At 68.1% G+C, this 57,671-nt stretch carries 47 protein-coding genes; 24 read left to right on the top strand and 23 right to left on the bottom strand.

All coding sequences use genetic code 11. From position 1 onward, the window contains the following. Positions 1–174 precede the first annotated feature (174 nt). A complete protein-coding gene (locus ACIA12_RS38230; protein ID WP_396372352.1) occupies positions 175–1,092 on the top strand; it encodes a GTP-binding protein LepA in 918 nt (305 codons plus the stop codon). 187 nt (positions 1,093–1,279) lie between these two features. Here ACIA12_RS38230 and ACIA12_RS38225 read toward each other — a convergent pair whose 3' ends face one another. The 5 genes from ACIA12_RS38225 to mce form a co-directional block, all read right to left on the bottom strand. After that, positions 1,280–2,656, bottom strand: a complete 1,377-nt coding sequence (locus ACIA12_RS38225; protein WP_396372351.1) for an AI-2E family transporter — start codon at positions 2,654–2,656, stop codon at positions 1,280–1,282. Then, positions 2,653–4,314, bottom strand: a complete 1,662-nt coding sequence (locus ACIA12_RS38220) for a transposase (protein ID WP_396372350.1) — start codon at positions 4,312–4,314, stop codon at positions 2,653–2,655. The genes ACIA12_RS38225 and ACIA12_RS38220 overlap by 4 nt, the downstream gene beginning before the upstream one ends. 109 nt (positions 4,315–4,423) lie before the next feature. Beyond that, positions 4,424–5,761: a crotonyl-CoA carboxylase/reductase gene (ccrA, locus tag ACIA12_RS38215; RefSeq protein WP_396372349.1), complete on the bottom strand. Its 1,338-nt coding sequence runs from the start codon at positions 5,759–5,761 to the stop codon at positions 4,424–4,426. Between the two features lie 158 nt (positions 5,762–5,919). Further along, positions 5,920–6,852, bottom strand: coding sequence for an anti-sigma factor RsbA family regulatory protein (locus tag ACIA12_RS38210; protein WP_396372348.1), 933 nt, complete (start codon positions 6,850–6,852; stop codon positions 5,920–5,922). Positions 6,853–6,937: 85 nt separating this feature from the next. Beyond that, the gene (gene mce / locus ACIA12_RS38205) at positions 6,938–7,372 is read right to left on the bottom strand and encodes a methylmalonyl-CoA epimerase (protein ID WP_396372347.1); all 435 of its coding nucleotides are present in this window, start codon (positions 7,370–7,372) and stop codon (positions 6,938–6,940) included. A 93-nt stretch (positions 7,373–7,465) separates the two neighbouring features. Between mce and ACIA12_RS38200 the strand changes: the two genes are divergently transcribed. From ACIA12_RS38200 to ACIA12_RS38175, 6 genes are all read left to right on the top strand, one after another. Next, positions 7,466–8,683, top strand: coding sequence for an acetyl-CoA C-acetyltransferase (locus tag ACIA12_RS38200; protein WP_396372346.1), 1,218 nt, complete (start codon positions 7,466–7,468; stop codon positions 8,681–8,683). 258 nt (positions 8,684–8,941) lie between these two features. Then, the gene (gene meaB / locus ACIA12_RS38195) at positions 8,942–9,898 is read left to right on the top strand and encodes a methylmalonyl Co-A mutase-associated GTPase MeaB (protein ID WP_396372345.1); all 957 of its coding nucleotides are present in this window, start codon (positions 8,942–8,944) and stop codon (positions 9,896–9,898) included. 527 nt (positions 9,899–10,425) lie between these two features. Then, complete coding sequence (locus tag ACIA12_RS38190; protein ID WP_343963871.1) at positions 10,426–10,584, top strand: hypothetical protein; 159 nt, start codon at positions 10,426–10,428, stop codon at positions 10,582–10,584. Positions 10,585–10,713: 129 nt separating this feature from the next. Beyond that, complete coding sequence (locus ACIA12_RS38185) at positions 10,714–11,397, top strand: PH domain-containing protein (RefSeq protein WP_396372344.1); 684 nt, start codon at positions 10,714–10,716, stop codon at positions 11,395–11,397. A gap of 86 nt (positions 11,398–11,483) precedes the next feature. Continuing rightward, positions 11,484–11,831: a VOC family protein gene (locus ACIA12_RS38180; protein WP_396372343.1), complete on the top strand. Its 348-nt coding sequence runs from the start codon at positions 11,484–11,486 to the stop codon at positions 11,829–11,831. 18 nt (positions 11,832–11,849) lie between these two features. Continuing rightward, positions 11,850–12,644 (top strand): class I SAM-dependent methyltransferase, encoded by a 795-nt coding sequence (locus tag ACIA12_RS38175; protein WP_396372342.1) that lies wholly within the window; start codon positions 11,850–11,852, stop codon positions 12,642–12,644. On the opposite strand, the gene ACIA12_RS38170 is transcribed toward ACIA12_RS38175, so the two are convergent. Next, the gene (locus ACIA12_RS38170; RefSeq protein WP_396372341.1) at positions 12,638–13,387 is read right to left on the bottom strand and encodes a maleylpyruvate isomerase family mycothiol-dependent enzyme; all 750 of its coding nucleotides are present in this window, start codon (positions 13,385–13,387) and stop codon (positions 12,638–12,640) included. The genes ACIA12_RS38175 and ACIA12_RS38170 overlap by 7 nt on opposite strands. 70 nt (positions 13,388–13,457) lie before the next feature. On the opposite strand from ACIA12_RS38170, the gene ACIA12_RS38165 reads away from it, so the two are divergent. The 4 genes from ACIA12_RS38165 (at position 13,458) to ACIA12_RS38150 (ending at position 18,528) form a co-directional block, all read left to right on the top strand. After that, positions 13,458–13,964: a MarR family winged helix-turn-helix transcriptional regulator gene (locus ACIA12_RS38165; protein ID WP_396372340.1), complete on the top strand. Its 507-nt coding sequence runs from the start codon at positions 13,458–13,460 to the stop codon at positions 13,962–13,964. 92 nt (positions 13,965–14,056) lie between these two features. Next, positions 14,057–15,730, top strand: coding sequence for a methylmalonyl-CoA mutase (locus ACIA12_RS38160; RefSeq protein ID WP_396372339.1), 1,674 nt, complete (start codon positions 14,057–14,059; stop codon positions 15,728–15,730). A 112-nt stretch (positions 15,731–15,842) separates the two neighbouring features. Continuing rightward, on the top strand, positions 15,843–17,525 hold the full coding sequence (locus ACIA12_RS38155; protein ID WP_396372338.1) for an NAD-binding protein: 1,683 nt from the start codon (positions 15,843–15,845) through the stop codon (positions 17,523–17,525). Between the two features lie 34 nt (positions 17,526–17,559). Further along, the gene (locus ACIA12_RS38150; protein WP_396372337.1) at positions 17,560–18,528 is read left to right on the top strand and encodes a co-chaperone YbbN; all 969 of its coding nucleotides are present in this window, start codon (positions 17,560–17,562) and stop codon (positions 18,526–18,528) included. A 59-nt stretch (positions 18,529–18,587) separates the two neighbouring features. Here ACIA12_RS38150 and ACIA12_RS38145 read toward each other — a convergent pair whose 3' ends face one another. Further along, on the bottom strand, positions 18,588–19,034 hold the full coding sequence (locus tag ACIA12_RS38145; RefSeq protein WP_396372336.1) for a MarR family winged helix-turn-helix transcriptional regulator: 447 nt from the start codon (positions 19,032–19,034) through the stop codon (positions 18,588–18,590). A 103-nt stretch (positions 19,035–19,137) separates the two neighbouring features. Between ACIA12_RS38145 and ACIA12_RS38140 the strand changes: the two genes are divergently transcribed. After that, positions 19,138–20,136 (top strand): SMP-30/gluconolactonase/LRE family protein, encoded by a 999-nt coding sequence (locus tag ACIA12_RS38140; protein ID WP_396372335.1) that lies wholly within the window; start codon positions 19,138–19,140, stop codon positions 20,134–20,136. 51 nt (positions 20,137–20,187) lie between these two features. Here the strand turns inward: ACIA12_RS38140 and ACIA12_RS38135 are convergent, their stop codons facing one another. Further along, a complete protein-coding gene (locus ACIA12_RS38135; RefSeq protein WP_396372334.1) occupies positions 20,188–21,345 on the bottom strand; it encodes a citrate/2-methylcitrate synthase in 1,158 nt (385 codons plus the stop codon). A gap of 74 nt (positions 21,346–21,419) precedes the next feature. Between ACIA12_RS38135 and ACIA12_RS38130 the strand changes: the two genes are divergently transcribed. Further along, the gene (locus ACIA12_RS38130; protein WP_396372333.1) at positions 21,420–22,571 is read left to right on the top strand and encodes a citrate/2-methylcitrate synthase; all 1,152 of its coding nucleotides are present in this window, start codon (positions 21,420–21,422) and stop codon (positions 22,569–22,571) included. Here ACIA12_RS38130 and ACIA12_RS38125 read toward each other — a convergent pair. Then, on the bottom strand, positions 22,535–24,049 hold the full coding sequence (locus ACIA12_RS38125) for a flavin-containing monooxygenase (protein ID WP_396372332.1): 1,515 nt from the start codon (positions 24,047–24,049) through the stop codon (positions 22,535–22,537). The two genes, ACIA12_RS38130 and ACIA12_RS38125, sit on opposite strands and share 37 nt — an antisense overlap. Before the next feature lie 102 nt (positions 24,050–24,151). Here ACIA12_RS38125 and ACIA12_RS38120 point away from each other — a divergent pair, with 102 nt between their 5' ends. Next, entirely contained in the window at positions 24,152–24,529 is a 378-nt protein-coding gene (locus ACIA12_RS38120) for a YciI family protein (protein ID WP_396372331.1), read from the top strand. A 97-nt stretch (positions 24,530–24,626) separates the two neighbouring features. Here the strand turns inward: ACIA12_RS38120 and ACIA12_RS38115 are convergent, their stop codons facing one another. Continuing rightward, positions 24,627–25,481, bottom strand: a complete 855-nt coding sequence (locus ACIA12_RS38115) for a helix-turn-helix transcriptional regulator (protein WP_396372330.1) — start codon at positions 25,479–25,481, stop codon at positions 24,627–24,629. Between the two features lie 151 nt (positions 25,482–25,632). Here ACIA12_RS38115 and ACIA12_RS38110 point away from each other — a divergent pair, with 151 nt between their 5' ends. Further along, positions 25,633–26,328: a type 1 glutamine amidotransferase domain-containing protein gene (locus tag ACIA12_RS38110; protein ID WP_396372329.1), complete on the top strand. Its 696-nt coding sequence runs from the start codon at positions 25,633–25,635 to the stop codon at positions 26,326–26,328. Positions 26,329–26,621: 293 nt separating this feature from the next. Beyond that, positions 26,622–28,259 carry a sigma-70 family RNA polymerase sigma factor gene (locus tag ACIA12_RS38105; RefSeq protein WP_396372328.1) on the top strand — a complete coding sequence of 546 codons (1,638 nt, stop codon included), beginning with the start codon at positions 26,622–26,624 and terminating at the stop codon, positions 28,257–28,259. Positions 28,260–28,443: 184 nt separating this feature from the next. Here ACIA12_RS38105 and ACIA12_RS38100 read toward each other — a convergent pair whose 3' ends face one another. The 7 genes from ACIA12_RS38100 to ACIA12_RS38070 all read right to left on the bottom strand — a co-directional run bounded on the left by ACIA12_RS38100 (position 28,444) and on the right by ACIA12_RS38070 (position 40,325). Then, positions 28,444–29,499 carry an NUDIX hydrolase gene (locus tag ACIA12_RS38100; RefSeq protein ID WP_396372327.1) on the bottom strand — a complete coding sequence of 352 codons (1,056 nt, stop codon included), beginning with the start codon at positions 29,497–29,499 and terminating at the stop codon, positions 28,444–28,446. A 286-nt stretch (positions 29,500–29,785) separates the two neighbouring features. Further along, a complete protein-coding gene (gene glgB, locus ACIA12_RS38095) occupies positions 29,786–32,140 on the bottom strand; it encodes a 1,4-alpha-glucan branching protein GlgB (protein ID WP_396372326.1) in 2,355 nt (784 codons plus the stop codon). Between the two features lie 72 nt (positions 32,141–32,212). Further along, positions 32,213–35,062: a BTAD domain-containing putative transcriptional regulator gene (locus ACIA12_RS38090; protein WP_396372325.1), complete on the bottom strand. Its 2,850-nt coding sequence runs from the start codon at positions 35,060–35,062 to the stop codon at positions 32,213–32,215. Positions 35,063–35,204: 142 nt separating this feature from the next. After that, the gene (locus ACIA12_RS38085; RefSeq protein WP_396372324.1) at positions 35,205–36,617 is read right to left on the bottom strand and encodes an aminoglycoside phosphotransferase; all 1,413 of its coding nucleotides are present in this window, start codon (positions 36,615–36,617) and stop codon (positions 35,205–35,207) included. Beyond that, a complete protein-coding gene (treS, locus tag ACIA12_RS38080; protein WP_396372323.1) occupies positions 36,614–38,338 on the bottom strand; it encodes a maltose alpha-D-glucosyltransferase in 1,725 nt (574 codons plus the stop codon). Before treS ends, ACIA12_RS38085 begins: the two co-directional genes overlap by 4 nt. 339 nt (positions 38,339–38,677) lie before the next feature. Further along, positions 38,678–39,232: a hypothetical protein gene (locus tag ACIA12_RS38075; protein ID WP_396372322.1), complete on the bottom strand. Its 555-nt coding sequence runs from the start codon at positions 39,230–39,232 to the stop codon at positions 38,678–38,680. Positions 39,233–39,365: 133 nt separating this feature from the next. After that, on the bottom strand, positions 39,366–40,325 hold the full coding sequence (locus tag ACIA12_RS38070) for an OmpA family protein (protein ID WP_396372321.1): 960 nt from the start codon (positions 40,323–40,325) through the stop codon (positions 39,366–39,368). A 193-nt stretch (positions 40,326–40,518) separates the two neighbouring features. Here ACIA12_RS38070 and ACIA12_RS38065 point away from each other — a divergent pair, with 193 nt between their 5' ends. Together ACIA12_RS38065 and ACIA12_RS38060 are read left to right on the top strand one after the other, a co-directional pair. Next, on the top strand, positions 40,519–41,748 hold the full coding sequence (locus tag ACIA12_RS38065; RefSeq protein ID WP_396372320.1) for a glycoside hydrolase family 18 protein: 1,230 nt from the start codon (positions 40,519–40,521) through the stop codon (positions 41,746–41,748). A gap of 291 nt (positions 41,749–42,039) precedes the next feature. After that, positions 42,040–42,624, top strand: coding sequence for a winged helix-turn-helix domain-containing protein (locus ACIA12_RS38060; protein ID WP_396372319.1), 585 nt, complete (start codon positions 42,040–42,042; stop codon positions 42,622–42,624). Between the two features lie 241 nt (positions 42,625–42,865). Here ACIA12_RS38060 and ACIA12_RS38055 read toward each other — a convergent pair whose 3' ends face one another. Then, positions 42,866–47,281 (bottom strand): S8 family serine peptidase, encoded by a 4,416-nt coding sequence (locus tag ACIA12_RS38055; RefSeq protein ID WP_396372318.1) that lies wholly within the window; start codon positions 47,279–47,281, stop codon positions 42,866–42,868. Positions 47,282–47,573: 292 nt separating this feature from the next. Here ACIA12_RS38055 and ACIA12_RS38050 point away from each other — a divergent pair, with 292 nt between their 5' ends. Together ACIA12_RS38050 and ACIA12_RS38045 are read left to right on the top strand one after the other, a co-directional pair. Next, a complete protein-coding gene (locus ACIA12_RS38050) occupies positions 47,574–48,206 on the top strand; it encodes a winged helix-turn-helix domain-containing protein (RefSeq protein WP_396372317.1) in 633 nt (210 codons plus the stop codon). An 11-nt stretch (positions 48,207–48,217) separates the two neighbouring features. Beyond that, positions 48,218–49,393, top strand: coding sequence for a threonine synthase (locus ACIA12_RS38045; protein ID WP_396372316.1), 1,176 nt, complete (start codon positions 48,218–48,220; stop codon positions 49,391–49,393). On the opposite strand, the gene ACIA12_RS38040 is transcribed toward ACIA12_RS38045, so the two are convergent. Together ACIA12_RS38040 and ACIA12_RS38035 are read right to left on the bottom strand one after the other, a co-directional pair. Further along, positions 49,390–49,770 carry a hypothetical protein gene (locus ACIA12_RS38040; protein ID WP_396372315.1) on the bottom strand — a complete coding sequence of 127 codons (381 nt, stop codon included), beginning with the start codon at positions 49,768–49,770 and terminating at the stop codon, positions 49,390–49,392. The genes ACIA12_RS38045 and ACIA12_RS38040 overlap by 4 nt on opposite strands. A 41-nt stretch (positions 49,771–49,811) precedes the next feature. Continuing rightward, positions 49,812–51,800: an alpha-1,4-glucan--maltose-1-phosphate maltosyltransferase gene (locus ACIA12_RS38035; RefSeq protein WP_396372314.1), complete on the bottom strand. Its 1,989-nt coding sequence runs from the start codon at positions 51,798–51,800 to the stop codon at positions 49,812–49,814. A 249-nt stretch (positions 51,801–52,049) separates the two neighbouring features. Between ACIA12_RS38035 and glgP the strand changes: the two genes are divergently transcribed. After that, a complete protein-coding gene (gene glgP / locus ACIA12_RS38030) occupies positions 52,050–54,653 on the top strand; it encodes an alpha-glucan family phosphorylase (protein ID WP_396372313.1) in 2,604 nt (867 codons plus the stop codon). Between the two features lie 56 nt (positions 54,654–54,709). Here the strand turns inward: glgP and ACIA12_RS38025 are convergent, their stop codons facing one another. Further along, a complete protein-coding gene (locus tag ACIA12_RS38025; protein ID WP_396372312.1) occupies positions 54,710–55,405 on the bottom strand; it encodes an SDR family NAD(P)-dependent oxidoreductase in 696 nt (231 codons plus the stop codon). 12 nt (positions 55,406–55,417) lie between these two features. Beyond that, the gene (locus ACIA12_RS38020) at positions 55,418–55,927 is read right to left on the bottom strand and encodes a hypothetical protein (RefSeq protein WP_396372311.1); all 510 of its coding nucleotides are present in this window, start codon (positions 55,925–55,927) and stop codon (positions 55,418–55,420) included. 132 nt (positions 55,928–56,059) lie between these two features. Here ACIA12_RS38020 and ACIA12_RS38015 point away from each other — a divergent pair, with 132 nt between their 5' ends. Next, positions 56,060–56,527, top strand: a complete 468-nt coding sequence (locus tag ACIA12_RS38015) for an SRPBCC family protein (RefSeq protein ID WP_396372310.1) — start codon at positions 56,060–56,062, stop codon at positions 56,525–56,527. Next, positions 56,524–56,877, top strand: a complete 354-nt coding sequence (locus ACIA12_RS38010) for an ArsR/SmtB family transcription factor (protein WP_396372309.1) — start codon at positions 56,524–56,526, stop codon at positions 56,875–56,877. The genes ACIA12_RS38015 and ACIA12_RS38010 overlap by 4 nt, the downstream gene beginning before the upstream one ends. 53 nt (positions 56,878–56,930) lie before the next feature. Here the strand turns inward: ACIA12_RS38010 and ACIA12_RS38005 are convergent, their stop codons facing one another. Then, positions 56,931–57,161, bottom strand: a complete 231-nt coding sequence (locus tag ACIA12_RS38005; RefSeq protein ID WP_396372308.1) for a hypothetical protein — start codon at positions 57,159–57,161, stop codon at positions 56,931–56,933. A gap of 144 nt (positions 57,162–57,305) precedes the next feature. Here ACIA12_RS38005 and ACIA12_RS38000 point away from each other — a divergent pair, with 144 nt between their 5' ends. Next, a complete protein-coding gene (locus tag ACIA12_RS38000) occupies positions 57,306–57,596 on the top strand; it encodes a dihydrofolate reductase family protein (RefSeq protein WP_396372307.1) in 291 nt (96 codons plus the stop codon). Positions 57,597–57,671: the final 75 nt, after the last annotated feature.

Genomic DNA, 57,671 nt, shown 5'->3' with positions numbered 1-57,671 from the left:
CGTAGTACAGGGTGAAAGGCAGTGGGTGATGTTACCCCGTGGAAAGTAAGGTGCTACTTACCAGAGGTCAGACCGGCTGAAGGTGATCTGAGGCCTGGGGGTGGGTGAGATCGTCATGAGGGGTTGCGAAAACAGCAAGACGCGGCAGGTGCGGACGAGCAAGGTGGCCCGGCCATGAGTGCCGCGAGTACACCGCCGTGGCGCAGGCGCCCGCGGAAGCCGTTCTCCGTGGAGGCGCGGCTGGCCGAGCACGTCGACCGGCTGGCCGAGGAGCACCCGCCGATCCCGGTGGACAGCGCCGACTACACGATGGGCCGGCCGGAGTTGCTGGCCGAGCGATTCGGTCCCGTGCTCACGTACATGTCGAGAGTGGAGCTGGAGGTCGAGCGGAACGTGCTCGAGCTCAACCTGCTGCTGCCCGACCCGCCACCGGTGGACAAGCACTTCTACGCCGACGTGTGGCTGCCGCAGGAGACCCACCACGGCTACCTGCTGGACCGATTGCAGCAGTTGGCCGGTCTGCCGCAATCCGAGCCCGACCTCACCTCGCTGGCCTTCAGCTACAAGGTTCTCGGCGCGCTCGGCCGCTGGAGCGCCGTCCAGGACGTGAGCCGGATGCTGTACTACCTGACCGGCGTCGCGACCGAACAGTCGGCCATCCTCGCGTACAACAAGCTCTACCAAGGCCTGCTGGACCTCGGCGAGAAGGCCGTCGCGATGACGGTCGTCGCCCCGATCCGCCGCCAGGAGCCCGGCCACTTCGCCTACTACAAGATCGCCGCCCAGGGCCTGTGGTCCGAGATGGCCGAGTGGCAGAAGTGGATCGTCCGCACACTGCGCCGCTACACCTTCGAACCGGTCGGCGCCTACACCAAGAAGCAGTGGGCCCAGTTCGGCGACGTCATGCACCACCTGGGCATCACCGTCTCCGCCACCGACGACGAACTGACCCGCTACGCCCAGCAGATAGGCCGCTTCGAACTGGAAATGCTCTGGGCCCACCGCAACGGCCTCAAGGTCCCCACCTACGTCCTCGACTCCCTCCACAGAGCCGCCCACCTAGCCACCAAACACCGCCCCGCCGCCGCCTGACCCAGGTCTTTCCCCACGCGCCCCGCTGCAGTTCGTTGCATCCGGCAACCAGTCTGCTGTCGAGCTAGCGGGCGACGTAGGAGCCCGCGTTTGGGGTGGGTGGGAGCTCAGCGCCGTGTGAGCGACGGAGGAGCGAGCGTGGCGCCGGCGTGGGGGAGTACCCGACGCCGGCGCGCGTGTGCTCGGGTTAGGACTCGTCGGCTTTGCGGACCCAGACTTCCCGGACTATGAGGAGGATGGCGGCTGCGGTGGGGATTGCCATCAGGGCGCCGACGACGCCCAGGAGCGCGCCGCCGAAGAGGGCTGCGATGACGGTGACGGCGCCGGGGATGTTGACTGCTCGGCGCATGATGCGGGGTGCGATGAAGTAGTTCTCGATCTGCTGGTAGATGATGCCGTACCCGAGGCAGGCGATGCCGACGAAGAGGCTGTCGGTGAAGCCGATCAGGGCTACCAGGACGACGCCAATCAGGCCGCCGACCATCGGGATGAACGCCGTGAACATCACGCAGATCGCCAGCGCCACGGCGTACTGACCGAGGCCGACGATCTCCAGGAAGATGAACATGAAGCAGCCGGCGCAGAGCGCGACCAGGAACTGGCCGCTGACGTAGCCGCCGACCCGGCCGAGCACCTCGTCGCCCAGGATCGAGAACCGGCTCCGGCGGCTGGCCGGGACGAGGCTGTACGCCGCGCGCTTCACGGTCGGCAGCGACGCGAGGAAGTACAAGGTCAGGATCAGGATCGTGAACGCGGAGAACAACGCGTTCGCGACCACCTTGCCGACGCCCAGCACGCCGCCGAACGCCTTCTGCGCCAGCGCCGGGTCCTGGATGTAGTCGGTGGCCTTCTGGATGAAGTGGTACTTGTCGTTGAGACTGTTCAGCGTCTTGGACTTGGTCAGCAGGTCGAGCCAGCTGGGCGCGTTCTTGATCAGCCCGTCGATCTGGTCGGTCACCACCGGAACGATCGCGAAGCCGACACCGGTGACCGCGAGGATCATCAGCAAGAAGACGACGCCGACGGCGAGACCGCGCTTGAGTCCGCGGCGCATGAACCACTCGACCAGCGGGTTCAGGCCGACCGCGATGAACATCGAGACGACGAGCAGGATCAGCACCGACTTGGCCTGGCCGAGCGCATGCCACAGCCCGTACGCGACCAGACCGCCGAGGACCGCGAAGAAGCCGAACACGAACGGGTTCGACCGGCGCAGCGGCGGGCCGGGCCTGCCCATGCCCTCGGACGGGTGCCGCTCGTCGATCAGCAGTTCACCCACCAGGCTCTGCTCGTCCTCACTGGCCGCCTTCGCCTCGGCGGCTGCCAGTTCGGAATGCGTGGCGGCGACCACTGACTCTTTGGCAGCGGCCTCGGAGTGCTCAGCGGCATCCTCCGAGTGCTCCGCGGCCGTCTCCGAGTGCTCCGCCGACTGTTCCGCGTCGTCAGCCGCCGCTTCGGCCTCGGCCGCGGCGGCCTTCGCCTCGCGAGTGGCCTGCTCGATCTCCGTTACCCGGGTCTGATTCTCCGTGTTGCCGTCGGCATCCTGGTTGCCGGCAGGCGTCACTTCTCATCCTTCGTGGCTTTGCCGTCCCCGGTCGCCTTCGCCTCGTCGAGGTCCGCGCCGGCGTCGTCCGAGTCGGAGCCGGCGTCCTTGGCATCACCCTTGGCGTCGCCCTTGGAATCGGCCTTTGCGTCGGCCTTGGCATCGGATGTCAGATCGGACAGCCGGAACTCGTCGATCCGGGTCTCGTCGCGCGGCGGCTTCTCGCTGGACCGGAGCTCGTCGATGCTGCTCGCGTCCACCCGCAGGGTGGTGTCGATCCGCGTCTCGTCGACGCGCGCTCCACCGGCGTCGGACCCAACGAACGGGCTGCCACCCGCGAACGGGTTCCCGCCACGCCCGAGCTCAGCCTCTTCGGGCTCGACCGCGGCAGGTGAGGAGTAGGTGGCCGTCGGCTCTTCGGGACCGCCGACGTACGTCGCGGGCGTCTCGTCGTACGCAGGCGTGCCGAAGGGACTGCCACTCGCAGTACCGGCGGCCGGCGCGGCGAACGAGCTCGACGAACTGCTGGGCGCCGAGAACGGGCTCTCGGCGGGCACAGGCGGTGCGGGCGCAGGCGGTGCAGGGGAGGCGGGCGGAGCCGCGAACGGGTTGCTGTACGGCGTCGCCGTCTCCGAGTCCAACTCCGCTGCCTGCCGCGCGATGTTGCTGGCGATGTCGTTCAGCCCGGCGATCTGAGCCAGGATCCCGTCCCGCCGCTTGGCGAGCCGCTCGGTCTCGCGGGCGATGATCGTGCGCGACCGCTCAGCCTCGTCCGCGGCGCTGGCCAGCTCGGCCTCGGACCGGGTGCGGGCCGTGGTGAGCAGTTGCTCGGCCTCGCGACGGGCGCGGGACAGCGTGCGCTCGGCGGACTCCTCCGCCTCCGCGCGGATCTTGCGGGCCTGCTCGGTCGCCTCGGCGACCCGGCGCTCGGACGCCTCGGCGGCCTCGCGCATCTGGGTGGTCAGGTTCTCGGTGTCGGCGGCGATCTTGGAGTGCTTGTCGGCGAGCTCCTTGGCCTGCTGCTCGCGCTCGTCGGCGAGCCGCGCGCGCAGGGCGGCCGACTCGCGCTGGATCGCGGTGCGGATCTTCTCCGCCTCGTGCAGCGCGCCGTTCTTCATCGTGCTCGACTCGGACTCGGCGGTCAGTTGCAGCGTCTCCGCCTTGCGCCGGGCAGCCGCGAGCACCTCCGCGGCCTCGGTCTCGGCGGTCCGGCGGATCTCGGCGGCGTCGCCTTCGGCCGTCCGGCGCATGCTGTCGGACTCGTTCAGCGCGACCGTGCGGATGTCCTGGGCCTCGCGCTCACCGGTGGCCCGGGTCGCGGCTGCCTCCTTGGCGGCGGTGGCGCGCAGCTCATCGGCCTCGCGCCGGGCCTCTTCGAGCGCCTCGGACGCCTGGTCCTGGGCGAGCCGCAGGATCTGCGCGGCCCGGTCACCGAGTCCGGCGTACGACGGGTTGGCGCTGGCCTCGAGTTGCCGCTTGGCCTCGTCGAGCTGGCGCTGCAGGGGAGCGGAGTTCGCCTGCGACTCCTCCAGCCGGGAGCGGGCGTCGGCGAGCTGCATCTCCAGCGCGCGGACATAGTCGTCCACCGCCTGTTTGTCGTAGCCGCGCCGCCCCACGGGGAAGCCACCCGCGGCAGTCGCAGTACGATCGAAAAACGGCAGGCTCGACTCGTCAGCCATCCCAAAGAGTCCCTTCTGGCGGCTCGGATGATTCCCCTGTCAGCAGAGCCTGTCAGAACGTTGCCCCCCAGCGCCAACCGGGTGGACTGGCGCTGTGGACAACCGTCGGTCAGCGGTTGCGGAAGCGGTTGATGCTGGCGAGGTGTTGTTCGCGGAGTTCGGGGTTTTTGACGCCGAGGCCTTCGGACGGGGCGAGGGTGAGGACGCCGACTTTGCCCTGGTGGAGGTTCTGGTGGACGTCGTACGCCGCCTGGCCGGTCTCCTCGAGTGAGTAGGCGCGACTCAGGGTCGGGTGGATCATCCCCTTGGCGATCAGCCGGTTCGCCTCCCAGGCCTCGCGGTAGTTGGCGAAGTGGGAGCCGATGATGCTCTTCAGGTTCATCCACAGGTACCGGTTGTCGTACTCGTGCATGAAACCCGACGTCGAGGCGCAGGTGACGATCTTGCCGCCCTTGCGCGCGACGAAGACCGACGCGCCGAAGGTCTCCCGCCCCGGATGCTCGAAGACGATGTCCGGATCGTCCCCACCGGTCAGCTCGCGAATCCGCGCACCCAGCCGCTTCCATTCCTTCTGGTCCTGGGTGTGCTCGTCGGCCCAGAACCTGTACCCCTCGGCCGACCGGTCGATGATCAGCTCCGCGCCCATCGCCCGGCAGATCTCCGCTTTCTCCGGCGAGGACACGACACAGACCGGGATCGCCCCGCCGTTCAGCGCGAACTGCGTCGCATACGACCCCAGCCCGCCGGACGCGCCCCAGACCAGGACGACATCGCCCTGCTTCATGTTCGCGCCGTTCGACGACACCAGCTGCCGGTACGCCGTACTGTTCACCAGCCCCGGCGACGCGGCCTCTTCCCAGGTCAGGTGAGCAGCCTTCGGCATCAACTGGTTCGACTTCACCAGCGCCAGCTCCGCCAGTCCGCCGAAGTTGGTCTCGAACCCCCAGATCCGCTGCTCCGAGTCGAGCATCGTGTCGTTGTGCCCGTCCGGCGACTCCAGCTCGACCGACAGGCAGTGCGCGACGACCTCGTCGCCCGGCTTCCACGCGTTCACGCCCGGCCCGGTCCGCAGTACGACGCCGGCCAGGTCCGAGCCGACCACGTGGTACGGCAGATCGTGCCGCGCGGTCAGCGGCGACAGCTTCCCGTACCGCTTGAGGAAGCTGAAGGTGGAGACCGGCTCGAAGATCGACGTCCAGACCGTGTTGTAGTTGATCGCGCTCGCCATCACCGCGATCAGCGCCTCGCCCGGCCCGAGCTCCGGCGTCGGCACGTCGTCCAGGTGCAGGCTCTTGCGCGGATCCTTCTCCTTGGCCGGCAGTCCCTCGAACATCCCGGCCTCGTCGGCGTGCACGGTGATGCCGCGATAGTGCTCCGGTACTTCGAGCCGCCCGAACTCCTCCGCCGGGGTGTCGCCGGCCAGGATGGCGTCGAGGATGTCCTTCACGTCGTACCTCCATGTCGGTGGAGCCGTGAGAGCGGAATCTACCGACGAGTATGCCCCGGTTAGAAGGGTTCTGTGAGGCATCTCGCAGTCGTTGAGACGACCGTCACTTTTCCAGTCCACTGCGTTTGGTGGTCTTACGACGGTGAGTGCTTTCGATGTCAACCGAGACGGCTGTGCAGGCGGACCTGCGTGCCCGCCGCGCCGGACCTGATCTGGACCAGGTCACAGAGCTGATTGGCCAGCCAGACGCCACGTCCGCCGCGGCCGTCGTTTCGGGGCAGGACCCGCCCGACCAGCAGGTCGTCGATCCGCCCGCCGTCGGCGATGTCGAGCACCAGCGAGCCGTCCTGCGTCCACAGCGACAGCGTCCCGCGGCCGCCCCCGAATCGCACGCTGTTCGTGCAGATCTCGTGCGACGCGAGCGCCAGGTCGTCCACCTGATCCGCCTGCAGCCCGTACGAACGGGCCCGGTCGGCCACCCATCGCCGTACGCCGGTGAGCTCGGCCAGCCCGAATTCCCGCCGCTCGGCCGTCTCCGGTACTCCGGCCAGCGGCGCCCCGAAGAGCCTGAGCGCGACGTCGTCCCAGTCCCGAGCGGGCTCGCAGGCAGGTGCCGGGTGGTTCCCAGCCGGATCGAGCCCCAGCGTCACGGAGTACGGGCAGCGCAGCCGGAACGGACCGGAGTACTGGAAGGCCACGTTGAGCAAGGCCTCGTGGAGCTTGGCCTCCGCGTACTCCGCCGCGCTCCGCCCCGGGTACGCCGGTTCGCCGAGCGCGCGGATCGGGCGGCCGTCATGCTCGCGCAGGATGTCGGCCCAGAGCGGGATGATCCGTGCCGGGTTGCGGCCGGCGACGGTGATGTCGATGAAGGTGACCTCGTCGGCGAGGTCGCCGAGTTCCTTGCGCAGCAAGGCGATTCGCGCCTCGGGGAGCGCGGCGAGCACCGCGTCGCCCGCGATCAGGCCGTCGCGGAGGAACGGAGCTGCGCGGCGCACGAACTCGTCGTCGTCGGCGTAGACGAAGGCATCATGCTGGAACCCGGCTGGACTGCCGCTTGGTGCGTCAGGGTCTGAGGCGCTGTCGATCAGCACACCAACAGACTAGTACCGAAACGCTCGTCCGGCCGGGTGAGGAGTCCTTCGTCACCCGCAGGTCGCCGGGCGTCACTGGTGGCGGTCAGGAGGCCGGCTCGACCAGCTCGATCAGTACTCCGCCGGTGGAGCGCGGGTGCAGGAAGTTGACCCGCGATCCCGCAGTACCGCGGCGCGCTTCGTCGTACAGGAGGGTGGCGCCGCGTTCGCGCAGGGTGGCCGAGACGGCGTCGATGTCGCGGACCCGGTAGGCGAGCTGCTGGATGCCGGGGCCGCGCTGGGATAGGAAGCGGGCGATCGGGGAGTCCGGCGAGATCGGCGCGAGCAACTGGATCGAGGAGCCGCTGTCCCCGACCGAGAGCATCGCCTCGCGGACGCCCTGGTCCTCGTTGACCTCCTCGTGCGCGACCGTCATGCCGAACGTCTCGGCGTAGAACCGGACCGCCTGGTCGAAGTCCGCCACGGCGATCCCGACGTGGTCGATCGCCTCGAAGAGGGTCTGCGTTCCGGTGCTGTCCATGGCCCCAGATTGGCTTGTCGGCGGGTTGTTTCCAACTGAGTGTGACCCGATCGACAAGCACGTACCAGTGCGCACGCAGGTATCGTGGAATGCATGTCTGACACCACTCGCAGCCCGCAGAACACAACTGTCATAGTCGCCGGTGCGCGGACCCCGATCGGACGGCTGCTGGGTGGCCTCAAGGGCTTCACCGGCGCCGAGCTCGGTGGCTTCGCGATCAAGGGCGCGCTGGCCAAGGCCGGGGTCGCGCCGGAACAGGTCGAGTACGTGATCATGGGCCAGGTGCTGCAGGCCGGCGCCGGCCAGATCGCCGCCCGTCAGGCCGCGGTCAAGGGCGGCATCCCGATGACGGTGCCCGCGATCACGATCAACAAGGTCTGCCTGTCCGGCCTGAACGCGATCGCGATGGCCGACCAGCTGATCCGCGCGGGCGAGTACGACGTGGTGGTGGCCGGCGGGATGGAGTCGATGACCAACGCGCCGCACCTGCTGCCGAAGTCGCGTGAGGGCTTCAAGTACGGCGACGTGACCATGGTCGACTCGATGGCCTTCGATGGACTGTGGGACGCGTTCACCGATCAGGCGATGGGTGCGCTGACCGACCAGGCCAACGACTCCGGGCTGAAGCTGACGCGTGAGGAGCAGGACCAGTTCAGCGCGCGGTCGCATCAGTTGGCGGCGGAGAGCTGGAAGAACGGGGTATTCGTCGACGAGGTGGTGCCGGTCGAGGTGCCGCAGCGCAAGGGCGACCCGCTGGTTTTCGACACCGACGAAGGCGTGCGGGGCGACACCTCTGTCGAGACGCTGTCGCGGTTGCGGCCGGCGTTCGGCAAGGACGGCACGATCACGGCTGGTTCGGCGTCGCAGATCTCCGACGGTGGTTGTGCGGTCGTCGTGATGAGCAAGGCAAAGGCCGAGGAGCTCGGTCTGACCTGGCTCGCCGAGATCGGCGCGCACGGCTCGGTGGCCGGGCCGGACTCGTCGCTGCAGAGCCAGCCCGCCAACGCGATCGTCAAGGCCTGCTCGAAGGAAGGCATCGAGCCCGGCGCGCTCGACCTGATCGAGATCAACGAGGCTTTCGCGGCCGTCGGCATCGCCAGCGCCCGCGAGCTGAACGTCGACCTCGACAAGGTGAACGTGAACGGCGGCGCGATCGCCCTCGGCCACCCGATCGGCATGTCCGGCGCCCGCCTCGTCCTCCACCTCGCGCTGGAGCTCCAGCGCCGCGGCGGCGGTACCGGCGCTGCAGCCCTTTGCGGCGGCGGCGGCCAAGGCGACGCCCTCATCATCCGCGTCCCCGTAACGAACTGACCCACCCCACCCCCACCCCACCCCCACCCCACCCACGCCGCCGTCACTCGTACTTTGGGCACCCACCAGTCGCCCGACAGCGGTCCGAGCGCCTACCGCGTGCTCAAAGTGTGAGCTTGGCTTTCGCAGGCTCGGCTTTGAGCACCGGGCAGTCGTCTTGATGGCGTGGCGGCGACTGGCCGGTGCTCAAGGTCGGCTCAGTGGCCGGCTGCCGGTAGCGTGCTGACCAGGATCATCCCCGAGTCGTTAGAGAAGCCGATGCCCCGACGTACTGCCCCGGTTGGTGAGCTGGTCGAGCGTGCTCGGGGTGGGGACTCCAGGGCGGTGGCGCGGCTCATCTCGTTGGTGGAGGACGAGTCGCCGCTGCTGCGCGAGGTGATGGCGGCGCTTGCCCCGCATGCTGGGCAGGCGCACATCATCGGTATCACCGGGTCGCCCGGGGTCGGTAAGTCGACATCGACTTCGGCGCTGGTATCGGCGTACCGGGCGACTGGGAAGCGGGTCGGCGTACTGGCCGTTGATCCGTCCTCGCCGTTCTCGGGTGGTGCGCTGCTGGGCGACCGGGTGCGGATGCAGGACCATGCGACCGACTCCGGTGTCTTCATCCGCTCGATGGCGTCTCGTGGGCATTTGGGCGGGCTTGCGTGGACGACTCCGCAGGCGCTGCGCGTGCTCGATGCCGCGGGCTTCGATGTCGTGCTGGTGGAGACGGTCGGCGTCGGCCAGTCGGAGGTCGAGATCGCCGGTATGGCCGACACGACGATCATCTTGCTGGCGCCGGGGATGGGGGACGGCATCCAGGCGGCCAAGGCGGGCATCCTCGAGGTCGGCGACATCTATGTGGTCAACAAGGCCGACCGCGACGGCGTCCAGAACGTCACCCGCGACCTGCGGGCGATGCTCGCCCTGGCCGAGCGGGCTCCCGATGCCTGGACCCCGCCGATCCTCAAAACAGTTGCCTCACGCAACGAAGGCGTCGACGAGGTGGTGACCGCGATCGAGGAGCGGCTGACCTGGATGCGCGCCAACGGCGTCCTCACCGAGCGCCGCCGCACCCGCGCCCGCGACGAGATCGAGGCGATCGCGATGACGTCGCTCCGCTCCCGCTTCGCCCACCTCCACGGCGACGCCCGCCTCGACGTACTGGCCGCCAAGGTCGCCGACGGCAGTACGGACCCGTACTCCGCCGCCGACGAACTGCTCGACGCCCTCTAGCTGATTCCCCACGTGCTCTCCGACGCCTGCTCCTGCGTCGCATGCTCGTTCGAGCGCTCCCGCCCACCCGGTGTTTGCGCTCCTGCGTCGCGCGGTGCGACCACCTGGGTGGCTGGTCCGCTGGGTCGGGTGCGATGTGGTGGGGGTGGGCCCATCGGCTCCCGCGTCGCGGGCGCGCACAAGTGCTTCCGTCGGCCGGCTGGCTGCGGCCCCGCGTCGGGCGATGGGACCAGCTGGGTGGTCCGGAAAGTGGTCGATTCGCTGTGGGCTGAATTCGTTGCCAGTGACACACTTGGCGACTCTCTGTCACATCCGAAAACGGGCAAGTAACCGGTCGATCGGGGCCTATCGGCTACCTTCGTCCCACGGCGGCGCGCCGGTTGCTGCCATGGCCCTCGATCCGTTACAGAATGGATCTTGAAGCTGGTGAGCATTGTGCGGTGGGCTGTGTTCAGTCAGTGACAGTTGGTGACTATCCGTGATACAAACACAGTCGACCATGTTGGTTGCGAACGAGGAGTGGTGACATGCCGAAGAAGCTGCTGATCTGGCTGGTCATCGCCTTTGCGGCGTTCTATCTGTTCACTCAGCCGGAGAACGCCGCAGATGCTGTAGGAGGTGCGTTCTCGGCCGTCGGCGATGCGTTCGGGAGCATGATCACGTTCCTGTCCGCGCTGTTCAACTGATCCTTCAGCTCAGGTGTCCCGTATCGAGCATTCGTGCGGGACACTTAGCTGTGACGGGGCCGACAGCGGCGTGGACAGGGGAGTGAGTGGATGGCCGGAATAGGCCTCTTCAGGATCTTCGATCCCAAGGTGAGGCGCCATCTGATCTCGGACGAGGGCGAGGTCGTCATCGACGAGGTGCGGCACCACTGGGTGGTGTTCACCGTGCCGATGCTCGAGGTCGTGCTCGCGACCGCGCTGCTGGTGGTGATGCTGGTCTGGACGAGTGGCGCTCCGGTGCTGCTGGTGATCGTGCTCGTCTTGGTGGGGCACGCGTTCTGGCAGTTCCTCACCCAGCACCGAGATCGGTTCGTGGTCACCAACATGCGGGTGATGCGGATCCGCGGCGTCTTCTCGCAGACCGTCGCGACCACCCCGATCGCGCGAATCCTCGACATCACGCTGCAGAAACCGATCATCGGCCGGATGTTCGGCTACGGCCACTTCGTCTTCGAGTCGGCCGCGCAGGACCAGGGTTTCCGCGAGATCAAGTACGTCAGCCGGCCCGACGACCGTGACCTGACGATCCAGCGGGTCATCCAGCGCACCGGCCTGCGAGCCTCCGCCAGCGTCGATGTCGTCCAGGGCGACGACGACGATTCCGACGACGACGGTACCGGTCCGATCGGGATGAACTCCGCGGCCGAGGTCACCACGACGACCACCACGGCGCCGAGTCACCACACCACCTCCACCCGGGTCGCGGGCACCTCCAGCAAGTCGATCTTCAACTCCGAACGCGGCAACTGGACCGACGATCCGGACCACGACTGACAGCTGGTCAGGAATCGAGAAGCTTTGCCGATCGCGCGGATCTAGGTTTGTGGGGCAAGGAACAAACCACTAGATCTGGAGTGATGATGAGCGAGACGCAGGGAATCAAGACCGTGCTGCACCCGGTGGCGGACCTGGCGAAGGCCACCGAGCTGTACGCCGCGCTGCTGGGGATCCGGCCGCAGGTCGAGTCGCCGTACTACGTGGGCTTCGAGACCGCCGGCCAGCAGATCGGCTTGGTGCCGCGGGGTCCGCAGAGCCCCGACGGTCAGCTGGGTTACTGGCACGTGGACGACATCGAGGCGAAGCTGGCCGAGGTGACGGCCGCCGGCGCGACCGTGAAGGACTCGCCGCGCGATGTCGGCGGCGGCCGGCTGGTCGCCTCGTTCACCGATCTGGACGGCAACGTGCTCGGACTCGTCCAGGACAAGTAGTCCCTAAACTTCCTGGCCATGGATGATCAGGCCGGGATCGACGCGGGGATCCAGCAGTACTACTCGAGTGTCTTCGATGAGGATGCACGTCTGACCACCCGCTCTGCGCAGAGCGCGCTCGAGTTCGTCCGGGTTCAGGAACTCGTCGGTACCAGGATCGCGGCCGGATCCAGGGTGCTCGACATCGGCGGCGCGACCGGCATCCACGCCGGTCCGCTCGCCGCCGCGGGCCACCACGTCACGCTCGTCGACCCGGTCGAGGAGCAGGTCGCGAAGGCCCGACGGCACGGCACTTTCCACGCGGAGGTCGGGGACGCCCGGCAGCTGCGCTTCGCCGACAACAGCTTCGAGGTCGCGTTGCTGTTCGGCCCGCTGTACCACCTACGTGAAGCAGGCGACCGTCGCAAAGCGCTGAGTGAGGCGGCGCGCGTCGTTGTACCAGGCGGCTGGATCTTCGCGGCCGCGATCCCGCGCTTCATCCACCACGCGGCGGTCAGCCTCGGCAAGACTCCGCCAACGCCTTATCCACAAGCCTGGATCGACGTACTCGAGTCCGGCACCCCAGCACCCGGCGGCCGTTTCCCCGCCGGCCACTTCCACACCGCCGAAGAACTCGAAGCCGAACTCGACGCAGCCGGCCTCAAGCACATCGAGCTACACGCCATCGAAGGCCCCGCCGGCTTCGCGCTCGAACAACTCCCAGCCGACGATGCCCTACTCCAAGCAGCCCTCACCCTGGTACGCCGAACCGCCCACCTCCCAGGCATCCGCGACATGACCAACCACCTGATGGCCATCGGCCGCGTCTACTGAGTGGACTCCGCCACCCGCAAGCGGAACTCCTGTACCGCGGTGTCGTTGCCCGCTGATTGCTCCATGCTCAGGTCGTGGCGGCCCCACAGCCACAGGAAGATGTCGTCGGGGTTGCCGAAGACCTCCGCGTCGACCTCACCTTCAGCGTCGGCGGCAACCGAGGCGCTGGTCGCGTCGAGGCGGATCGTCCACGAGCGCCCGGCCGAGGTGATCCGGATCGTCGCGTCGACCGGATGCGATGTGTCGCCCTCTTCCCACCAAGGGCCGCCGAGCATCAGCGTCAGGATCTCGTCGATCCCGTCGAGCGCCAGCGCGCGATCGACCGGCGTGACCACGTCGTGCGCCAGCTCCGCGTCGACCCGGTGCACCACCGTCTCGAGCGCCATCCGCCGGTACCAGAAGCCGGACGTCTTGTCCGTCGGCGAGAACGTCCAGGTCGGCAGCTCGGTCCCGGCCTCGGTCAGCGCGACGACGATGGCCGCCCGCGTCTCGTCGAACAGCTCGAGGGCGTCGCGCTCGTCGAGACCGGCCGGCGGCCATGGGTCCGGGCGGGCCGCTGTCCGGAGAGCCTCGATCTTGTGCAGGTAAACGGCAGCGACATGCCGCAGGACGGTCTCGACCGTCCAGTCCGGGCAACTCGGGACGGCGGCCGGAAGGCCCAGCCGGCCGACCTCGGCGAGCCGGGCGGAGTCGGCCTGGAGGCAGGTGAGATAGAAGGCAGCGTGTTCGGGCGGCAAAGACATGAAGAGAACGATCTCATCAACCACCGACAGTTTCGTCCGACACTCGGGGCGGACCGGTTAACGTAACGCCATGGCGAGGAAGAAACCGTTGCCGTTCGACCCGATCGACGAGGCCTCGCGGCAGTGGGGACGCCGCTGGGGTGCCGTCGAGCAGATGCGTGCGGTCACGTCGCTGATGCGCGCTCAGCAGATCGTGATCGCCGAACTCGACGAGATCCTCAAGAAGCACGGCCTGACGTTCGCCCGGTTCGAGGCGCTGGTGCTGCTGACCTTCTCCCGCCGCGGCTCGCTGCCGCTGGGCAAGATGGGCGAACGCCTGCAGGTGCACCCGACCTCGGTCACCTCGATCGTCAGGCGCCTGGAGTCGGCCGGCCTGGTCACTCGCACGCCGCACCCCGACGACGGCCGCGCGATCCTGTGCGAGATCACCGCCGAGGGCCGCGACCTGGTCGAACGCGCCACCAAGGATCTCGTCGCCGCCGACTTCGCCCTCCGCGGCCTGACCGACGACCAGCTCAAGATGCTCTGGTCCGTACTGCTTCCGCTCCGCCAAAAAGCTGGGGACTTCGCCGAGTAGAAGCACCAACCTATGCAAGACCTATGCGCGGAGTGGCATTTAGTAGGACGTCCAAGTACTTTGGGAGGAGACCCGACTCCAGGAGGACCGTGATGGACGCCGAGCAGATTGCCGCCGGGCAGAGCCGATGGCAGCAGCGGTACGACGCGTCGCGACGCCGCGAGGCCGATTTCACCACGCTCTCGGGCACCGAGGTCGAGCCGGTCTACGGCCCGCCCCCGGGCTCCGACGACCCGCGGATGGAGCGGATCGGCTGGCCGGGCGAGTTCCCGTTCACCCGTGGCCTGCACGCCACCGGGTATCGCGGCCGCACCTGGACGATCCGCCAGTTCGCCGGTTTCGGCAACGCTGAGGACACCAACGCGCGGTACAAGATGATCCTCAACTCCGGCGGTGGCGGGCTGTCCGTCGCCTTCGACATGCCGACCCTGATGGGCCGCGACTCCGACGACCCCAAGTCGCTCGGCGAGGTCGGCCACTGTGGTGTCGCGATCGACAGTGCGGCCGACATGGACCGGCTGTTCAAGGACATCCCGTTGCAGGACGTCACCACCTCGATGACGATCTCCGGGCCCGCGGTGCCGGCCTTCGTGATGTACCTGGTCGCCGCCGAGCGGCAGGGCGCCGACATCACCAAGCTCAACGGCACCCTGCAGACCGACATCTTCAAGGAATACATCGCGCAGAAGGAGTGGCTCTTCCCGCCCGAGCCGCATCTGCGCCTGATCGGTGACCTGATGGAGTACTGCGCCGCCAACATCCCGGCGTACAAGCCGTTGAGCGTCTCCGGCTACCACATCCGCGAGGCCGGCTCGACCGCCGCGCAGGAGCTGGCCTACACACTGGCCGACGGGTTCGGCTACGTCGAGCTGGGCCTGAGCAGGGGCCTGGACATCGACAAGTTCGCCTCCGGCCTGTCGTTCTTCTTCGACTCCCACCTGGACTTCTTCGAGGAGATCGCCAAGTTCCGCGCCAGCCGCCGGATCTGGGCCCGCTGGATGCGCGACGTCTACGGCGCCAAGACCGACAAGGCGCAGTGGTTGCGATTCCACACCCAGACGGCCGGCGTCTCGCTGACCGCCCAGCAGCCGACGCTCAACGTCGTCCGGACCGCGGTCGAGGCGCTTGCCGCGGTCCTCGGCGGCACCAACTCGCTGCACACCAACGCGCTCGACGAGACGCTCGCGCTGCCGACCGACCAGTCGGCCGAGATCGCGCTGCGGACCCAGTCGGTGCTGATGGAGGAGATCGGCGTCACCAACGTCGCCGACCCGCTCGGCGGTTCCTGGTACGTCGAAGCGCTGACCGACCAGATCGAGGCCGAGGCGGAGGAGATCTTCCAGCGGATCAAGGAGATGAGCCCGGACGGCACGATGACCGGCGGCATCCTGCGCGGGATCGAGGACGGCTGGTTCATGGCCGAGATCGCCGACGCGGCCTTCGAGTACCAGCAGAAGCTGGAGAAGGGCGAGAAGAAGATCGTCGGCGTGAACACCCAGACCGACACGGTGGCCGGTCAGCTGGAGATCCTCCGGGTCAGCCACGAGGTCGAGGTGGAGCAGTGCCGGGTGCTCGCGGCGCGCAAGGCGCAACGCGACGAGGACCTGGTGCGTCGTACGCTAACGGCGCTGGTCGAGGCATCCAGAGGGACCGGCAGTCTGATCGAACCCATGCTGGAGGCGGCGCGTGCGGAGGCCACGATGGGGGAGATCTGTCACGTTCTTCGGATCGAATGGGGCGAGTACCGAGAGCCCGCCCGCTTCTGAGGAGACCACGGCAGACTCCGACGGCGCGGCAGGCCTTGGCGGCAACGGCGCCAAACCACCGCGCAGGCGGGGCGGTGGCGGTGGCGGCAAGCCGGAGGGCTCCTCGCCATCGGTGGACGATCGCGGCGTGGTCGTCATCGGCTCCGACCGGACCATGCTCCGGGTGGTCACCGAGCTGGTGAGCTCCGGCGAGCACGTGACCGCGATCGTCAACCCCGACTCGCGTCACTACGAGCGGATCGGCGAGCTCGGCGCCCAGGTGATGGGCGTCCGGGTGATCAGCGAGTCCGTACTACGCCGCGCCGGCATCGACACCGCGGACGACTCGGCGCTCAGTGCGCGGGCCTTGGTGCTCCTGGACGCCGATGACGTCCGAAATGTCCACACCGCGTTGACCGCGCGCGACATGGACGCGAAGCTGCGCATCGTCATCCAGATGGTCAACCCCCGACTCGGCGGCCAGCTGCACGAGCTGCTCGGCGACTGCGTCGTCATCTCCGGTCCTTCGCTCGCTGCCCCCGCCTTCGTGGCCGACGCGCTCGAGGACGACGAGCTGACCTGGGTCGAGCTGGGTGGCCGGCGCATGGTCGCCGGCCCCGCCGACCTGATCCGCGATCCGCACCTGACCCGACTGGCCGACACCACCTCCTCGGCCACCCCCGAACTGCTGCCGACCGGCAGTTCCGACCCCGACGGCGACATAGTCCTCGGTACCGGCGTCAGGCCGGTCTGGCGGACCAGAGACGTCCGCCGGGCAGGCTGGCTGATGGCAACCCGCGACATCCTCGACCGAAGAGTCCGGACCATCGCCGCCGTGATGGCCGGGCTGGTGATCGCCGGTACGGCGCTGACGCACTGGATCGCCAATGTCGAGTGGATTCGCGCGCTCTACCTGGCGGCGGGCGCGGTGACGTCGGCCGGGATCGAGGACGACACCTTCTCCAACGCCTCGCCCTGGGCCAAGATCGCCGCCGTCATCGTCCAGCTGACCGGCATCGTGCTGATGGCGCTGCTCACCGCCGTCATCGTCGACTCGCTGATCGGCGCCCGGCTGTCCCGGGTGATCGGCGGGGTCCGCGGCCGGCCGCGCAACCATGTCGTCGTCTGCGGGCTCGGTACCGTCGGTGCGCGCGTCCTGGAGATCCTCGTCGAGCGTGGCGTCGCGGTGGTCGGTGTCGAGCAGGACGAGGACGCGCCCGGCGTACAGACCGCTCATCGGTTGCGGGTCCCGGTGATCATCGGGGACAGCAGCAACGAGGAGACCCTGCGGTCGGCCGGTGTGCAGCGCTGTCAGTCGGTGCTCGCGATCACCAACGGCGACATCACCAACCTCGAGTCGGCGATGGTCGTCCACGAACTGAACCCGGACGCCCGGATCACGATGCGGATGTTCGATCACGACCTGGCCCAGCGGGTCGAGCGGCAGCTCGGCCTGGGTCACAGCCGGTCAGTGTCGATGCTGGTTGCTCCGGCCATCGCCGCCGCCGTGGCGAACCGCCGCAGCCAGACGACCGTCCCGGCCGGCCGGCGCGTCCTGCTGCTCACCGAGGTGGCCGTCGAGCCCGACTCGGTTGCGGTCGGCAAACGACTCGGCGAGCTGGACGAGACCGGCGGCCTGCGTGTCCTCGCCCGGCTCGAGAGCGGCGGACCCTGGGACTGGGCGCCGGCCTTCGATCAAGTGGTCCAACCAGGCACCCGGATCGCGGTCGCCGGTACCCGAAGCGGCCTGGCCCGGCTGCTGCTGGCCACCCGAGCGCCACACCGTTCGGGTGCGTCGGGGAGGATAGAGCCATGAACGTAAGCAGTGAGCACGGAATGCGAGGACAGCGGTGAGCCAGCCGAACTTCTCCCGACCGGGAGCGATCGACCTGTCGTCCCTGCGCAAGCCGCCCGCGCGGCCCGGTGGCGCCCCCGGAGCCCCTGGAGCGCCAGGAGCCCCCGGGGCGCCAGGCGGAGCGTCCGGAGGCGGAGCCGGTGGCGCGTACGTGCTGAACGTGACCGAGCCGACCTTCCAGGCGGACGTGATCGAGCGCTCGCTCCAGGTCCCCGTGGTGGTCGAGTTCTGGTCGCCGCGCTCGGACCAGTCGCTCGCCCTCAGCCCGGTCCTGATCCAGCTGTCGACCGAGTACGCCGGCAAGTTCCTGCTGACCCGGATCGACATCGACGCGAACCCGCAACTGGCCCAGGCGGTCGGCGTCCAGACGGTGCCGCTGGTGATCGCGGTACTGCGTGGTCAGGTCGTCCCGCTCTTCCAGGGCGCGGTCGGCGAGCCGGAAGCCCGTCAGTACCTGGACCAGTTGCTGACCGTCGCGGTCGCCAACGGCATCACCGGGCGCACTGACCCGGTCGGCCCGGCCGGCCCCGCCGACGAGGCCACCGAGCCGGAGCCGGACCCGCGGTACGAGGCTGCCGACAACGCGGTGGCCGCCGGCGATCTGGACGGTGCGATCGCGGCGTACGAGGCATTGCTGAAGGAGACCCCGGCCGATGCCGAGGCGAAGGCCGGGCTGTCCCGGGTCCAGCTGGTGAAGCGGACTCGCGACGTACCGGCCGAGGTCCGGACGCGGGCGGCGGACAACCCCGAGGACATCGAAGCGCAGATGCTCGTCGCCGACGTGGACCTGATGGGTGGTCACGTCGACGACGCGTTCGCCCGGCTGATCAAGACGATCCAGCTGACCGCCGGCGACGACCGCAACGCCGTTCGCCTGCACCTGCTGGAGCTCTTCGAGGTGGTCGGCGCCGACGACGAGCGCGTGGTCAAGGCCCGCCGCCGCCTGATGGCCGCCCTCTTCTAGAGGCTTCCTCCCGATTGCCCCTGACAGCCCGCCGCACCGCTCAAAGGTGCAGCGGGCTGTCAGGTGTTGAGGATCGGGTCGGTGGTGAGGGACTTCGAGACTCGGGCCAGGAGGGCTCGGAGGGTGTCTCGTTCCTCGGGGGTGAACTCGGCGGCGAGGCGGCGTTCGACGGAGGCGGCTCGTTCGTCGGCGGTGTCGAGGGCTTTACGGCCGGCGGGGGTGGTACGGGTCTCGATGACGTGCCGGTGCAGGGGATGCGGGGTGCGCTCGATCAGGGCGGCCGATTCGAGGTTGCGCAGGATCGTGGTCATCGTCTGCGGCGTGACCAGGCAGCGCCGGGCCAGCTCGGCGGCCGAGATGCCGGGCTGCTCGTCCAGTACGAACAACGCGGCGTACTGCGGAACCGTCAGCCCCGCCGGCCGGACGGCGGCCGTCTTGACGGTGTTCAGCTCCTGCTCAACCCGCTTGAGGTGACTACCGAGCCGCTCCTCGAATGGCATCCGCATGACCCCATGGTAGGGACCGCATGCTCCGCCGGTTGTCGATATGAGCATTGACATCTATCAGAGCTCTGATTAGTGTCCGTGTGCGTATCCAGTCGAGGGAGGCATGATGTTCCGACGTATCGCGACGGTGGTCGCCGTACTGGCGAGCGCGTTCGCAGTACCGGCTCCGGCGGTTGCCGGGGTTGTCGGTGTGACCGGCTATGGCTCCGGCTGGCCGGATGTGGTCAGTGGGGTGACAGCGGATCGCTATCCCGAGGGCGTGACCTGGGATCCGACCCGTCAGACGTTCCTGGTCGGCTCGATCGCCACCGGCCGGATCGACGTGGTGGACCGGGCCGGTCATCCGCGGACGTTCATCGAGCAGGCGCCGGGGGTTTCGACGTTCGGGCTGCATGTGGATGCCCGGCGCAACCGGTTGCTGGTCACGTACGCCGATATCGGCAATGGTGAGCGGTCATCCCCGGCGACGGCTTTCAACCAGTCCGGCGTCGCCATCTACAACCTGCGGACCGGGCGGCTGCAGCACCGGGTCGACCTCAACACGGCCGCGTTGAACCCGGCCGGTGGCAGGCATGGCGCCAACGACTTGGCGATCGACGGCGCCGGGAATGCCTACGTGACGGATCCGGCCGGCGACGCGATCTACCGGATCACGCCGGCCGGTCGCGCGTCGGTGCTGGTCCGCGACCCGCGTCTGCAGAGCGCGACGATCGGGATGAACGGCATCGTCTGGGATCCGGCGGGCTACCTGCTCGCGGTGAGGTACGACTCGGGGACGCTCTACCGGATCTCGCTGCGCGGTGGGATCACCGAGGTACGCCTCGCGCGGCCGTTGGTCGGTGGTGACGGGCTGGCCTTCACGGCTGACCGCAAGCTGATCGCGGTCACCAACAAACTCGGTGCCGCTGGCAACGAGGCTGTCACGGTACTTCGGAGTACGGACGGCTACCGCAGCGCAGACGTCATCACGAGCAAGGCCTGGCCCTTCGCCGGCCCGACCACGATGACGTTGACGCCACACGGCCCGTACGTCCTGAGCGGCCGAATCGACGTCCTGCTCGCCGGCCGCAACTCGAACGAGTTCGAACTGCACCGGTTCTAGAACTGCACCGCAGTCCGGGACCCCACCGGGGCGGCGGTGACGGCGTCACCGTCACAGGTCGCCGTCGCGCCCGGTGTAGACCCCCAAGGCCCGGAACCGCAGGCCTGGTTCGGCGTACTCCTCCAGGGCGTGGGCTGTCCAGCCCACGATACGGGCGATCGCGAACAGGGCCTCGCCGGCGTCGGGGTGGAAGTCGTAGGCATGCATCATCGCTGCCACCGCGAGGTCGCTGTTCGGGAAGGCCGGGACTTTGCTGGTGATCGCGGTCAGCTGTTCGAGGATCGGCTCGCCGGCCATCAGACCGAACAGGACCTCGGCACGAGGGTCGCGCCGCTCGTAGATCCGGTGCCCGAAGCCCGGTATCGATTCGCCTGACCGGAGCCGGTCGGACAACACCTGGACCGGATCCTGCAGAGCCCGGTCCAGGAACTGGTAGGCCAGGGTCGGGGCGGCGCCGTGGTACTGCCCGTCCAGCGCACCGAGCCCGGCCGACACCACGGAGTACAGGTTCGCCCGGGAGCTCGCAGCGACTCGAGCGGCGATCGTAGAGACGGCGAGCCCATGGTCGGCCAGCAGGATCAGCGCGGCGCCGAGCAGTCCGGGTTTCACCGGCTGTGTAGACAGCTTCGGCCACAAGCGATCACCAACGCTGCCCCCGCCGGCCGGCCCAGGCAGTGCCTCGATCAGTACGCCGAGCAGCCCGCGTGCCGCCGCGACCACCGACTCCCTGGCCAGATCGAACCGCAACGGATCAGCCGCTCCCAGCACCGCCACCGCGATCCGCAGCTGATCCACCTTGCGGGCCGTTGCCGGCGCTACCGCAATGCTCGCTCGCGCAAGGTCGACGAGAGCCGGCTCCGCGACGAACGCGGTGGGCTCCAACTGTCCGGTCCACAGCAGGTGGGCGACCGACTCGACCGTTTGCGTCTCGACCAGGTCGCGCACCGAGTGGCCGCGGTAGTACAGCTCGTCGTCCCGCAGCAGGGTGAGTTCGGTCTCGATCCGTTCGACCACGCCGGGATGCTCGACCGAGCGGCCCGCCAGCCGCTCCACCTCGCTGGCGGCGAACAGGCTGCCGCGCCGGCCGCGAGCCCGCACGCTGGTGAGGTGACCGCGGCTCACGTACGAGTAGATCGTCTCCGGCTTCACCTGCAGCCGGCGGGCGACCTCGGCGGTGGTCAGGTAATGCTCGTCACCTTGCTGGGCCATCGCGCGCTCCCGGGACCGCTCATGTTGACTGGATCAACATTGACAATAGTTGATTGCACTTGAACGCTGACACCATGTCAATCACCGTCGAAGGACCGATCGAAGTACCGCCGGGGCTGCGCAACGTCGTCGTCACCGAGACCCGGCTCGGCGATGTTCGCGGCGACGAAGGGTTCTACCACTACCGGGAGTATTCGGCGATCGAACTGTCCCGGGCCAAGACGGTCGAGGACGTCTGGTTCCTGATGTACGAGGGCCGGCTGCCGACCGCTGCCGAGCTCGCGACCTTCAGCGACACGATCGCGCCGCTTCGCGTGCTGCCGGCGGAGGTACAGGCTGCGTTACCAGCGATCGCCGCTGCCGGTTCAGCCTTTAACCCGCTCGCCGGACTCCGTACTGCGTTGTCCCTGCTCGCCGCCGCCCGCGAACTCCCACCTGTCTGGGATGCAGACCCGGTACGCCGCAAAGCCGACGCCATGCTCGTCTGTGCCGTCACCCCGACGATCCTTGCGGCGCTGTACTGCCTTCGCGAAGGACTCGAGCCGCTCGAGCCGCGTGCTGACCTCTCGACTGCGGCCAACTGGCTCTACCTGGTGACGGGCCAGGAGCCGACGGAAGCCAAGGCACGGGCGATCGAGCACTACCTGATCTCCACCATCGACCACGGCTTCAACGCGTCGACCTTCACCGCCCGCGTCATCGCCTCCACCGGCGCCGATGTGGTGTCGGCCGTCGCCGGAGCCATCGGCGCCTTCTCCGGCCCCCTGCACGGCGGCGCCCCGGACCGCGCCCTCGCCAGCCTCGACGAGATCGGTACGCCGGACCGCATCGACGACTGGGTACGCGCGAAGGTGTCGGCCGGCGACCGCATCATGGGGTTCGGCCACGCGGTGTACCGCACCGAGGACCCGCGCTCGCTCATGCTCCGCGACATCGCCCGCGGCCTCGGTGGCGACCTGGTCGACTTCGCCACGACAGTCGAGCAGCGCATCGTCGAAGTACTGGCCGAACTCAAGCCCGGCCGCAACCTCTACGCCAACGTCGAGTTCTACGCGGGCGTGGTGATGTCGCTGTGCGACCTGCCCCGGGCCATGTTCACCCCGACCTTCGCCACCAGCCGCGTGATCGGCTGGACCGCCAACATCCTCGAACAGTCCCAAGACCCCAAGATCATCCGCCCAGCAGCCCGCTACGTCGGCCCACCCCCACCCGCACCGATCGTCTGACGCTTCGGCGCGCGTGGCCTGAACTGCATGGCGCCGTCGTCGAGGCGTGAGTAGCGGAGGGTTAGTAGGTCTCGGGGGTAGTTCTGGCGGAGCCGCCAAGGGCCGGTGGAGCCTTGGCGGGGGAGGATGTTGGCCGCACGGCGGATGTAGCCAGAGGTCAGGTCGACCACGGGGCGCCGGGGCGCGTCGTACTCGGTTGGGTCGACCTCTGGGACGCAGATGGCGGTGCCGGTGGCGTCCAGGTGGTTGAGCAGCCGGCAGACGTACTGCGAGGTCAGGTCGGAGCGGAGTGTCCAGGAGTTGTTCGTGTAGCCGATGCACCAGGCCAGGTTGGGGACGCCGCTGAGCATCATGCCCTTGTAGACGAAGGTGTCGCGCACGTCGACGCGCTTGCCGTCCACTGTCAGCTCTATCTTGCCCAGGGCCACCATCTGGAGGCCTGTGGCGGTCACCACGACGTCTGCGGGCAACTCCTCGCCGGAGCGCAGCCGGATGCCGTCTGGGGTGAAGGTGTCGATCTCGTCCGTCACCACCGACGCAGTACCGTCGCGCAGAGCTCGGAAGAGGTCCGCATCCGGCACTAGGCACAGGCGCTGGTCCCAGGGCTTGTACTGCGGGGTGAAGTGGGGGTCTGCCGGTATGGACGCGGGGAGCTGCTTGGCGACGGTGCTGTTGAGTAGCCAGGCCGCGTGCGCCGGCCAGCGGCGGAAGGCGGCGTAGACGGCGCTGCTGAAGGCGACGTTCTTGCCGCGGATGACGTGGTGGGCCAGGTTCTCCGGCAGCAGTGCGCGGAGCCTGTCCGAGAATGCGTCGGCTGCAGGGCGAGAGGCAACGTAGCTGGGGGACCGCTGCAGCATGGTCACGTGCGCAGCGGCGGGTGCCATGGCCGGTACCAGGGTTACGGCGGTGGCGCCGCTGCCGATCACCACTACCCGCTTGCCGGTGTAGTCGAGGTCCTTGGGCCAGTGCTGCGGGTGCACGACCTCCCCCTGGAAGTCCTTGAGGCCGGGGAAGTCCACGACGTACCCGCTGTCGTAGTTGTAGTAGCCGCTGCAGACATAGAGGAACGAGCAGGTGTACGACTCCTTGGTCGTCTCCACCGTCCACAGCGCATCCTCCGACGACCAGGACGCCCTGATGACGTGCTGGCCGAAGCGGATGTGCTTGTCGATCCCGTACGTCGCTGCCGTCTCGTGCAGGTAGTCCAGGATCGACGGGCCGTCCGCGATCGCCTTCGCCGCCTTCCACGGATGGAACGGGAAGCCGAGCGTGAACATGTCGCTGTCGGAGCGGACACCCGGGTACCGGAACAGGTCCCAGGTGCCGCCGAGGTCGGCGCGGCCTTCGAGGATGGCGTACGAGTGGCTGGGAGCCTGCGTCTGCAGCCGGTAGGCGGCGCCGATGCCGGACAGGCCGGCGCCGACGATCAGTACGTCCAGGTGCACGATGAGTTCCTCCTGGGGTCCTGTTGAGTACATGGTCAACGGTAGGCGAAAAGTTCATCCTGGGTGTTGTCGATTCCGTCCGGCGTCGTTCGTCAGCAAGATGTCCGAGAGAACCCCGAGACAAGGGAGCCAGAAATGGCGCAGTACATGTTCCTGTTGTTCGACACCGAAGAGTTCTACGACAACATCACGCCGGAGGGGTGGCAGGCGACGATGAAGCTGCACAACGCCTTCGGCGAGGCGGTCGAGGCGGCCGGCGCGAGCATCTTCGGCGGCGCGGCACTGGAGCGGTCGACCACGGCGAGCACGGTGAAGCAGCAGGACGGCGGCGAGCCGATCGTCACCGACGGCCCCTTCATCGAGACCAAGGAGGCCCTCGGCGGCTTCTACCTGATCGAGTGCAAAGACCTCGACCAGGCCCTGGCCCTGGCCAAGATCTGCCCCTCAGGCAACGTCGAGGTCCGCCCAGTCATGGACACCTCAGCCGACTCCACCCCACCCCAACCAGCCTGACCTCACCGACCCCTCGCGGCGCTGCACCAGAACAGCGCCGCGCCGGGCCGGGAGCTGTGAGTCAGGGCGGTGCCGGGTGGGGTCGGGGAGTTGTGGGTCAGGTTGTGGCGTCGGAGGTGGTCCAGCTGGCCAGGAGATTTATTGCTTGGCGGGAGGGCGAGGCTGGCTCGGTGGTGTAGATGAACAGGGTGGTGCCGGGGTCGCCGGGGATGGTGAGGGTTTCGTACTCGACGGTCAGGCGGCCGGCGATCGCGTGGTTCAGCCGCTTCGAGCCATGGGTTCGCTGGTGCACCCGGTGCTGCTCCCACCACCGGTCGAACTCGTTGCTCCGGGCCCGCAACTCGTCGACCAGCGCGATCGTGGCGACGTCGTCGCGGTCGCGGCCGAACTCCAGTCGCAGGCTCTCGACCGCCGCACGGGCCTGGTCTTCCCAGTCGACGAACAGTTCTCTGGCCCGGTCGTCGAGGAACATCCAGCGCGCGTAGTTGCGGTCCTTGGCCGGTAGCTGGTCGAAGTCCGCGAACAGGGCCCTGGCCATCCGGTTGGCGGCGAGGATGTCCGTGCGGCGCCCGAGCACCAGCGCTGGTTCCCCGTCGAGCGAGTCCAGCAGCTGATAGATCCCTGGCCGCACGCGCTGCGCACCGCGACTCGGCCGAGCCGGTGAGCTGCCGGTCGTCCCGGTGAGCGCGTGCAGGTGGGCACGGCCAGCCTCGTCCAGTTCGAGGGCCCGGCCGATCGCGTCCACCACCGCGGTTGACGGGATGATCCGACGTCCCTGCTCGAGCCGCGCGTAGTAGTCGGCCGAGACACCCGCCAGCAAGGCGACCTCCTCGCGACGCAGGCCGGGTACCCGTCGCACCCGCCCGTCCAGCGGCAGACCGGCCCGGGCCGGATCGATCTGCCCCCGGGCACGGCGCAGGAAGTCGGCCAGTTCACGGTTGTGCTCGGTCACGACATCCATTGTCCGCATCGCGGCCGGACCGTACCTGGCCCTCTGCGTCCTAGGTCGGGGAGGGCCCGAAATGCGGCTCCAGGACAGGGTTTCGGCGATCAGAGTTGAAGCAGCGGGCCGCACAGTCCGTCGTACAGGAAGGAAACCTGCTGTGAGCAAGATTCTGATCGTCATGTCCGCCGCCGACACCTGGCAGCGCACCGACGGCACGTCGTACCCGACGGGCTACTGGGCCGAGGAACTGGCCGCCCCGCACGAGCGTTTCGTTGCCGCCGGTCACACCGTCGACTTCGCCTCGCCCGGCGGCGTACTGCAGCCGCTCGACCAGCACAGCGCCGACCCAGCGGTCGCGGGCCCGGACTGCGATCGCTACGTCGCGCACGCTCGGCAGGCGCTGGAGGAGTTTGGGCCGCTGCTGTCCCTGGACAAGGTGGACATCACCGCGTACGACGCGGTGATCCTGCCCGGCGGCCACGGTCCCGTCGTCGACCTGTACCAGGACGAGACCCTGGGCAGCCTGCTCGCGGCGGCCGATGCCGACGGCAAGCTGATCGGCGCCGTCTGCCACGGCCCCGCTGCCTTGCTGTCCGCCCATGACGGCGACGGCAAGTGGCTCTTCACCGGCCGCAGGATGACCGCGTTCACCGACGAAGAGGAAGAACTCTTCGGTACCGCCGAAGGTGCGCCTTGGCTGCTTGCCAGCACGCTGCGCGACCAGGGTGCTCAGCTTTCCGGTGGCGCGGCGTACCAGGCCTACACCGTCCAGGACGGCAACCTGTTCACCGGCCAGAACCCGGCATCGAGCGCCCCGATGGCCGACGCCATGATCGCCGCCCTCGCGAAGTGACGCCCGGCTGATCAGCCACTCCCGCCTCGACGCCGACCGCATCGAGGGGCTGTCGAACGACAAGCAGATCGGCAGTGCGCGGCCAGGGAGCCCGACCGGATCGAGGGGCTGGTGAACGACAAGGAGATCAGCAGTGCGCGGCCAAGGAGGCGGACCGGATCAAGGGCTGTTGAACGACAGGAGATCGGCAGGCGCGGAGAGTGACACGGATGGCGGATGGCGGATGGCGGATGGTGGACGGTGGGGGTGGTGCGAGACAGTGATAGGGATGGCAGGGGAGGAGGTGAGTTCGGGTGGGCTCCGGTGCTGAGGTTGTGCGGGAGGCCAGGGATGTCGCGCAGTTGGTGGAGGCGGCGCATCGCGAGTGTTGGTCGGTGGTGCTGGCCTCTACCGTGCGGTTGACGCGTGATCTGGATCTGGCCGAGGACTGCGCGCAGGACGCGTTCGTGCAGGCGTTGCGGACGTGGCCCGACGGCGTACCGGACAACCCGGCGGGCTGGCTGACGACGGTCGCGCGGCGGCTGGCGCTGGATCGGTTGCGGCGCGAGACGACGCTGCGGCGGAAGCTGCCGTTGCTGATCGAGGATCCGGTGGCGCCGGGGGACGGCGAGCAGCCGACCGACCCGTTGCGACTGGTGTTCACCTGCTGCCACCCTGCGCTGGCACGTGATTCGCAGATCGCGCTGACCCTGCGGCTGATCTGCGGCCTCACCACCCGCGAGGTCGCTGCCGGTCTGCTGATCAGCGAGCCGACCGCCGCTGCCCGGATCACCCGGGCGAAGAAGAAGATCGCCGCCGCCGGCATCCCGTACCGGATCCCCGCCGACGACGAACTCGCCGACCGCCTCGACGTCGTCCTCACGGTCGTCCAACTCGTCTACACGGCCGGCCACGTAGCCACCGGCCCGGAGTTGACCCGCACCGACCTTACCGGTCGAGCCCTGGAGTTGGCCCACCTCCTGGTCCGCCTGATGCCCGACGAGCCAGAACCAGAAGCCCTCCTGGCCCTGCTCCAGATGACCCAGGCCCGCGGCGACGCCCGAGTCAGCGACGACGGCGAACTGGTCCTCCTGGCCGACCAGGACCGCAGCCGCTGGGACGTCAAACTCCTCGCCGAAGGCGTCTCCCGAGCCACCGCAGCCCTCCAACGAGCCACCCCCACCACCCAATCCACCCCCACCACCCAATCCACCCCCACCACCCAGCCCGGCCCCAGCACCCAGTCGGGCCCCAGCGCCCAGTCGGGCCCCACCACCCGGTCCGGCCCCAGCGCCCAGTCGGGCCCCACCACCCAGTTCGGCCCCAGCACCCGGTCCGGCCCCAGCGCCCAGGCGGGCCCCACCACCCAGCTCGGCCCCAGCACCCGGTCCGGCCCCAGCACCCGGTCCGGCCCCACCACCCAGTCGGGCCCCAGCATCCAGTCGGGCCCCCGCACCCAGTCCGGCCCCACCACCCAGTCCGGCCCCAGCACCCAGCCCGGCCCGACCACCCAGTCCAGCCCTGGCGGGCAGGACGGTGGGGGTGGTGGTGAGGCGCGGGGGGTTGGGCGGTTTGCGTTGCAGGCGGCGGTGGCTGGGCTGCATGTGACTGCTCCGTCGTGGGAGCAGACGGACTGGCATCAGGTGGTGCGGATGTACGACGCCATGTTGCTCCGCTGGCCGTCGCCCATCGTCGCGCTCAACCGAGCCGCCGCGCACAGCTTCGTCCCCGGCGCCGACCTGACCGCGATCCTCGAAGAACTAGATGCCCTCAGCAACGACCCCGCCCTGAAGGCCTACTCCTACCTCGCCGCCACCCGAGCCGACATCCTGACCCGCCTCAACCGCCCCGCCGAAGCCGTCCAGGCCTACGACGAAGCCATCACCCTCACCGCCAACGACACCGAACGCCGCTTCCTCACCCGCCGCCGGGCCACTCTCCTCGCCAGTTGACCGCACCCGCCATCGAGCCTCGTACGCGCTTGAGCGGAAGGCCGGGCTATCGAGCCGCACCCGCGCTTGACCGAAGGCCGGGCTATCGAGCCGCACCCGCGCTTGAGCGGAAGGCCGGGCTATCGAGCCGCACACGCGTTTGACCGGAAGGCCGGGCCATTGATGAGCAGATGCGTCGAGAACCTCAGGCGGGAGGATCTTCGGGCTGATCTGTGATCGGATGCCCGTCGCGCAGGTTGTGCAGGATGTCCGGGGACGCCAGTACCAGCGGCAGGCGCCGTCCGTTGAGCGGTGAGACGAGGCCGGCCAGATCATTAGGCGAGTACCAGTCGACGCCCAGGATCTCGAACCCGTCAGGGGTCAGCGACTCCAGCAGGGACGGGTCGTGGACGCCGCCGTCGTAGAGGATCTCGATGGCGTCGCCCCAGCCTTGCCAGCGGGGGAGCCAGTCGATGGCCAGTACGCCGATCAGCGGGAGCTGGAAGCCGAGTTCTTCCTGCATCTCTCGCAGCGCACCCGTCGCCGGGTCCTCGTCCGGCTCGACCACGCCGCCGGGCAGTTCGAGATCGCGTTTGTAGCTGACCTTGCAGAGCAGCACTCGACCGCCGGTGTCGCGGACCACGACGTGCGCGATCACGCGCTTCTTCGGCAGGACGGAGTCCATCAGCGCAGTCCAGCCGGACAACGTGTCGGCGCGCGGATCGTCGTGGCGCAGACCGTAGACGGCGACATCCCGCCGCTCGCCCTGAAGCAATGCGCCGCCCCGCAACAAACCCTCACGCCGGAAGCCGGAGCGGATCGCGATCCGGGCCGAAGCGCGGTTCTCCGGATCGACCTCGACCTGCAGCCGATCCAGCCCGAGCTCACCGAAGGCGTAGATCACCAGCATCCGTACTGCGCGCTGCGCGACCCGCCGCCCCCGATACGGCTTGTAGGTGGTCCAGGACACCCCACCGACACCAGGCGAGAGTCGCCGAACCTGAACCGTCCCGACCGGCCCCGACTCACCGGCCAGCTCGATGACGAAGTTCACCACCGACCGGTCGTCCGCGTACTGCGCCCGCCACCGCTCGACCGCCTCCACCAAGCCGGAGCGCGACGGGGTCTCGGAGAACCAGCGCACCATCTCGTCGTCGGCCAGCCCGTGGGCGACGTCGATGTCCTCGTCCCGCCACGGCCGCAGGGTCAGCTCACCATCGGTCAACGTCGGCTGAGGAGGCACACCAGGGACAGCTGTCACCCCGTGAACGCTACCTGTTGTCCCGCACCCAGCACCGAACCTCCGGCACGGCGAGACGCCGGCAAGGCCCCCGCAAGCCGGAAATTTCACCGGCGGTGATCACCCGTGCACGCAACCCGCACACCAGCAAGAAACCAGCCGCGATTCACAGGAAATTTTCAGCTAACCGGCTAACTTTTCCGGCGTCTCGCGCGTCTATCTCTGTGAAGGCGGGTGAGGTCGCGTCGGGGCGGACGCAACCTCACCCGCTTTCTGTCTGCCCGAAGGCGACGGACTGCCCGAAGGCTCAGCCGTCGTACCGCAGCCAGATCGTGCCGAGCGGCGGGACCGAGATCTCCGCGCTGGCCGCCATCCCGTGCCAGCCCTCGCCGTCGGCCTCGAAGCCGCCGAAGTTGCCGACCCCCGAACCGCCGTAGACCTCCGCGTCCGTGTTCAACAGCTCCTGCCAGTGACCCGGGAACGGCAGGCCGATCCGGTAGCCGTGATGCGGCACCGCCGAGAAGTTGGCGACGCAGGCGAGGGTCGGCTGGCCTTCGTCGCCGTACCGGACGAAGGAGAAGACGTTGTTGCCGGCGTCGTTCGCGTCGATCCAGGAGAACCGCTCGGGTACGTGGTCGGTGCCCCACAGCGCCTTGGTGTCCTTGTAGTTCCCGTTCAGGTCCTTGACCAGCTGCTGCAGACCGCGGTGGTCGGCGTGGTCCAGCAGCCACCAGTCGAGCTCGCCCTTCTCGGACCACTCCGACTCCTGGCCGAACTCGCACCCCATGAAGAGCAGTTGCTTGCCAGGATGCGCCCACTGCATCGCCAGGAAGGCGCGCACGTTGGCGAGCTGCTGCCACCGGTCGCCCGGCATCTTGCGCAGCAGTGATCCCTTGCCGTGGACGACCTCGTCGTGCGAGATCGGCAGCACGAAGTTCTCGGAGTACGCGTACATCATCGAGAAGGTCAGCTCGTGGTGGTGGTACTGGCGGTAGATCGGCTCGTGCTCGAGGTAGCTGAGCGAGTCGTTCATCCAGCCCATGTTCCACTTGAAGCCGAAGCCGAGGCCGCCCAGGTGGGTCGCGCGGGTGACCCCCGGCCACGAGGTCGACTCCTCGGCGACGGTGATCACGCCGGGGACCCGCTTGTAGAGCGTCGCGTTCATCTCCTGCAGGAACGAGACTGCCTCAAGGTTCTCGCGGCCGCCGTACTGGTTCGGCACCCACTGACCTTCCTCGCGCGAGTAGTCCAGGTAGAGCATCGAGGCGACGGCGTCGACGCGCAGGCCGTCGATGTGGAACTCCTCGGCCCAGTAGACCGCGTTCGCGACCAGGAAGTTGCGCACCTGCGGCCGGCCGAAGTCGAAGACCAGCGTGCCCCAGTCGGGCTGCTCGCCACGGCGCGGGTCCGGGTGCTCGTACAGGGGAGTGCCGTCGAAGCGGGCCAGCGCCCAGGCGTCCTTCGGGAAGTGCGCCGGCACCCAGTCGACGATCACGCCGATGTTTGCCTGGTGCAACGAGTCGACCAGGAAGCGGAAGTCGTCCGGGTCGCCGAAGCGCGAGGTCGGGGCGAAGTACGAGGTGACCTGGTATCCCCAGGAGCCGCCGTACGGATGCTCCATCGGCGGCATCAGCTCGACATGGGTGAAGCCCATCTCGCGCACGTAGCCGACCAGTTCGTCGGCGAGCTCCCGGTACGACTTGCCCTTGCGCCACGAACCGAGGTGCACCTCGTACACACTCATCGGCTCCGCGTACGCCTGGGAGGCGGCCCGGTGGTCGAGCCAGGCGGCGTCGTTCCACTCGTAGGTCGAGTCGTGCACGACCGACGCGTTGGCGGGCGGGACCTCGGCCAGGTTGGCCATCGGGTCGGCCTTCTGACGCCAGACGCCGTCGCGGCCGCAGATGTCGAACTTGTACCGCGTACCGGGGCCGATGCCCGGGACGAACAGCTCCCAGACGCCGGACGAGCCCATCGTGCGCATCGGGTGCGCGCGGCCGTCCCAGAAGTTGAAGTCGGCGGTCAGCCGGATGCCTTGGGCATTGGGCGCCCAGACGGCGAACGAAGTACCGGTGACGGTGCCCGCCGGGCCGTCGTACCGGCGGACGTGGGCGCCGAGCACGGTCCACAGCTGCTCGTGCCGGCCCTCGCCGATCAGGTGCAGGTCCATCTCGCCGAGCGACGGCAGGTAGCGGTACGGATCGTCGACCTCAAGCGCCGGGCCGTCGGTGTAGGTCACCTCGAGCCGGTAGTCGGGCACCTTGTCGACGTCGAGCACGCCGACCCAGACACCTTCGAACTCGTGCTCCAGCTCGACACTCGCGTTGTCGAAGACAGCCGTCACACTCAAAGCGAACGGCCGCAGCACCCGCAGCGTCACCACCCCGTCGCCGAGATGCGGCCCGAGCACCTGATGCGGATCGTGATAAGTCCCCGCGACCAGCCGCTCCAGCACCCCACGCTCCACCGGAACAGCCTTGTCCAAAAGGCTCCCCGGCACCGCGTCGTCAGCCGACGGGCCCGGATACGACGCCGGCATACCGGCCGCCGCGACCGAGTGGTCGCCCGTCTCCACCACCGCCGACTCGCCCACCTCAGGAGCAGGCTCGGTCATCGCCTCGGAGATCGGCGTCGTCACCTGATCGCTCTTGCTCGAATCCATAAACCCCATCCTGCCCGATGAAACCGCGAACTACTGCACCCCGTACCCGTCTGCCCCGCACGTACACAACTGCTATTCGGCGAGCTTCTTCCGCAGCTCTTCCAGGCGGGTGGTGTAGCGGGGCCAGGCGAAGCCGGAGGTGGTGTGGGCGGTGGTGGTTTCGGCCAGGAGGGCGCGGGCTCGGGGGAGGTCGTTCTGGGCGGCGGCGAGGGCGGTGGCGGTGGCTCGGGCGGCCAGCCAAGGGGTGCTGTTGGCGGGGGCTTCGGTGAAGACGGCGTCCAGCAGGCCGGCTGCTTCCTCCAGTTCGCCTTGGAGGATCAGTACGTCGGCCAGGTCGATGTGTGCCATCGTCACGCCGCTGTTGTCGGCGACCGCGTACTCGACGGCTGACCGCAGGTACTTCTCCGCATCCTCGATCGAGCCCTGGGCCAGCGCCACGGAGCCGCGGATCACGTCGTTCAGCGGCAGGATCTGCCGGTCGTCGAGGCGCCGGGCGTAGTGGTCCGACTCGTTCGCGGCCTCGAGTGCCTCCGGTAGCCGGCCGAGTGCGACGAGCGCGCCGGCCAGGTTGCTGAGGCCGCGGGACAGGCCGTGCTCGTCGCCGTAGATCCGGTCGGCGGCGATACAGACGTCGTACTGCTCGACCGCCTCGGCGGGCCGTCCCGTGTAGAGGTACAGGGTGCCCAGCGCGTCCGTGAACGCCGAGAGCCGTCGCTCCTGGCTCGGCCTGGCCGCGGCCAGCTCCTTGCCCGCGAGCAGATGGGACAGCGCATCGCGCAAATGGCCGCGCTCGATCTCCACGATGCCGCGGTAGTAGAGGACAGTCAGCGTGAGCGCGTCGTCGTTCAACTGCTTGGCGAGCTGCTCGGCCTCCGTCAGCAACGCCGCCGCCTGCTCGAACTGCCCGAGCATCGTCAGCACGAAAGCGTGATTGCTCAGCGCGGTGACTCGCTCGGGCTGGGTCGCGCCCTCGGCCCCCGACAACGCCTCGAAGTGCCGGGCAGCTTCGCCGTACCAACCCCTGACCAGCCAGGGAGTGTGCAGCAAAAGCGCCAGCCGCAGACCGGCGACCTCGCGTTCGGTGCCGACCGCCTGGTCGAGGGTGTCGAGCAGATTCGGCCACTCGGAGAACACCTCGGCGATCGACTCGGCGGTCGCGAAATCGTCGTTGTCCTGCCCGATCGTCTGCACCCGGTTGATAGCCCAGTCGAGCTCAGCACTGCGCGCGGCCTCGGTCTCGCCGGCTTCTTCGAGCTTGGCCAGCGCATAGTCCCGTACGGTCTCCAGCAACCGGAATCGCCGCCCGTTCACGGCCTCCACCGTCAGCAGGCTCCGGTCGGCCAGCTCGGTCAACGCCGGCGCGACATCCCGCGGATCGAGCGCGACCTGCTCAGCCGCCTCCAACGTGAACCCGCCGGCGAAGATCGCCACCCGGCGCAGTACTGCGCGCTCCGCGTCACCAAGCAACTGATGACTCCAGTCCAGCGCCGCCACCAGGCTCGCGTGCCGGGCCCGCGCGTCCCGCGACCCGGCGACCAGCAAACGCATCCGCTGCTCGAGCCGATCGGCCAACTGCGGCACGGTCAGCGTGCGAGTGAGACCGGCCGCGAGCTCGATCCCCAGCGGCAGCCGATCGACAGCCGAACAGATCGCCGCGACCTGCTCGGGATCCGCGCCCTGCGCGTCGGCCGCACACCGCTCGGTGAAGAGCTGCGCCGCCGCCATCGCATCCAACGGACCCATCGCGACGATCTCCTCGACGCCGAGCTGCAATGGCCGCTGCGACGTCACCACGACCGTGAGACCCGGCGCCCGTCGGAGCAACCCGGAGACGATCTCGGCGACCGGCTCGACGACATGCTCGGCGTTGTCGAGCACCAGGACGGCCCCGTCCAGCGAGATCGCAGCGGCGGCCAGCGGATCGTTGCCTCCGGCATCATCTCCGGTGATGGCCTCGAGAACCGCGCTCTCCCGGTGCAGCGGAGCGAGCTCCACGAAGCGGACCGACCGGCCCGTCGTGGCGACCAGGCGGGCCGCCTCGGCGGCGAGTCGCGACTTGCCGCTGCCCGGGCCACCGGTCAGCGTGATGAGGCCGGGCGAGGCGATTCGGCGTACCAGGGAATGCAGCTCGCCTTGGCGGCCGACGAAGCTCGTCAGGGGAGAGGGCAGCTGGACCGGCACCGGCAGAGCGACTGGTGCAGCATGCACGACGGCAGGCTCGGGCGGCGCGAGCAACAAGCTCGGATCCTGGCGAAGCAGTCGCAACTCCATCGCCGCGGTGTCCGGCACCGGATCCACGCCGAGCTCCTGCGACAGCTTGGAGCGGAGCTTGGCGAGGCGACTCAGTGCATCGGCCTGCCGGCCGGTCCGGTACAACGCGAGCGCGAGCAGGCACCACAGCCGCTCGTGCAGCGGGTGCTCGGCCGCGAGCGCCTCCAACTCGCGTCCCGCCTCGGCAGCGGCACCCAGCGCGAGGTCAGCGTCGAGCCGCTCGACCTGCAGGTCGAGCCGCCACGAATCGAGCTGCTCTCCTTCGACTGCGGCGTACGGAATGCTTCTGAGATCGGCCAGCGACTGACCACGCCACTGGCTGAGCGCATCGCCGGCGGCCGCGCGCACCGCGTGGTGGTCGCCGGCCCGTACTGCGGCGTGCATCCGCTCCGCCGCGGCGCGCGCGGTGGCGAGGTCCGTCAACCGCGCGGACAGCGCATATCCGCCGTTGGCGCGGGTGAGCGACTCGGGGGAGTCGATCGCCGCGCGCAACCGGGACGCGAGCACCCGCAGGCGCTCGGTCGGACGCGCCAGCTCGACGTCTCCCCACAGATCTGCCGCCAGCCGTTGATCCGGCACCGGCATGCCGTCGGCCAGCGCGAGCCGGACGAGCAGAGCCCGCTCCAGCGGCCGATCCACCGACCGCGGCACGCCCCCGAGGCTGACGGCAAGGGGCCCGAGCACAAGGACCTCAAGGTGCGGCTCGGCGGGCATACCGCCAAGTATTACAGCGACAACTCACCCACGCTCTGTAATTTTTCCCGGATGAGATTACTTGCCCAGAACTTGGGTATTACGTAGCGCTCAACTGTGCAGCCGCGGCCAGGGGGATGGGTAGCCAGGTCGGGCGGTTGCGGGCTTCGTAGAGCGTTTCGTAGATGACCTTGTCGGCCAGGAACGCGCTCAGCAGCACACTCTGGTCGCGGGGGTCGGTGCCGGAGATCTCCGCGTAGCCGTCGCAGAAAGCGCGCCGGTTGCGGTTGGCCCACTCGGCCGCGCGGTAGGCGATCTGCTGGTCACCCTGGTGGTCGGCGAGCAGTGAACGGGCCGCGTAGTCGAACGACCGGAGCATGCCGGCGATGTCCTTGATCGGGGTGTCCAGCGCGCGCCGCTCGACCAGCGACTTGGCCGGCTCGCCCTCGAAGTCGATCAGCTTCCAGCCGTCGATCGTGCGCAGTACCTGACCGAGGTGGAAGTCACCGTGGATCCGCTGCACGGTCACCGGTACGTCGTACGCGGCAAGCGCGTCGAACGCCCGGGTCAGCCCTTCGGCGAACTCGCCGAGCTCGGGCACCGCCGCGACCGCCTTGTCGAGCCGGCGCTTCATCGCGGCGGCGTGCTCGACCATCAGGGCCGGCTCCCAGATGTCGGTGCCGAGCGCTTTGGCCAGCTCGGCGTGCACCTGCGCGGTGGCCGCGCCGAGCCGATGGGACTCACCCGCGAAGTCGCCGCCGACCTCCTCGGCGTGCAGGTCGGCCTCGGCGTACAGGTCCCGGACCGAGGTGGTCGCGTACGACCAGCCGTCGGTCGCGTTCTTCTGGAACGCCGTCATCATCGCCAGCTCACCCGAATCGGTCCCGCCGCCGGCCCGCGGCCAGGAGCCGCGCGCCGACCCGAGCACCTCGGGCACCAGTTCGGAGCCGGCCTCGGTGAGCGCCGACTCGATCTCGACCCCGGGATTGCTCCCGGGCTCGAGCCGGCGGAACACCTTCAGCAGTGCGGTGTCGCCGAAGACCAGCGACGTGTTGCTCTGTTCGACCGTGAGGACGAGCGACTGCGCGTCCTCCGGTACGACGGTCGTCCGCTCCGGCGCGTGCACCGGGTGGAACTCCAGATCGGTCAGCTGCCGCCCGTGGGTGAGGGCGTCCAGCCAGTACGGCGTGGCCTCCTTGTCGTGCAGCGCGTCGTACACCCAGACCCTCGTGTCGTCGAGGTCCTGCTCCTCCCAGTCACCGATCAGCGCATGGCCGAGGTTGTCGACCGGCGCCCGGTGGTAGCTGAGCGGGAGCTGGTAAACCCGGATTGCGTTCTCCGCGCCGGGCGGGCCGGCGCAGTAGACGAACCCGATCCGGACCGCGGGCCAGACGCCCTCGTCCGACAGCCATACCGAGGTGGCCATCGCGTCGACGTGGACGTCGTGTCCCTTCTCGCCGAACCATCGCTGGTTGGCGCAGAAGGACTGGACCTGGTCCAGATGGGAAGTCACGAAGAGCTCTCCTCACGATCAGCAGCCTTGTTGACCGGCAGACGGAACCAGTAGAAACCGTGCGCGCCGAGCGTCAGCAGGTACGGCAGTTCACCGATGGTCGGGAAGTGCACCCCGCCCAGCAGCTCGATCGGCTCCACACCCTGCCACTGCCGCAGATCCAGCTCGATCGGCTGCGGGAAGCGCGACAGGTTGTTCACGCAGAGCACCACATCGTCGCCGAACTCACGGATGTAGGACAGCACGCTCGGGTTGGAACCACCTAGGTCAGTGAAAGTACCCATCCCGAAACATGGGTGCTGCTTGCGGGTCTGGATCATCCGCCGGGTCCAGTGCAGCAGCGACGACGCGTTCTCCATCTCCGCCTCGACGTTCACCGCCTGGAAACCGTAGACCGGGTCCATGATCACCGGCAGGCCGAGCTTGCCCGGGGTGGCCGTCGAGAACGACGCGTTCCGGTCGGGGGACCACTGCATCGGCGTCCGGACGCCGTCACGGTCACCGAGCCAGATGTTGTCGCCCATGCCGATCTCGTCGCCGTAGTACAGGATCGGCGAGCCGGGCAGCGACAGCAGCATCGCGGTGAACAGCTCCATCCGGTTCACGTCGTTGTCGAGCAACGGCGCGAGCCGGCGGCGGATGCCGATGTTGGCCTTCATCCGCGGGTCCTGGGCGTACTCGCCCCACATGTAGTCGCGCTCTTCGTCGGTCACCATCTCGAGCGTCAGCTCGTCGTGGTTGCGCAGGAAGATGCCCCACTGGCAGGTGTCGGGGATCTGCGGGGTCTGAGCCAGGATCTCCGAGATCGGGAACCGCGACTCGCGCCGCACGCCCATGAAGATCCGCGGCATCACCGGGAAGTGGAAGGCCATCTGGCACTCGTCGCCACCGGACTCGCGGTCGCCGAAGTACTCGACCACGTCACCAGGCCACTGGTTGGCTTCGCAGAGCAGCACCCGGTCGGTGTAGTTCGCGTCCACCTCCTTGCGGACCCGGCGCAGGAAGTCGTGCGTCCTGGGCAGGTTCTCGCAGTTGGTGCCCTCTTCCTCGAACAGGTACGGCACCGCGTCCAGCCGGAAACCGTCGACGCCGAGGTCGAGCCAGAACTTCAGCGCCTCGATCATCGCGTCGCCGACGGCCGGGTTCTCGAAGTTCAGGTCCGGCTGGTTGGAGTAGAACCGGTGCCAGAAGTACTGCTGGCGGACCGGGTCCCAGGTCCAGTTGGAGGTCTCGGAGTCGACGAAGATGATCCGCGCGTCCGAGTAGGCCTCGTCGTTGTCGGACCAGACGTAGAAGTCGCCGTACGGGCCGTCCGGGTTGTTGCGGGACTCCTGGAACCAGGGATGCTGGTCCGAGGTGTGGTTCATCACGAAGTCGACGATGACGCGCATACCGCGCGCGTGCGCCGCGTCCATGAACGCGGCGAAGTCGGCGATCGTGCCGACCTCGGGCATCACGTTCGTGTAGTCGGAGATGTCGTAGCCGCCGTCACGCAGAGGTGAGGGGTAGAACGGCGGTAACCACAGACAATCCACGCCGAGCCACTCGAGGTAGTCGAGTTTCTCGGTCAGGCCTTGCAGGTCGCCGATGCCGTCGGCGTTCGAGTCCTTGAAGGACCGCACCAGCACTTCGTAGAAGACGGCCCGCTTGAACCACAGCGGATCACTCTTCGTCAGTCCGTGGTGCTGCTCCGGCAGCATGTCGGTCACGCTCACCTCCATCGGGTGTCATCCCCTCGGTCCAAACCTAGCGGTACTACGGATCCGCGCCGCCGGGTCGATCCGGCGACGCGCGGGTGGACACTTTTTTCGGCCTGCATCGTTTTCCCTTACCCCGCTCGCGGGTTCTCAAAAGGGGACGGGCAGGCCGCCGAGGTGTCCGGTGATGTGCAACGACGGGACTTGGGATGGGCGGTCCGGGCCGACGTTCTGCTCAGTGTGACGGCCCTTTGCCAGTACAAGCAAATGGGGGCCGGATCGCCCTAATCCTCACCGAAACCGTGATCTGGAACGCGTTGCCTTCCAGCGTTTCGGTCGTTAATTTGCCCTACCGCGAAAGGGTCACTCGGTAGGACGCGCGGACTTGCGTGGCTTGCGGACGTACTTGGTGAATCCGGCGCGTTCGGCGTCGGCCTCGGAGCGGAACCAGACCTCGGCCTTGGTCCGGCCGTAGTACGGGGAGTCCGGGGTGTGGAAGAGCATCGACTGGGCGTTGCCCTTGATGGTGAACCCGTCGGGCGGACCCTGGTGCGGGACCGCCTCGGCCGATCCCTCGCCGTAGCGGCCGGGCCGGACGGGCTCGGCCTTCGCCTGTACTTCGGCCTCCGGCTCGTCCTCGTCCATCCGCATGGAGAACTGGAGCTGCTCCGGTGCCGGCAGTGGTTCGGGATCGCCGCCGGACTCTTCCGCAGGCGACTCCTCGAAATGCTGCGGCCGACCGGGCGCCGTCGCCACCCCTGCGGTGACGAGGATCTTCTCTTCGACGGGCTCTTCCTGCTTGGCCGGTTCTTCGAGCGGCGGGCGTTCGCTGCGGTTCAGCAGGAACCAGGTGATGACAGCGCCGATCAGGAACGCCAGCAGCATCCACAACCAGTTGTGGCGGAACACGGAGGCCATCAGCGGGCACCCTTCGGGCCGGGCAGCAGGCGGTACAGCAGCCAGGCCGCCGCACTGCCGAGGACGAACGCGGCGAGCAGCAGGAACCAGACCTGCGCGATCAGCCAACTCATGAAGATTCCCCTAAGGAGCGTCAGAGAACTCGGATCTCGACCCGGCGGTTCGCGATCCGGCCGGTAGAAGTGCTGTTGGACGCGATCGGCCGGGTCTCCCCGTAACCGCGGCTGGTGATCCGCCCGGCGGGTACGCCGAGCTTGACGAGCGCTGTCTTGACCGCGTCCGCGCGCTGCTGTGACAGCGGCAGGCTGGTGGCCGGGTTGCCGAGGTTGTCGGTGTGTCCGCTCACCTCTACGTCGAAGCCGGCACAGCTCAGCAGCAGCTTCGCCACCTTGGTCACCGACGGGCGGGAGGCGTCGTTCAGAGTGTCGGTGCCGGACAGGAAGACGAGCTTGTTCTCCGCGTTGAACCGGGCGAGCCGGGCCTCGAAGGTCTGGCACGCCTCGCTCACCGGCGGCTTCGGCACGGCCGGTATCTGCAGCTCGTTGGCGACCACGGCACCCGGTACCGCCGCCGCCGCAGCGCGTGCCGCCGTCGCCTTGGTGGCCTGGTCGGCGACCTTGCCGCTCAACGTGACCTTGTCGCCGTCGTACTTGATCGCGGCCTCGCCGGTCGCGGTCGACAGCGCGTGCAGGAGAGCCGACAACGCCGTCGGGTTCGGCAGCGCGGTCTTCTCGTCGATGCTGATCTGGTCGGTGAAGTCGGTGCCCTCGGTCAGCAGCGCCTGCACCTCGGCGACGAGCTTGTCCTTCGTCTCCTGGTCCCGCACGACCGCATGGACGGTGATCGCCTCGTCGGTCCGGCTGAGCTCGAACGGAGCGACGGTCGGCGGTGCCGAGGGCACGGCAGTCGGCGTACCGGCCGGCCCCTCCTCGGCGGTAACAGTCGCGGCACCGGTCGATGGCGAGCTGGTCGGGTCGGCCGCGGTTTGCTCAGTGCCACCGAGCGCGATCACCAGCGCGGTGAGCAGGACAGGAACGAGAACGAGTGCGAGCAGCCAGACAAAACCAGGCCGCCGCCGTGCAAGTCCGGGCACTGTTCCTCCGTCAAGAGCGGTCATAGGTGACCGTGCGCGAGGAGACTACTCCGTACCGCTCCACGCGCGCATACCAGCCCGGCAAAGTTTTACGTGATCGGACGGACACATTTATTCAGGTTCCTCCTTTTATTAACTGCGAGTACTGGATAGAGTGCGCTGAGTCCCTCTTCCGCCCCCCTTGGAGGAACACATGAGAGTCCGCCCCCTGCCCACTCTGCTCGCCGCCGTGGCGCTGCTGACCGCCGGAGTCGTGCCGTCGGCGACCGCGGCCACCCCGATGCAGGACGGCACCCGAGTTGTTGCCGCCGGCAAGAAGGTGGTCGGCTACTTCACCGAGTGGGGTGTCTACGACCGCAACTACCACGTGAAGAACATCAAGACGAGCGGGTCGGCCGCCAAGCTGACCAACCTCGTCTATGCCTTCGGCAACACCACCAACGGACGCTGCACGATCGGTGACGCGTACGCCGCGAACGACAAGTTCTACGACGCGGCGAGCTCGGTGGACGGCGTCGCCGACACCTGGGACACCGGCGCGCTGCGCGGCAACTTCAACCAGTTGCGCAAGCTCAAGCGCGAGTTCCCGAACATCAAGGTGGTCTGGTCGTTCGGCGGCTGGACCTGGTCGGGCGGCTTCACCCAGGCCGCGCAGAACCCGGCCGCCTTCGCCGACTCCTGCTACAAACTGGTCGAGGATCCGCGCTGGGCCGATGTCTTCGACGGCATCGACATCGACTGGGAGTACCCGAACGCCTGTGGCCTGAGCTGCGACACGTCCGGCCCGAACGCCTTCAACAACATCATCACCGCGCTGCGCAACCGGTTCGGCTCGTCGGCGCTCGTCACCGCGGCGATCACGGCCGACGGGACCAACGGCGGCAAGATCGACGCGACCAACTACGCGACCGCGGCGCAGAAGCTCGACTGGATCATGCCGATGACGTACGACTACTTCGGCTCGTTCAACGCCCAGGGCCCGACGGCCCCGCACTCGCCGCTGACCTCGTACTCCGGGATCCCCACCGCCGGCTTCTACGGCGACGCGGCGATCCAGAAGCTGAAGACGAAGGGCATCCCGTCCTCGAAGATCCTGCTCGGCATCGGCTTCTACGGCCGTGGCTGGACAGGTGTCACGCAAGCCGCACCGGGTGGGCGTGCCACTGGAGCCGCGCCCGGCAAGTACGAGGCGGGGATCGAGGACTACAAGCTCATCTCGACCCGTTGCCCGTCCACGGGGACGGTCGGCGGTACGGCGTACGCGTTCTGCAACGGGCAGTGGTGGGGGTATGACACTCCCGCGACGATCCGCAGCAAGATGTCGTATGCGAACACCCAGGGACTGGGCGGCGCCTTCTTCTGGGAGCTGTCCGGCGACACCAGCAACGGTGCACTGATCACGGCGGTCAAGACAGTTGGCTGACCCCTTCGACCATCGCCTGATCCGGTAGGCGAGTCCCGCGTCCGGGGCCTTCTGCACCGTCCTGCAGAGGCCCCGGACGCTTTGTATTGCTCGCTAATCCGGTTTTCGGGCGGCGACTGTGAGCGACGGTGGCGGGTTGTTCGTGGCGCTGCGTAGACCGTTCGTGGCCGGTGTCGGACAGGTCGCATTTGTGCCATCCGGGGACGCAGGGAATCCCTTGACTTAACCCTCGCTGTTCGAAGTACTGGACCCTTGCATGACCCCCGGCAAGCGTTTGACAGGAGGGGCTCCATGGAGAGGCTGCCGGACTCGTCGTTGATCATCGGGGTGGCGACGTCCACCGCCGAGCGGGTGCACCTGGCCCGGCTGCTCGGTGGTGCCGACGCGCTGTTGCTGGTGTCCAGTGCCGAGCAGGCGCGGGCATTCCTGGAGCTGACCGCTACGGCGGAGTCGGTGCCCGTAGTACTGACCCCTGCGGTCGTGCCGGCGATGAGCGTGCGGGGGGTGACTGCCCAGATCGAGGCAGCCGAGCCCATCGCGTCAGAACCGGTACCTACGCCGCTGACCGTGGCCCGCGCTGTCGAGGACAACGCGCTGGAGCTGGACGTCGACCGCCGGGTGGTGCGCTACAAGGATCGGGAGGCACGGCTGACCCGATTGGAGCACGACTTCCTGCACTGCCTGGTGGCGGAACCGGGCAAGGTCTGGACGTACCAGCGCCTGCACCACGCGGTCTGGGGCAACGAGCACCTCGGCCACGGCTCGCACATCCACTCGGTGGTCAAACGCCTCCGCCAGAAACTCGCCGGCCTCGGCGCGACCGTCACCATCCATGCCGTCCGGGGCGTCGGGTTCCACCTGCTCCCGGCGGTCTGACAAGACCTGTGTGACCAATCGGCTGCCCGTGCGTTAGACGTATATGGCAGAGCCAATGGTGTCGGAGGTTGTGCGCGGGATCGCTGAGCGCCTTCAGGTCGACGAAGACACAGCCTCCCTGCTGATGGATCGCCCCTACAGCCACGTTGCGGAAGACCTCGAGCTCGAAACGGCTTGAGGCAGCAAAAGAACCGCCCCCACCCAGCAAGGCTGGATGGGGGCGGTTTTCTTTACTTGCCTACTACTTTGTCGCCTTCAGCGCGAAGTCCTCGACGACGGTTTCTCCGTTGATCAGCTTGGTCGCCCGAGTCTGCGGCTTGTAGCCGTCCTTGGCAGCGATCAGTGTCAGCGGGTTGTTGCGGCGGTCGAGCCAGTAGGCGTAACCGCCGTTCTTGTCAGTGATGAAGGTGTACTCCGACGCCCACGAGTCGACCTCGACCGTGGCTCCGGGCAGCGGGGCGGTGGTACCCGAGGTCGCGACCCCGGTGACGGTACCGGCCAGCTTGCTCCACGTGGTCGGCGGCGTGACAGTGAGCTTCACGTCGACCGGGTCCACGCTGTACGGGGTGTTCTCGCCGATGGTGACCGCGGCCGTGTAGGTGCCCGGCTGGTCGACAGCGGCGTTCAGCGCCACCTTGACGGTGACCTTCTCACCCGGGGCCAGGCTGGCCTCGGTCTTGTCCAGGCTCAGCCACTTGACGTCGGCCGACGACTCGGAGCAGTTCTCGAGGCCCGGAAGGACCTCACCCTCCACAGTCGGGTTGAAGCCACCGGACGATCCACCGACCCGGTAGAAGCCACACGCCGCACCACCGCGGTAGCGGGGCTGGTTGGCGTTCGGCAGCGCGGCCCAGGTACCGGCGGCCGGGTCGAAGGCGAACCCGGCGTTGGTGACGGCACCGGTCTGGACACCGCCGACGACGAGCAGCTTGCCACCGGCGACGGCGAAGGACGCCGCCCAGTGGTCGGCCGGGGAGTCGGCGATCGGGGTCCAGGAGTCCGCGCTCGGGTCGTAGACGTAGCCGGCCTTCTGCGCCGCTACGCCGTCGTTGCCGCCGGAGCAGTAGATCTTGCCGTCGATCGCGCCGCAGGATGCGAACGCCACCGACTTCGGGTAGTTGGCCAGCGTGGCCCAGCTGTTCGACGCCGCGTCGTAAGCGACCACGGTGTTGGACATCGGGGTACACGCCGCCGTGGTGCAGCCACCGACGGCGTACAGCTTGCCGTCGAGGACAGCCTGACCGGCGGCCGCACGCGGAGCCGGGTTGGCGGCCGCTGCGGACCAGGCGTTGGCGGCCGGGTCGTACGTCCAGGTCGCCGCGTCCGGACCACTCGCGCCCCAGCCGGAGCTGACGACGAGCTTGCCACCCACTGCGCCGACGGTGACGGCGTTGCGGGCGCCCGGGAGCGGGGCGATCGGCGTCCAGGCCAGGCTGGCCGGGTCGTAGACGTAGCTGTTGCCGGTGGAGGCGTTACCGTCGCCACCCGCGATCGAGTAGATCTTGCCGTCCAGGTTGACCACCCGGTTGTCCATCACGACGTTCGGGAGGTTGGCGATGTTGGTCCACGGAGCCGCGAGGACTCCCGGTGCGGCCGGCTTGACCGCCATCTTGCCGGACAGCTTGTTGCCGAACGAGGTCGGGACCTCGAGGCGCTGCAGCGGGGCTCCGGTGCTGTTCAGCACCTGGGCCTTGGTGGTCTTGCTGCCGTTCGCGTTCTCCAGGGTGAAGCCGCCGTCGCGCTCGCCGAACTTCAGGTCGACGTTAGCGGTGCCGGTGTTGGTGACCACGAACTGCTTGGTCACCTTGCCGCCCGGAAGCCTCAGGGTGGCGTCGAGTGCCGTCGGAGCGACCGAGACGCGGCCGGCCTTCAGGCTGAAGTCGGCCTGGGTGACCCAGTCCGCCTCGACATCGACGTTCGCCTGCGAGCTGGTGTAGTTGCCCGCCTTGGCGGTGTAGCCGTGCGTACCGTCGTCGGCGGAGTACAGCCAGTAGAAGCCGTCGGCCAGGCCGGTGTCCTCCGGGGTCGCAACGGTGGTCGCGGTCTCGCTGGGCTTGTCGTCACGGGTGACGACGGCGCCGTTCACGAAGCCGTTGGTGTTGGCGTCCTTGACATTGCCGACGACCAGACCGCCGCCGGTCGGCTCACAGCTGACAGCGCTGCCGATCAGGACGCTGTCGACCTCCCACCAGTACTCGTACGAGGCGTCGTAGTAGTGGAAGCGGACCTGGACGGCCGACTTGCCGGCCGCCTGCGGAATCGCGATCTCCTTGATGCCGCGGGTGTCCGCGGTCTGGGTGAGCACGGTGGCCCAGGTTGTTCCGCCGTCGAGGGACAGGTCGACGTCGACCTTCTCGTCGGAGTAGATGTTCAGATCCTGGTTGAACTTGATCTTCGGCGCGGTGACCGCGGTCAGATCGACGACCGGGCTGACCAGAGAGGTGTCCTGGCTCTGGCCCGAGCCGTACTTGTCGCTGTCGACGATCGCGAAACCGCCGGACCCGCCGGTCAGGTTGCCACGGTTGCCGGCATCGGTGAACTTCCAGGTCTGGCCGTTGCCCTTGTTGTCGACAACGGTCCAGCCGGCCGGGGCGACCTGGCCGTCGAACGTCTCGTAGACGCCGTCGGAGCCGTTGCGGTAGCCCGGCGCGGTCAGGCAGGACTCGGAGTTGACCGGGACAGCCACGTTCTTGGTCAGGTTGCCCGCGCCGACGGTGATCGGCTGGCTGACCGTCTGGTACCCGGGAATCTGGGACGCCACGGTCAGCGTGTAGGTCGCGCTGGCGGGCACCTTGAAGGAGTAACGGCCGTTGGTCGGGGTGGTGTAGTCGTACACGCCACCAGGACCCTGGACACTGACCTTCGCGTACAGCGGCCAGCCGTGGCCGGAGCCGTCCGTGATGGTGCCGCCGACGCTGACAGTCGGAGCCGCCGTCAGGGCGAAGTTCTTCGTCGTGGTGGTGTTCAACGTGATGGTCGCGGTGCCGGTCTGGCCGACGTAGCCGAAGGCGGCCACGGCGAGCGAGTAGTCACCGGCGGGAAGAACGGCGGAGTAGCTGCCGTCGGGGCCCGAGGTGACGACCTTGTCGGCGGTACCGGTCTGCTTGATCGTGACAGCCGCGCCGGCGATGGCAGCGCCACCGGTGGCGGTGACCTTGCCGGCCAGTGTGCCGGTCTCGCCGACAGGTGCCGCGTTCAGCAGCGCGAGCGCGTCGACCCGGCCCTCGCCGAACACGTTGTTGTTGGCGTCGGTACCGCCACACTGCGCGTTCGGGCTGTCGATCGCCGTGCCGTTGAGCAGCGCGCGGGTGGCCGCGACGTCGCCCTTCAGGCTCGGTGCGCCCGACCACAGCAGCGCGACGACGCCCGCCATGTGCGGGGTGGCCATCGAGGTGCCGTTGAACGAGCCGTAGGTGTTGCCGGGCAGGCTCGACCGGACGTTGACGCCCGGGGCCGAGATGTTCGGCTTGATCGTGCCGTTCTGACCGGCACCACGGCCGGAGAACGAGGCGATGTTGTTGTTGACGTCGTAGGCGCCGACCGAGTAGTTGCTGGTCGAGCTGCCGGGGGAGCCCGACGTGTTGCAGGCGGAGCCGCTGTTGCCGTTGGCGAAGACGCCGAAGATGCCGGACGCGGTCCACGCGAGCGTGACGTCCTCCATGAACGGGTCGTTCGACGGCAGCGTGCTGCCCCACGAGTTGTTGATGACGTTCGGCCGCTTGCTCGCGTCCGGGTTCGTCCCGGCGAGGTTGGTCGGCTCGAGCATCCACTGCCCGGAGCTGATCAGTGCCTCGTCGCTCGGGCAGCAGCCGTTGGCGGCGATCCACTTGACGCCCGGCGCGACGCCGATCTGGTTGCCGGCTCCGTCGTCGCCGGCCATGGTGCCCATCGTGTGGGTGCCGTGGCCGTTGTTGTCACACGGAGCGCCCGAGCAGCTGCCCGCCGCGTCGAACCAGTTGTAGTTGTGGTCGAAGGTGCCGTTGGCCAGCTTGCCGCGGTACTGGTTCACCAGCGCCGGGTGGTCGTACTGGACCCCGGTGTCGATGCTGGCCACCGTGATGCCGGCGCCCTTGTCGCCGTACTGCGCCCAGACCTGGTCGGCCTTGACGTTGGCGATGCCCCACTCGACCGCGTTGATCTCCATCTGCTGGGTGCCCTTGGTGACCGGCGGCACCTCGTACTTGACCGGGTTGTAGACACCCTCGACCTCGGTGTGGCCGGCGATGCTCTGCGCCATCGCCAGCGAACCGCCCTTGACCACGATCGCGTTGGTGGCCCAGTAGGTCTTGTACGTCACGTGCTGCGCGTCCAGCTCGGTCTTGACCGAGGCCTGGCTCTCCGCGGCGGTCTTCTTCAGCGCCGCCGCGACCGCGGTACCGCGCTGGTTCCAGTCGCTGATCTTGCTGGCGGCGGTCAGGTCGGCCTTGTCGCTGAACCGGACCCAGAAGTCGGTCGCCTCTTTGGCGTCCTTGCCTTCCAGCTTCGACAGCAGGTCAGGCTTGATCTTCGAGGCGGGCGTGGCGTCCGTCCCGCTCGGCTTGGTAGGTGGCGCGGCTTGGGCCAGGCCGGAGGCGGCCAGCCCGGTGGTGACGACCGCCACCGCCGCAAAGGCGCTCACCAGTGACCTGGCGAGCCCCTTCTTCCGTTGATGTGACATCTCTGCAGCCCCTCACTTGTACGACCCCGAGTCGACTCCCCCGAGTCATGGTGCAGAGGTGCAGGGCTTCGCAGACGCCGTGTTGGTGAACCGGTTCTGCGAACACTCCGTGCCCCCCAGCTCGCCACGTGTTACGCAGCGAGCTTGCGGAGGACAATATGTGTCATTCCAACGTCGGAACAAGCACACTTGGTGAGCAAGATGTGACACAGGGTTGGCTGGTTCGAAGCAAGTTTCGCCAATATTTGTCAATGCGTTGACGATTAGAGGCAGGGGTTGACATCGTAACCGGATGGTCACCGCCCGTGTCCCCACCGCGAGCGACGGCGCCCCCGACTTGACCAGTTCCGCCACCGAGCCGTTTCCACTGCTGATCGCGGTGGCAGCCTCATTGGAGGAACGAGTCCGGTTGGCGGAGCTCGTCGACGACGTCGCCCCACTGCTGCTCGTCTCGAGCCTGGACGAGTTGCGCAAGCTGATCACCCCCGCCCACCCCTCACCGCCGGTACCACCGGAACATCCCGAACCGCCCGAGCCCGAGTCGGTGGCCGAAGGAGCCGCCCGCAAGGTGCCGGGTCGGCGTACCGAACGGGACGGCCCGGAAGCCGACGTACTGACGATCGACTCGGCCCGGTCGGTCGCGAAGTGGCGCGACCGGGAGGTGCCGCTGACCGACCTCGAGCACGACCTGCTCACCTGGCTGATGACGGAACCGCTGCGCGTCTGGACGTACGAGGCACTGCATCAGGCCGTCTGGCGCAACCGGCATCTGCGCGGTACCGCGGATGTCCACTCACTGGTCAAACGAGTGCGGCGCAAACTCGATGAGCTGGGCACCACGGTCACGATCGACGCGGTTCGCGGTACCGGCTTCCGGTTGACCGACCACCAGAACCCGGCGATTACGGGGTTGCGCGCCGGGTAGCCTCTGAACTCGTGCGCTTCTCCAGCTTGAGTCACCTCGAATGTCCTCAGTGCGGTCTCACTCACGACGCCGATCAGGTGATCGGACTGTGTACCTGCGGATCGCCGCTGCTTGCCCGGTACTACCTCGAGGAGGTGCGGGCCGGGTTGACCAAGGCCGACGTCTCGTCGCGGCCGGCTGACCTTTGGCGGTACCACGAACTGCTGCCGGTCCGAGCGGTGGAGAACGTGGTCAGCCTGGGGGAGGGGATGACGCCGTTGCTCCCATTGCCTGCTTATGGGCGGGAACTGGGCGTCGAGCGGTTGCTGATGAAGGACGAGGGGCTGATTCCGACCGGGACGTTCAAGGCGCGGGGTGCGGCTGTCGGGGTGTCGCGGGCTTTGGAGGTCGGCGTTCGGAAGATCGCTATGCCGACGAACGGGAATGCGGGGTCAGCGTGGGCGACCTATGCGGCTCGGGCCGGCATGGAGGCGCTCATTGCCATGCCTCTGGCGGCGCCGGAGATCTGCCGGCGTGAGGTGACGGTGGTCGGTGCGGAGCTGAAGCTGATCGACGGCCTGATCGGTGACGCCGGTGCTTGGATTCGCTCAGAGCTTGCTTTGCGTGAGGGGTATCAGGATGTGTCGACGCTGAAGGAGCCCTACCGGATCGAGGGCAAGAAGACGATGGGGCTGGAGATCGCCGAGCAGCTCGGGTGGCGGCTGCCTGACGTGATCCTCTATCCGACCGGTGGGGGAGTCGGGCTGATCGGGATCTGGAAGGCGCTCTTGGAGCTGAAGGCTTTGGGGTGGGTCGACGGGCCGCTGCCGCGGCTGGTCGCAGTACAGGCCACCGGGTGCGCGCCGATCGTGCAGGCGTGGGAGAAGGGCCTGCCGTCGAGTGAGCCCTGGGTGGATGCTCATACCGTTGCCTTCGGCATCACCGTGCCCAAGGCACTCGGCGATTTCCTTGTCCTGCAAGCGATCGCGGAGACCGACGGCTGCGCCATCGCCGTCGACGACACCGACATCCTCGCCGCCCAACGCCGGGTCGCCTCGTTGGAGGGCACCTTCATCTGCCCCGAAGGCGCCGCCAACTTCGCCGCCGTCCGCCAACTCCGCGAGTCCGGCTGGATCAAGCCCGGCGAACAGGTCGTCGCCCTCAACACCGGCACCGGCCTCAAATACCCGGAAACCGTCCCGCTCTAGTCCTCGGCGCGCAGTTGCTGCCAGCGAGTCGCGAGCACCAGGCCGGCGATCAGACCCAGCGGGAACCAATAGGAGTAGTCCGGCCCCGCCGTGCTCGCTTCACCGATCGGCAGCATGAGGAGCACAGCGATCAGGATCGTGGCGCCGGCGGGAAACGCGAGCCGCTCGGCAAGATCGCGCGGGCTGTACCACTGCCACAGCACTCCGCCCAGCAGTCCCGCCAGGGCCAGCGCCCCCATGCCGAGCCGGTCCGAGCGACTGAGCACCTTGTCCGCGTCGGTGACGACCAGCGACAGCACCGCGCCGATACCCCACGGCAGCAGCCAGCCCGTTTTGCGTCGTGTCTCCGGTGAGACCTTCTCGAGTACCGACATCATCGCCCCCACCTAGGTTGTGTGGGGACGATGATGTCAGGTGGTCAGGCCTGGCCGCGGCGGACGGCGAGGATGTGGCAGGGGTCGCCGTTGGGGTCGAGTTTCACGTAGTTCTGCTGGCCCCAGCGCCAGGTCGAGCCGGTGATCTCGTCGTACACGGTGAAGGTGTCCTCGGGGCGCATGCCGAGCGCGGCCATGTCGAGGTGGACGAGGGACTCGCGAACCGAGTGCGGGTCGGTGTTCACCACGACGATGACGGTGTCGCTGTGGCCGTCGGGGCCGGTGACGCGCTTGGAGAAGCACATGATCTGGTCGTCGTCGACGGTGTGCAGGCTGAGGTTGCGCAGCTGCTGCAGGGCGGGGTGGCGACGGCGGATGTTGTTGAGCAGGGTCAGGTACGGGGCAAGCGTGCGGTTCTCGGCCGCGGCTGCGTCCCAGTCGCGTGGGCGGAGCTGGAACTTCTCGGTGTCGAGGTACTCCTCGGAGCCCGGCCGCAGCGCGACGTGCTCATACAGCTCGAAGCCCGCGTACACGCCCCAGGCCGGCGAAGAGGTGGCCGCGATGGCCGCGCGGATCTTGAACGCGCCCGGGCCGCCGTACTGCAGGTAGGCGGTCAGGATGTCCGGGGTGTTGACGAAGAAGTTCGGCCGCAGGAAGTGGCCGGTCTCCTTGGTCAGCTCCGCCAGGTACTCCTCGAGCTCCCACTTCTCGTTGCGCCAGGTGAAGTACGTGTACGACTGGTGGAAGCCGACCTTGGCCAGCTCCTGCATCATCGGCCGCCGGGTGAACGCCTCGGACAGGAAGATCACGTCCGGGTCGGTCTTGCGGATCTCGCCGAGGATCCACTCCCAGAAGTTGACCGGCTTGGTGTGCGGGTTGTCGACCCGGAACACGGTGACGCCGTGCGAGATCCACAGCTTCAGGATCCGCAGCACCTCGGCGTAGATGCCTTCGGGATCGTTGTCGAAGTTGATCGGGTAGATGTCCTGGTACTTCTTCGGCGGGTTCTCGGCGTACGCGATCGAGCCGTCCGCGCGGACGTTGAACCACTTCGGGTGCTCGGTCACCCACGGGTGGTCCGGCGAGGCCTGCAGGGCGAAGTCGATGGCGACCTCGAGACCGAGCTCGCGGGCCCGGCCGACGAAGTTGTCGAAGTCGTCGAAAGTACCGAGCTCGGGGTGGATCGCGTCGTGACCGCCCTCAGAGCTCCCGATCGCCCAGGGGGAGCCGGGGTCGCCCGGCTTGGGGTCGAGGGTGTTGTTCGGGCCCTTGCGGTACGACTTGCCGATCGGGTGAATCGGCGGCACGTAGAGCACGTCGAAGCCCATCGCGGCGACGGCGTCGAGGCGCTGGGTGGCGGTCTTGAAGGTGCCCGACACCCACTCCTGCTTCTCGTCGTCGTAGTAGGCGCCTTCGGAGCGGGGGAAGAACTCGTACCAGCTGCCGTACAAGGCGAGCTGGCGATCCACCCACACCGGGTACGTCTCGCTTGACGTGATCAGCTCACGTACCGGGTAGCGGCCGAGCGCCGAACGTACCTGCGGCGAGATCCCCGCGGCCAGTCGGGCCTCGGCGGGCAACGCCGGGTTCGCCAATGCCTGGGCCGCATCGCTCAGGGTCGATCGATCCACCCGTACCGCCGGTGGTACGCCGGCCGCGGCGCGATCGAAGAAGGCAGCTCCTTCGGCGAACATCAGGTCGACGTCGATACCGGCCGGGATCTTGATCTCGGCGTTGTGCCGCCACGTGCCGTACGGATCGCTCCAGCCCTCGACCGCGAACGTCCACGCGCCCTGCTCCTGCAGGGTGACGTCGACCGTCCAGCGGTCGGTGCCCTGGCCGACCGGGGTCATCAGCATCCGTCTGGTCTGTCCCGTCGGCGACGTCAGCACGACGTTCGCGTTCACCGCGTCGTGGCCCTCGCGGAACACGGTGGCCGCGATGGTGAAGGTCTCGCCGACCGACGACTTGGCCGGATACGCTCCGGCGTCGACGGTCGGACTGACGTCGGTGATCGGGATGCGCCCAGTCATGGAGTTAACGAACCTTCGCTTTCCGCAGTAGCAGGAACAGGGAAGTACAGCACTGACGTTATCGGTTCCCCGTACCCCGACGCGCCATGCGGGCATCACGGTTTGGGCCAAAGTCTGGATTGCTTGCTCACAGGCTGATACAGAGTGAACCTTTGGGGTAAGTGGTCTGGTCTGCAAGTTCTTGCTCACGTTGCAAGATCGATGCATCCCGGGGGTGCTGTCGGCTCTGCGGGCCGGTACGGTGTCCCGGTGCGAGCGATACGACGATTCTCCGTCCGCCCTGTCCTGCCCGAGCCGTTGACCGGTCTCGGCACCCTGGTGAACAACCTGCGCTGGGTCTGGCACCCGGAGACGCAAGACGTCTTCGAGGCCGTCGACCCGCTGTTGTGGCGCAGTACCGGTGGTGACCCGGTTCGGCTTCTCGGTGAGGTACCGGCGGCCCGGCTCGACGAGCTGGCGAACGACCATGCCTTCCTGCGCCGGCTCGAGCTGGCGGTGACCGACCTGAACGGCTACGTGACCGACGACCGGTGGTTCCAGGCCGAGGCCGGTTCGCCGGTCAGCTCGGTGGCCTACTTCTCCCCGGAGTTCGGCATCACTCACGTGCTGCCGCAGTACTCCGGCGGTCTCGGCATCCTGGCCGGTGACCACCTGAAGGCCGCGAGCGACCTCGGTGTGCCGCTGATCGGTGTCGGCCTGCTCTACCGGCACGGGTACTTCGGCCAGTCGCTGAACCGCGAAGGCTGGCAGCAGGAGCGGTACCCGCTGGTGGACCCCGACGGTCTGCCGATCAGCCTGCTGCGCGACGCCGACGACGCGCCGGCCACCATCAGCGTGAACCTGCCGGGCGAGCGCAAGCTGTGCGCGCAGATCTGGGTCGCCCAGGTCGGCCGGGTGCCGCTGCTGATGCTCGACGCCGACATGGAGGACAACGAGCCCGCCGAGCGCGAGGTCACCGACCGGCTGTACGGCGGTACGACCGAGCACCGGTTGCTGCAGGAGCTCCTGCTGGGCGTCGGTGGCGTCCGCGCCGTCCGTGAGTTCTGCCGGGTCACCGGCCACGCGGCGCCCGAGGTCTTCCACACCAACGAAGGCCACGCCGGCTTCCTCGGCGTCGAGCGGATCCGCGAGCTCGCCACCGACCAGTCGCTCGACTTCGACACCGCGCTCGAGGTGGCCCGCGGCGGTACCGTCTTCACCACCCACACCCCGGTACCGGCCGGCATCGACAGGTTCCCGGTCGAGCTGATCCAGCAACACTTCTCGCCGGACGTGTTCGGCGAGGGCGTGCCGATCGACCGGATCCTCGCGCTCGGCGCGGAGGACTTCGAGAACGGCGACCCGTCGGTCTTCAACATGGCGATCATGGGCCTGCGGCTGGCGCAGCGGGCCAACGGCGTCTCGAAGCTGCACGGTGTCGTCAGCCGGGGGATGTTCGCCGGTCTGTGGCCGAGCTTCGACCCGACCGACGTGCCGATCACCTCGATCACCAACGGCGTGCACGCGCCGACCTGGGTGGCGCGTGAGATCCACCAGCTCACCTACGCGAACACCGACACGGCGGTCGACGGCGAGGGCATCTTCGAGGGCCTCGACAAGACGACCGACGCGCAGCTGTGGGAGACGAAGCGGATGCTGCGGCAGCGCTTCATCGACGACACCCGCGCCCGGGTCCGCGCGTCCTGGGTGAACCGGGGCGCTTCCGAGGCCGAGCTCGGCTGGGTCGACTCGATCCTGGACCCCGACGTGCTGACGATGGGGTTCGCCCGGCGCGTACCGTCGTACAAGCGGCTGACCTTGATGCTGCGCGACCCTGCCCGGCTGAAGGCTCTGCTGCTGCACCCGACGAAGCCGATCCAGATCGTGATCGCGGGCAAGGCGCACCCGGCCGACGAGGGCGGCAAGAAGCTGATCCAGGAGATGGTCCGCTTCGCCGACGACCCCGAGGTGCGGCACCGCATTGTTTTCGTACCTGACTACGACATCGCGCTGGCACAGCCGATGTACCCGGGCTGCGACGTCTGGCTGAACAACCCGCTGCGTCCGTACGAGGCGTGCGGAACGTCCGGGATGAAGGCGGCGCTGAATGGTGCGCTGAACCTCTCCATCCGGGACGGCTGGTGGGACGAGTGGTACGACGACGAGTTCGGCTGGGCGATCCCGTCGGCCGAGGGCATCGAGGACACCGATCGTCGCGACGACCTCGAGGCGCACGCTCTGTACGACCTGATCGAGAAGCAGGTCGCGCCGCGGTTCTACGACGGTGAGGTCCCGGGTCGCTGGATCGAGATGCTGCGGCACACGATCAAGGAGCTCGGCCCGAAGGTGCTGGCGACGCGGATGGTTCGCGACTACGTCCAGCAGCTGTACGTCCCGGCGGCCGAGTCGTCGCGCCGGCTCAACTCGACGTACGAGGGTGCACGCGCCCTGGCAGCGTGGAAGCGGCAGGTCCGGGCAGCTTGGCCGGCGATCCGCGTCGACCATGTCGAGCTGCAGGGCCTCGGCGATGTGCCGCAGCTCGGCACGACGGTCGGGATCCGGGCGTTCGTGACGCTCGGGGATCTGACGCCGACGGACATCGACGTCGAGGCGCTGCACGGCCGGGTGAACTCCGAAGACGAGATCACCGACCCGGTCCGGGTGTCGCTGTCGCTCGCCGAGACGTACGAGGGCAACCGCCACCGTTACGAGGGCGAACTCAAACTGGACCGCACCGGCCCCTTCGGCTACACGGTCCGAGTCCTCCCGAAGAACCCCATGCTCGCCAGCCCCGCGGAACTGGGCCTGGCAGCCGGTCCCTCGGATCCAGAAGATCCAGAAACCCCGGACCTGCCCGCAGGCTCCGAATTCTGACCAACTGAACGCGGGCCCCGCCTACCTCACTAGGCGGGGCCCGCGTTTTTGTTCTCTCACCACGGGAGCGGGCGCCCGTCGCGGAAGAAGCCGCCGGTCGGTCCGTCGTCGCGGAGGTTGACGGCCCAGAGGACGCTGCGGGCTCCGTCTCGGACCGGGCGGCCGCCTTGACCCATGTCCGTGTCGGTCCAACCGGGGCAGATGGCGTTGACGAGGATGCGGTCGCGGCGCAGTTCGCCGGCGAGGAGTCGCGTCAACGCGTTCAGCGCGGCCTTCGAGACGTTGTACGCCGGCGCCCCGCCAGTCATCTCGCTGATCGATCCGCCCTCGCTCGACACGTTGACGATCCGAGGATGCGCGCTTCGCCGGAGCAGCGGCTGGAACGCCTGACACACTCGCCAGGCTCCGTACAGATTCGTCTCCATCGCCCGATGAACCGACCCGAGGTCGACGCTGATCGCGCGTTCGGCAGGGTCGTACAGAATCGCCGCGTTGTTGATCACCGCATCGACCTGCTCGACCTTTTTGGCAGCCCACTCCGCCGCGCTTGCGGCATCGTCAGGATCGCTCACATCCAGCTTGACCGGCAGCAACCGCTCGCTGCCCGCGCTGATGGCCTCGGCTGTCTCACGGCCTTTGGCAAGATCCCGCACGCCGAGCAGCACCGTCCATCCTTGCGTATGGAGCTGCTCAGCAAGCTCAGCGCCGATTCCCCGATTGGCCCCGGTGACGAGTGCGACTCTGGTGGACATCGACCAGGAGTATCACGCGGCCGTTCCAACGCGAGCGCTGTTCGGGAGCAAGTCCAGAAGCTGCTGAGTGTGCCCCGGAAGCTCGGAGTCGAGCAGGCCGTTGAGCAGTACCCGCAGCGGCAGCGACTGGTTGACCTGGACGGCGTCGTGCGACACGAGCAGCGTCGGTACCAACGTGTCCAACTCGATCTCGCTCAAGCCGTCGTCGTCGAACGTGCAGAGCGCCACGCCCTGACGCCGGATCCGCTCCTGCAGTCCCGCCATCCCGCCCGAGACCGCGATCACGTGCTCGAGCGTCCAAGGGTCGTGCGCGATGCGGTTGTCGTACGCCGTAACGGTCCCCGCGGCGATCGACGCGGCCGCCGCGATCGTGGTGGCGTTGACGATCGCGACGTGCGCCAGGACCTGCTCCGCATTCCACTCGCCGGCGGCCGGCGTGACGACCGCATCGCCCGCGGCGGCGACCGTACCGGCCACATCCAGTAGTGCGCCGAACGCTTCCTGAACCGTCGTGCTGTCCATGCTCACTCCTCATTTGCAACGTTTGGTTGCATATGAGACTAGCTGACGGCTTCGCTATGTGCAACCATCTGTTGCTTATTAGGGCGGCGGCAGGCTAGGGTGATCCGCAACCAAGGATTGCAGGAGGATGGCATGGAGTTCGGAACGCTCGAACGCGAGATCTACGTCGGCGCGTCACCCGAGATCGTCTTCGACGTGGTGAGCAGTCCCGAGCACCTCAAGGAGTGGTGGCCGGACGACGCCCGGTACGAGGCGACGCCCGGCGCGGCGGGGGAGATCACGTTCGGCGACCCCGACCCCGACGCCGACGGGCAGGTCGTCCAGTTCACCGTGGTCGATGCCGCTCCGCCACGGCTGTTCTCGTTCCGCTGGACCCATCCGGCCGGCGAGGTGGCTAAGGAGGGCAACTCGTTGCTGGTCACGTTCGACCTGGTCCCGTCGGGCGAGGGCACGCTGGTGAAGATGACAGAGACCGGCTTCCGCGAGATGGGCTGGGAGGCCGCAGTACTGGAAGCGCAGTACAACGACCACGCCACCGGCTGGGACTACTTCCTGCCACGGCTGCCCGTGTATATCGCAACGCTGGAGGCGCACTCATGAGCCCCACCACGGTCGACGACGACCTCTGGTCCGCCATCGGCGACCCAACCCGCCGCCGCATGCTGGACCTCCTGCTCACCACCGGCGAAGGCACCGCCACCACCCTCGGCCAGCAACTCCCCGTCACCCGCCAGGCCGTAGCCAAACACCTCACCGTCCTGGACCGAGTAGGCCTGGTCCAGTCCCGCTCAGCCGGCCGCGAAAAGCTCTACCACGTAGACGAAGCCCAACTGGCCCGCGCAGTAGCCCAACTAACCTCAGTAACCGCAGCCTGGGACGCCAGACTCCACCGCATCAAACACCTAGCCGAATCAATCCAACACAAAGCCAACCAGTCCAAGAAGAACTGACGCCGTCCGCCGCGGCGGCCACTCGCTGGCGCCGGAACGCCGGCCGAAGGACCTCAGCCCTCGCGAGGAGGTGCCGGCACGGGGCCGGCATCGTCGACGATCTCCGACCGGAGCAGCCTGAGAAGGTCGGGATCGGCGTAGATCTGTGCGGTGTTCCGCCACTCGGCCATCAGGTGGAGGATCGGCGTGGGCGAGTCGTGGTCCATCGCGGCGGTGAGTTCACGGACGAACTCGATCCGATCGCCGGCCGGCAGGTACCGAAGCCATGAAAAGGTCTGGAGCATCAGAGCTACCTCATGGATGTTTGGTCGACCGTTCGCGATTTCCCCCCCAGGTGAGGTGGAGCGGTTTGTCGATCGAGGGCTAGTTGGTTCGTGTGGAGGGGGAGAGGGCGGAGCGGCCGCGCTCGTTGGGTGAGGAGAGGGCTTGTGGCCAGGTCGGTGCTTTATATGTCGATGTCTCTTGATGGCTTCATCGCTGGGCCGAACGACACTCCGGACAATCCGGGTGGGGATGGGTTCATGCGGTTGCATGACTGGTTCATCGGGCCAGATGGGAAGTTTGGTGAGGTGAGTGGGGCGGCGCGGGAGGTGTATGAGGAGATGCGTGACTTCAGCGCGATTCTCGCGGGCCGCAATACCGTCGAGCAGGTTGACCACTGGGGTGGGGAGCGGAACGGGGTACAGATCATCGTGCCGAGTTGGGCTTGCCCCCGATAGGTGGACATCTTCGCTGGCGAGATCGTTGGTCTCGTGGGAAGGATGTTGTTATGGGAAAGCACAGGACGTTCACGC

This window comes from Kribbella sp. NPDC051620 (assembly GCF_044453825.1).
Lineage (GTDB): Bacteria > Actinomycetota > Actinomycetes > Propionibacteriales > Kribbellaceae > Kribbella.
The sequence above is the reverse complement of the archived record's forward strand: the minus strand, read 5'-3'. Positions and strand labels throughout refer to the sequence as shown.

Excerpts from the sequence above, each read along its gene's own strand:
- ACIA12_RS38055 (WP_396372318.1), bottom strand. The coding sequence starts at position 47,281 with ATGTCACATCAACGGAAGAAGGGGCTCGCCAGGTCACTGGTGAGCGCC.
- ACIA12_RS38165 (WP_396372340.1), top strand. The coding sequence starts at position 13,458 with ATGGCGAGGAAGAAACCGTTGCCGTTCGACCCGATCGACGAGGCCTCG.
- ACIA12_RS38120 (WP_396372331.1), top strand. The coding sequence starts at position 24,152 with ATGGCGCAGTACATGTTCCTGTTGTTCGACACCGAAGAGTTCTACGAC.
- meaB (WP_396372345.1), top strand. The coding sequence starts at position 8,942 with ATGCCCCGACGTACTGCCCCGGTTGGTGAGCTGGTCGAGCGTGCTCGG.
- ACIA12_RS38170 (WP_396372341.1), bottom strand. The coding sequence starts at position 13,387 with ATGTCTTTGCCGCCCGAACACGCTGCCTTCTATCTCACCTGCCTCCAG.
- ACIA12_RS38050 (WP_396372317.1), top strand. The coding sequence starts at position 47,574 with ATGGTCACCGCCCGTGTCCCCACCGCGAGCGACGGCGCCCCCGACTTG.
- glgB (WP_396372326.1), bottom strand. The coding sequence starts at position 32,140 with ATGGATTCGAGCAAGAGCGATCAGGTGACGACGCCGATCTCCGAGGCG.
- ACIA12_RS38220 (WP_396372350.1), bottom strand. The coding sequence starts at position 4,314 with ATGGCTGACGAGTCGAGCCTGCCGTTTTTCGATCGTACTGCGACTGCC.
- ACIA12_RS38160 (WP_396372339.1), top strand. The coding sequence starts at position 14,057 with ATGGACGCCGAGCAGATTGCCGCCGGGCAGAGCCGATGGCAGCAGCGG.
- ACIA12_RS38230 (WP_396372352.1), top strand. The coding sequence starts at position 175 with ATGAGTGCCGCGAGTACACCGCCGTGGCGCAGGCGCCCGCGGAAGCCG.
- mce (WP_396372347.1), bottom strand. The coding sequence starts at position 7,372 with ATGGACAGCACCGGAACGCAGACCCTCTTCGAGGCGATCGACCACGTC.
- ACIA12_RS38005 (WP_396372308.1), bottom strand. The coding sequence starts at position 57,161 with ATGCTCCAGACCTTTTCATGGCTTCGGTACCTGCCGGCCGGCGATCGG.
- ACIA12_RS38040 (WP_396372315.1), bottom strand. The coding sequence starts at position 49,770 with ATGATGTCGGTACTCGAGAAGGTCTCACCGGAGACACGACGCAAAACG.
- ACIA12_RS38035 (WP_396372314.1), bottom strand. The coding sequence starts at position 51,800 with ATGACTGGGCGCATCCCGATCACCGACGTCAGTCCGACCGTCGACGCC.
- ACIA12_RS38135 (WP_396372334.1), bottom strand. The coding sequence starts at position 21,345 with ATGGCCCAGCAAGGTGACGAGCATTACCTGACCACCGCCGAGGTCGCC.
- treS (WP_396372323.1), bottom strand. The coding sequence starts at position 38,338 with ATGGAGGTGAGCGTGACCGACATGCTGCCGGAGCAGCACCACGGACTG.
- ACIA12_RS38190 (WP_343963871.1), top strand. The coding sequence starts at position 10,426 with ATGCCGAAGAAGCTGCTGATCTGGCTGGTCATCGCCTTTGCGGCGTTC.
- ACIA12_RS38060 (WP_396372319.1), top strand. The coding sequence starts at position 42,040 with ATGGAGAGGCTGCCGGACTCGTCGTTGATCATCGGGGTGGCGACGTCC.
- ACIA12_RS38065 (WP_396372320.1), top strand. The coding sequence starts at position 40,519 with ATGAGAGTCCGCCCCCTGCCCACTCTGCTCGCCGCCGTGGCGCTGCTG.
- ACIA12_RS38125 (WP_396372332.1), bottom strand. The coding sequence starts at position 24,049 with ATGTACTCAACAGGACCCCAGGAGGAACTCATCGTGCACCTGGACGTA.
- ACIA12_RS38175 (WP_396372342.1), top strand. The coding sequence starts at position 11,850 with ATGGATGATCAGGCCGGGATCGACGCGGGGATCCAGCAGTACTACTCG.
- ACIA12_RS38130 (WP_396372333.1), top strand. The coding sequence starts at position 21,420 with ATGTCAATCACCGTCGAAGGACCGATCGAAGTACCGCCGGGGCTGCGC.
- ACIA12_RS38180 (WP_396372343.1), top strand. The coding sequence starts at position 11,484 with ATGAGCGAGACGCAGGGAATCAAGACCGTGCTGCACCCGGTGGCGGAC.
- ACIA12_RS38200 (WP_396372346.1), top strand. The coding sequence starts at position 7,466 with ATGTCTGACACCACTCGCAGCCCGCAGAACACAACTGTCATAGTCGCC.
- ACIA12_RS38140 (WP_396372335.1), top strand. The coding sequence starts at position 19,138 with ATGATGTTCCGACGTATCGCGACGGTGGTCGCCGTACTGGCGAGCGCG.
- ACIA12_RS38015 (WP_396372310.1), top strand. The coding sequence starts at position 56,060 with ATGGAGTTCGGAACGCTCGAACGCGAGATCTACGTCGGCGCGTCACCC.
- ACIA12_RS38020 (WP_396372311.1), bottom strand. The coding sequence starts at position 55,927 with ATGGACAGCACGACGGTTCAGGAAGCGTTCGGCGCACTACTGGATGTG.
- ACIA12_RS38145 (WP_396372336.1), bottom strand. The coding sequence starts at position 19,034 with ATGCGGATGCCATTCGAGGAGCGGCTCGGTAGTCACCTCAAGCGGGTT.
- ACIA12_RS38010 (WP_396372309.1), top strand. The coding sequence starts at position 56,524 with ATGAGCCCCACCACGGTCGACGACGACCTCTGGTCCGCCATCGGCGAC.
- ACIA12_RS38075 (WP_396372322.1), bottom strand. The coding sequence starts at position 39,232 with ATGGCCTCCGTGTTCCGCCACAACTGGTTGTGGATGCTGCTGGCGTTC.
- ACIA12_RS38025 (WP_396372312.1), bottom strand. The coding sequence starts at position 55,405 with ATGTCCACCAGAGTCGCACTCGTCACCGGGGCCAATCGGGGAATCGGC.